This is a genomic window from Bacteroidota bacterium, from assembly GCA_016713925.1.
In the GTDB taxonomy this organism is placed as follows: Bacteria; Bacteroidota; Bacteroidia; order AKYH767-A; family OLB10; genus JAJTFW01.
This window is the reverse complement of the sequence record JADJOH010000007.1, coordinates 701,201-758,871: the sequence shown is the minus strand read 5'-3', so window position 1 is coordinate 758,871 and position 57,671 is coordinate 701,201. Positions and strand designations below refer to the sequence as shown.

Annotated in this window: 49 protein-coding genes, 1 tRNA gene and 1 pseudogene (2 of these 51 running past the window's edge); 40 read left to right on the top strand and 11 right to left on the bottom strand. The window is 40.0% G+C overall.

The genetic code is table 11. The features are described from left to right. Positions 1-690, top strand: the 3' portion of a protein-coding gene (locus IPJ86_11310; GenBank protein ID MBK7887849.1) for a DUF2490 domain-containing protein. Its footprint begins 30 nt before the window's first position; only the last 690 of its 720 coding nucleotides appear in the window; its start codon lies beyond the left edge, outside the window; the stop codon is at positions 688-690. A 190-nt stretch (positions 691-880) separates the two neighbouring features. After that, the gene (locus IPJ86_11305) at positions 881-1,462 is read left to right on the top strand and encodes a hypothetical protein (protein MBK7887848.1); all 582 of its coding nucleotides are present in this window, start codon (positions 881-883) and stop codon (positions 1,460-1,462) included. A gap of 94 nt (positions 1,463-1,556) precedes the next feature. Here IPJ86_11305 and IPJ86_11300 read toward each other — a convergent pair whose 3' ends face one another. The 3 genes from IPJ86_11300 to IPJ86_11290 all read right to left on the bottom strand — a co-directional run bounded on the left by IPJ86_11300 (position 1,557) and on the right by IPJ86_11290 (position 6,192). Then, entirely contained in the window at positions 1,557-3,107 is a 1,551-nt protein-coding gene (locus tag IPJ86_11300; GenBank protein MBK7887847.1) for a SulP family inorganic anion transporter, read from the bottom strand. 143 nt (positions 3,108-3,250) lie between these two features. Further along, positions 3,251-5,560, bottom strand: coding sequence for a CotH kinase family protein (locus IPJ86_11295; protein MBK7887846.1), 2,310 nt, complete (start codon positions 5,558-5,560; stop codon positions 3,251-3,253). A gap of 215 nt (positions 5,561-5,775) precedes the next feature. Continuing rightward, the gene (locus tag IPJ86_11290; protein ID MBK7887845.1) at positions 5,776-6,192 is read right to left on the bottom strand and encodes a hypothetical protein; all 417 of its coding nucleotides are present in this window, start codon (positions 6,190-6,192) and stop codon (positions 5,776-5,778) included. Positions 6,193-6,314: 122 nt separating this feature from the next. Between IPJ86_11290 and IPJ86_11285 the strand changes: the two genes are divergently transcribed. From IPJ86_11285 to IPJ86_11265, 5 genes are all read left to right on the top strand, one after another. Further along, positions 6,315-6,388: transfer RNA gene (locus tag IPJ86_11285), tRNA-Ala, on the top strand. Positions 6,389-6,586: 198 nt separating this feature from the next. Continuing rightward, positions 6,587-7,432: a DNA damage-inducible protein D gene (gene dinD / locus IPJ86_11280; protein MBK7887844.1), complete on the top strand. Its 846-nt coding sequence runs from the start codon at positions 6,587-6,589 to the stop codon at positions 7,430-7,432. A 225-nt stretch (positions 7,433-7,657) separates the two neighbouring features. Next, positions 7,658-9,049 (top strand): T9SS type A sorting domain-containing protein, encoded by a 1,392-nt coding sequence (locus IPJ86_11275; GenBank protein ID MBK7887843.1) that lies wholly within the window; start codon positions 7,658-7,660, stop codon positions 9,047-9,049. A gap of 64 nt (positions 9,050-9,113) precedes the next feature. Beyond that, positions 9,114-9,737, top strand: a complete 624-nt coding sequence (locus tag IPJ86_11270) for a hypothetical protein (GenBank protein MBK7887842.1) — start codon at positions 9,114-9,116, stop codon at positions 9,735-9,737. Between the two features lie 300 nt (positions 9,738-10,037). Further along, on the top strand, positions 10,038-10,535 hold the full coding sequence (locus IPJ86_11265; GenBank protein ID MBK7887841.1) for a hypothetical protein: 498 nt from the start codon (positions 10,038-10,040) through the stop codon (positions 10,533-10,535). 246 nt (positions 10,536-10,781) lie between these two features. Here the strand turns inward: IPJ86_11265 and IPJ86_11260 are convergent, their stop codons facing one another. Together IPJ86_11260 and IPJ86_11255 are read right to left on the bottom strand one after the other, a co-directional pair. After that, positions 10,782-12,047, bottom strand: coding sequence for a dihydroorotase (locus IPJ86_11260; GenBank protein MBK7887840.1), 1,266 nt, complete (start codon positions 12,045-12,047; stop codon positions 10,782-10,784). Beyond that, on the bottom strand, positions 12,044-14,104 hold the full coding sequence (locus IPJ86_11255; GenBank protein MBK7887839.1) for a BatA domain-containing protein: 2,061 nt from the start codon (positions 14,102-14,104) through the stop codon (positions 12,044-12,046). The genes IPJ86_11260 and IPJ86_11255 overlap by 4 nt, the downstream gene beginning before the upstream one ends. Positions 14,105-14,387: 283 nt before the next feature. Here IPJ86_11255 and IPJ86_11250 point away from each other — a divergent pair, with 283 nt between their 5' ends. The 4 genes from IPJ86_11250 (at position 14,388) to IPJ86_11235 (ending at position 18,217) form a co-directional block, all read left to right on the top strand. Beyond that, positions 14,388-14,681 (top strand): hypothetical protein, encoded by a 294-nt coding sequence (locus tag IPJ86_11250; GenBank protein ID MBK7887838.1) that lies wholly within the window; start codon positions 14,388-14,390, stop codon positions 14,679-14,681. Positions 14,682-15,311: 630 nt separating this feature from the next. After that, a complete protein-coding gene (locus IPJ86_11245; GenBank protein ID MBK7887837.1) occupies positions 15,312-16,073 on the top strand; it encodes a sensor histidine kinase in 762 nt (253 codons plus the stop codon). Beyond that, positions 16,070-16,717 (top strand): response regulator transcription factor, encoded by a 648-nt coding sequence (locus IPJ86_11240; protein MBK7887836.1) that lies wholly within the window; start codon positions 16,070-16,072, stop codon positions 16,715-16,717. Before IPJ86_11245 ends, IPJ86_11240 begins: the two co-directional genes overlap by 4 nt. Before the next feature lie 144 nt (positions 16,718-16,861). Further along, positions 16,862-18,217 carry a PhoH family protein gene (locus IPJ86_11235; protein ID MBK7887835.1) on the top strand — a complete coding sequence of 452 codons (1,356 nt, stop codon included), beginning with the start codon at positions 16,862-16,864 and terminating at the stop codon, positions 18,215-18,217. 82 nt (positions 18,218-18,299) lie between these two features. Here the strand turns inward: IPJ86_11235 and IPJ86_11230 are convergent, their stop codons facing one another. Further along, positions 18,300-18,521 (bottom strand): hypothetical protein, encoded by a 222-nt coding sequence (locus IPJ86_11230; protein ID MBK7887834.1) that lies wholly within the window; start codon positions 18,519-18,521, stop codon positions 18,300-18,302. A gap of 60 nt (positions 18,522-18,581) precedes the next feature. Continuing rightward, the gene (locus IPJ86_11225; protein ID MBK7887833.1) at positions 18,582-18,962 is read right to left on the bottom strand and encodes a hypothetical protein; all 381 of its coding nucleotides are present in this window, start codon (positions 18,960-18,962) and stop codon (positions 18,582-18,584) included. 82 nt (positions 18,963-19,044) lie between these two features. On the opposite strand from IPJ86_11225, the gene IPJ86_11220 reads away from it, so the two are divergent. From IPJ86_11220 to IPJ86_11175, 10 genes are all read left to right on the top strand, one after another. Continuing rightward, complete coding sequence (locus tag IPJ86_11220) at positions 19,045-19,713, top strand: DUF5011 domain-containing protein (GenBank protein MBK7887832.1); 669 nt, start codon at positions 19,045-19,047, stop codon at positions 19,711-19,713. Positions 19,714-19,925: 212 nt separating this feature from the next. Next, a complete protein-coding gene (locus IPJ86_11215) occupies positions 19,926-20,435 on the top strand; it encodes a hypothetical protein (GenBank protein ID MBK7887831.1) in 510 nt (169 codons plus the stop codon). Positions 20,436-20,518: 83 nt separating this feature from the next. Beyond that, entirely contained in the window at positions 20,519-21,754 is a 1,236-nt protein-coding gene (locus tag IPJ86_11210) for an LTA synthase family protein (GenBank protein MBK7887830.1), read from the top strand. Beyond that, entirely contained in the window at positions 21,751-22,641 is an 891-nt protein-coding gene (locus IPJ86_11205; GenBank protein MBK7887829.1) for a diacylglycerol kinase family lipid kinase, read from the top strand. The genes IPJ86_11210 and IPJ86_11205 overlap by 4 nt, the downstream gene beginning before the upstream one ends. 392 nt (positions 22,642-23,033) lie before the next feature. Beyond that, entirely contained in the window at positions 23,034-23,609 is a 576-nt protein-coding gene (locus IPJ86_11200) for a methyltransferase domain-containing protein (protein ID MBK7887828.1), read from the top strand. A gap of 25 nt (positions 23,610-23,634) precedes the next feature. Beyond that, positions 23,635-24,192, top strand: a complete 558-nt coding sequence (locus tag IPJ86_11195) for a C40 family peptidase (protein ID MBK7887827.1) — start codon at positions 23,635-23,637, stop codon at positions 24,190-24,192. Between the two features lies 1 nt (position 24,193). Next, entirely contained in the window at positions 24,194-24,706 is a 513-nt protein-coding gene (locus IPJ86_11190; GenBank protein ID MBK7887826.1) for a phosphoribosyltransferase, read from the top strand. A gap of 86 nt (positions 24,707-24,792) precedes the next feature. After that, on the top strand, positions 24,793-26,646 hold the full coding sequence (locus IPJ86_11185; protein MBK7887825.1) for a protein BatD: 1,854 nt from the start codon (positions 24,793-24,795) through the stop codon (positions 26,644-26,646). Beyond that, the gene (locus IPJ86_11180; protein MBK7887824.1) at positions 26,643-27,410 is read left to right on the top strand and encodes a tetratricopeptide repeat protein; all 768 of its coding nucleotides are present in this window, start codon (positions 26,643-26,645) and stop codon (positions 27,408-27,410) included. The genes IPJ86_11185 and IPJ86_11180 overlap by 4 nt, the downstream gene beginning before the upstream one ends. A 72-nt stretch (positions 27,411-27,482) precedes the next feature. After that, the gene (locus IPJ86_11175) at positions 27,483-27,986 is read left to right on the top strand and encodes a metallophosphoesterase family protein (GenBank protein ID MBK7887823.1); all 504 of its coding nucleotides are present in this window, start codon (positions 27,483-27,485) and stop codon (positions 27,984-27,986) included. On the opposite strand, the gene IPJ86_11170 is transcribed toward IPJ86_11175, so the two are convergent. Continuing rightward, on the bottom strand, positions 27,978-28,460 hold the full coding sequence (locus tag IPJ86_11170; GenBank protein MBK7887822.1) for a DUF4293 domain-containing protein: 483 nt from the start codon (positions 28,458-28,460) through the stop codon (positions 27,978-27,980). The genes IPJ86_11175 and IPJ86_11170 overlap by 9 nt on opposite strands. Before the next feature lie 260 nt (positions 28,461-28,720). Here IPJ86_11170 and rho point away from each other — a divergent pair, with 260 nt between their 5' ends. The 3 genes from rho to IPJ86_11155 all read left to right on the top strand — a co-directional run bounded on the left by rho (position 28,721) and on the right by IPJ86_11155 (position 31,256). Then, the gene (rho, locus tag IPJ86_11165) at positions 28,721-30,484 is read left to right on the top strand and encodes a transcription termination factor Rho (GenBank protein ID MBK7887821.1); all 1,764 of its coding nucleotides are present in this window, start codon (positions 28,721-28,723) and stop codon (positions 30,482-30,484) included. 233 nt (positions 30,485-30,717) lie between these two features. Further along, entirely contained in the window at positions 30,718-30,948 is a 231-nt protein-coding gene (locus IPJ86_11160) for a hypothetical protein (GenBank protein MBK7887820.1), read from the top strand. Beyond that, entirely contained in the window at positions 30,942-31,256 is a 315-nt protein-coding gene (locus tag IPJ86_11155) for a type II toxin-antitoxin system RelE/ParE family toxin (GenBank protein MBK7887819.1), read from the top strand. The genes IPJ86_11160 and IPJ86_11155 overlap by 7 nt, the downstream gene beginning before the upstream one ends. A 246-nt stretch (positions 31,257-31,502) precedes the next feature. Here the strand turns inward: IPJ86_11155 and IPJ86_11150 are convergent, their stop codons facing one another. Further along, complete coding sequence (locus IPJ86_11150) at positions 31,503-32,864, bottom strand: peptidoglycan synthetase (protein ID MBK7887818.1); 1,362 nt, start codon at positions 32,862-32,864, stop codon at positions 31,503-31,505. 256 nt (positions 32,865-33,120) lie between these two features. Here IPJ86_11150 and IPJ86_11145 point away from each other — a divergent pair, with 256 nt between their 5' ends. Next, positions 33,121-33,960, top strand: coding sequence for an MBL fold metallo-hydrolase (locus tag IPJ86_11145; GenBank protein ID MBK7887817.1), 840 nt, complete (start codon positions 33,121-33,123; stop codon positions 33,958-33,960). On the opposite strand, the gene IPJ86_11140 is transcribed toward IPJ86_11145, so the two are convergent. Further along, entirely contained in the window at positions 33,941-35,551 is a 1,611-nt protein-coding gene (locus IPJ86_11140) for a ComEC/Rec2 family competence protein (protein ID MBK7887816.1), read from the bottom strand. The genes IPJ86_11145 and IPJ86_11140 overlap by 20 nt on opposite strands. A 129-nt stretch (positions 35,552-35,680) precedes the next feature. Here IPJ86_11140 and IPJ86_11135 point away from each other — a divergent pair, with 129 nt between their 5' ends. Further along, entirely contained in the window at positions 35,681-36,295 is a 615-nt protein-coding gene (locus IPJ86_11135) for a rhomboid family intramembrane serine protease (GenBank protein MBK7887815.1), read from the top strand. 3 nt (positions 36,296-36,298) lie between these two features. Continuing rightward, the gene (locus IPJ86_11130) at positions 36,299-37,147 is read left to right on the top strand and encodes an aminotransferase class IV family protein (protein MBK7887814.1); all 849 of its coding nucleotides are present in this window, start codon (positions 36,299-36,301) and stop codon (positions 37,145-37,147) included. Positions 37,148-37,157: 10 nt separating this feature from the next. Here the strand turns inward: IPJ86_11130 and IPJ86_11125 are convergent, their stop codons facing one another. Further along, positions 37,158-39,026 (bottom strand): ABC-F family ATP-binding cassette domain-containing protein, encoded by a 1,869-nt coding sequence (locus IPJ86_11125; protein ID MBK7887813.1) that lies wholly within the window; start codon positions 39,024-39,026, stop codon positions 37,158-37,160. 737 nt (positions 39,027-39,763) lie between these two features. Between IPJ86_11125 and IPJ86_11120 the strand changes: the two genes are divergently transcribed. From IPJ86_11120 to IPJ86_11060, 13 genes and pseudogenes are all read left to right on the top strand, one after another. After that, positions 39,764-40,252 (top strand): GNAT family N-acetyltransferase, encoded by a 489-nt coding sequence (locus IPJ86_11120; GenBank protein ID MBK7887812.1) that lies wholly within the window; start codon positions 39,764-39,766, stop codon positions 40,250-40,252. A 60-nt stretch (positions 40,253-40,312) separates the two neighbouring features. Then, the gene (aroC, locus tag IPJ86_11115) at positions 40,313-41,407 is read left to right on the top strand and encodes a chorismate synthase (GenBank protein MBK7887811.1); all 1,095 of its coding nucleotides are present in this window, start codon (positions 40,313-40,315) and stop codon (positions 41,405-41,407) included. A gap of 98 nt (positions 41,408-41,505) precedes the next feature. Then, positions 41,506-44,163: an AsmA family protein gene (locus IPJ86_11110; GenBank protein ID MBK7887810.1), complete on the top strand. Its 2,658-nt coding sequence runs from the start codon at positions 41,506-41,508 to the stop codon at positions 44,161-44,163. Between the two features lie 23 nt (positions 44,164-44,186). Beyond that, on the top strand, positions 44,187-44,669 hold the full coding sequence (locus IPJ86_11105) for a hypothetical protein (protein MBK7887809.1): 483 nt from the start codon (positions 44,187-44,189) through the stop codon (positions 44,667-44,669). A 48-nt stretch (positions 44,670-44,717) separates the two neighbouring features. Next, on the top strand, positions 44,718-45,176 hold the full coding sequence (locus IPJ86_11100; GenBank protein ID MBK7887808.1) for a copper resistance protein NlpE N-terminal domain-containing protein: 459 nt from the start codon (positions 44,718-44,720) through the stop codon (positions 45,174-45,176). 381 nt (positions 45,177-45,557) lie between these two features. Next, on the top strand, positions 45,558-48,302 hold the full coding sequence (locus IPJ86_11095) for a tetratricopeptide repeat protein (protein ID MBK7887807.1): 2,745 nt from the start codon (positions 45,558-45,560) through the stop codon (positions 48,300-48,302). 30 nt (positions 48,303-48,332) lie between these two features. Further along, a complete protein-coding gene (locus tag IPJ86_11090; GenBank protein MBK7887806.1) occupies positions 48,333-48,683 on the top strand; it encodes a hypothetical protein in 351 nt (116 codons plus the stop codon). Between the two features lie 7 nt (positions 48,684-48,690). Next, positions 48,691-49,434, top strand: coding sequence for a response regulator transcription factor (locus tag IPJ86_11085; GenBank protein MBK7887805.1), 744 nt, complete (start codon positions 48,691-48,693; stop codon positions 49,432-49,434). Positions 49,435-49,586: 152 nt separating this feature from the next. Then, the gene (locus IPJ86_11080; GenBank protein MBK7887804.1) at positions 49,587-50,834 is read left to right on the top strand and encodes a lanthionine synthetase C family protein; all 1,248 of its coding nucleotides are present in this window, start codon (positions 49,587-49,589) and stop codon (positions 50,832-50,834) included. Beyond that, on the top strand, positions 50,827-52,350 hold the full coding sequence (locus IPJ86_11075) for a lantibiotic dehydratase family protein (GenBank protein MBK7887803.1): 1,524 nt from the start codon (positions 50,827-50,829) through the stop codon (positions 52,348-52,350). Before IPJ86_11080 ends, IPJ86_11075 begins: the two co-directional genes overlap by 8 nt. Beyond that, positions 52,259-54,064: a thiopeptide-type bacteriocin biosynthesis protein gene (locus IPJ86_11070; protein ID MBK7887802.1), complete on the top strand. Its 1,806-nt coding sequence runs from the start codon at positions 52,259-52,261 to the stop codon at positions 54,062-54,064. The genes IPJ86_11075 and IPJ86_11070 overlap by 92 nt, the downstream gene beginning before the upstream one ends. Before the next feature lie 12 nt (positions 54,065-54,076). Beyond that, positions 54,077-56,316 (top strand): annotated as a pseudogene (locus IPJ86_11065) (peptidase domain-containing ABC transporter). A 121-nt stretch (positions 56,317-56,437) separates the two neighbouring features. Beyond that, on the top strand, positions 56,438-57,671 hold the 5' portion of the coding sequence (locus tag IPJ86_11060) for a tail fiber domain-containing protein (protein ID MBK7887801.1). It continues 944 nt past the right edge of the window; only the first 1,234 of its 2,178 coding nucleotides appear in the window; its start codon is at positions 56,438-56,440; its stop codon lies beyond the right edge, outside the window.

Genomic DNA, 57,671 nt, shown 5'->3' with positions numbered 1-57,671 from the left:
CTTTTCGTTTTTGTCGGCCCATGTAGGGCTCAACGGAATGATTTAGGGAGTTGGAATATCCTGAATTTAAAATACACTGTGAATGAAACATGGAGCGTTTTTGGAGAAGCCCAAATACGTTCCTTAAAATTTTACAACAACTTTCACTACTATGAATACAAAGGCGGAGTAAATTATAAAATAAACAAGAGCCTCGCCCTGACCATTGGCGCCGGTAGTTACCAGACCTATAAAGAAGGCGGGAATTTTGCATTGCCTAAAAACAACGACGAATTCAGAATCTGGCCGCAGGCAGTCCTGTTTCAATCCATAGGAAAATTAAAAATTGAGCAGCGTTATAGATATGAATCGCGATTCACAAGTAACGGGTACCGTAATCGATTCAGATACAGGTTTGGTATATCTTTGCCTTTTGGTGAAGAAATAAATAATTACAGACCTTTTCAAATGAATGCCAGCAATGAAATCTTCTTCACCAACAATGAACCCTACTTTGAAAGAAACAGGCTTTTATTCAGCTTTAACTATAAACCTTCTGCAAACACAACTCTTCAAATCGGATATCTTCAGCAATTTGATTACAAAATAAACGATGAAACAGGAAGGGACTTTTTCCTTATAGGGTATTACATTGATTTGTATAATTCACACCAACACACATCAACAAATATGGATTTAAAAGATAATTAATCATGTTAGACCAGTGAAAATCGATACCGGCTTAACCAATTCCGGTTTTAATGTGGGAACGTATTGCCAAAGTGTTCAATACAATTTATACCATTCTTCCATCTTCTAAAGCTTATGTCAAATCAAATTAATCTACTATTTCATTTTTAGAAGAATTTAATATAATTTAGCTGTTAAAATCAAATCGATTATGCTATCCAATTCAGTTCTCACTATTCAGGGATGGATAAAAGCCACTTTTCCTGGCTGGCTACTCGGCGTTGTTTTCATACTTATCCTTTCTTCTCTCTTAGATTCAGTGGGTATTGAGCATATGCAATTCTATCTAGGCGTTGGTATGGGGACTGGAGTAGGTTTTACGCAATGGATCTTTTTAAAAAAGGTAATTAATATGTATGCGAGGTGGATGCTATATTCTATTGTGGGAATGGGATTCCCCTTTCTCATTGTCGACCTTTTTCCTGAAGAGATGATCACTCATAAAATTGCTACCGGTATTACTATGGGTGCACTTACAACAGGGGCACTGCAACACTTGTTGTTGAAGAATCACACTAAAAATGCTCTACTATGGATTCCATTCAGTTTTATTGGATGGACGATGGGAGTACTCACTGTCTTCACCATTGATTATACAATGGCTTTAAAACCGATTTTATCTAACAATCTCTTATTAGCTTTGATAAACCTTTTGTTGATTCTTGGAGGAGGAATAGTTCTGGGTTTAATTTCCGGATTCTTCTGGAAATATATTGATACTTCTTCGAAATAATACTTTTCAAAATAGCCACTAAGACACTCAGGGCACTAAGAAGGCACTAAGAGCGGATGAAGTACCCACTTTAAATTAGTTAAATATAAATGAATCAGTGGATTGCTGTTACGCTCACCTTTTCAATTCCGATGAGATGTAATTCGATATGTCTGTCATGGGCCTTGCTACTAAAGGCACTTATGATCTCCAAAATATCATAATCAATAAAATTCGAATCGCTGCCATCAATGGTTAATACGCTATACTCCGGGATCTGATCCAGCGCTTTTCTAAGTTTAACCTTATTCAGAAAAGTAACATTACTATTCAAACGAATGTTGTATACCGGCGTTTCATGTTGCATCGTTTTGGAAATCTTGTATTCTGCCTTAAAATTATTCTGAATAATAAAGTAAACAGATATTAATAAGCCTATACTCACGCCAATTAACAAATCGGTAGCTAGAATTACAATTATGGTTATCAAAAATGGGATAAATTGCTTTGGACCCAAACTCCAGACATTGAGAAATAATTTCGGTTTAGCGAGATTATATCCCGTGACTATCAGAATGACCGCTAATGAAGCATAGGGTATTTTATTTAGCAGGAAGGGAAAAGCAAGCACTGCCAATAATAAAAACAGACCATGTGTAAAGGCTGATAATTTTGTCCTGCCACCTGCATCTGCATTGGCCGCGCCGCGAACGACTACGGCGGTAATGGGGAGGGCACCCAGCAAACCACAAGTCATATTTCCAATCCCCTGCGCAATCAGCTCTCGGTTAACCGGTGTGATGCGATTCCGCTGATCCAATTTATCTACAGCTTCCACGCACAACAATGTTTCAAGCGTTGCAAGTAAACCAATAACTAATCCGTACTTCCATACATCAGGGGTAGAAAATAATTTAGTAAAATCGGGGAAAATAATATCCGGAAAGATGTTAGGAGGAATATTTACCAACTGCGTTTCTTTGAGCGAAAAGACATTCCCGGAACCGGATATCAAATAGTTCACCAATGCACCGGCAACAACAATATACAAAGGAACAGGTAAAACAGAAAGCAACTTTGCAAAGGGCCTTTTCAAAATATAAACGATAAACAGTGAAATCAAAGTAATCAGTACTGCACCTCGGGTGATATGCTGATTGAATTTTTCCAGATTACCAAGAAAATGATCTGCACTGAGCAGTTGAGGAAAGCCACTGGTCCAGAAGTCCGGCTGATCATAGCCTAAAGCCAATGGGATCTGTTTTGAGATTAATATAATTCCAATAGCCGCTAACATGCCCTTGATCACTGAAGAAGGAAAATAATCTGCAATGGCACCCCATCTGAATAATCCGATCAACAATTGAAATAACCCTGCAATCATAACCGACAACAAGAAGATACTATAATCGCCCAATGAAATAATCGCAGCAGCAACAAGGGTAGTTAATCCTGCAGCCGGTCCCGATACACCCAATGCAGAGCCACTAATGAGGGAAACAAGAAGACCACCAATTATTCCCGACAATAAACCGGCATAGAGCGGAGCACCTGAAGCAAGTGCAATTCCGAGACAAAGGGGTAAGGCAACCAGGAAAACAGAAAGTCCTGCAGGCAAATCATGCTTTAACCATATTAAACGATAATACTTAATCCTTCGCTTCATGAAATTCTTCTCATCAAAGATAGAAATAAATGCTTGTTATAAAGGGCTATTCATACAGATGACATTGATCATAACAGGAACCACAAATCAAAACATTCACTTCAGGAAAAGGACAACTAAATGAAAATTTACTCACAAAAAGGCTATCGCGAGACCACAAATTTCTTCGTGATCCTCTCTTCTTCGAACTGCACAACTAAAAAATACATGCCGTTATCGAGAAGTGAAACATTTATCAAAAGTCCGTCGCTATTCATTGACATATCGCACCTCACAACTTCGCCCATTGTATTTTGCATCTGTACATTGGAAAAATGATCCATATTCATTCCCGCAAATAAAAAATCGCTTGCAGGATTGGGATACAACATTACAGGTTCATTTTCCGTCAAAACATCTATTCCCGCAAAATTATTATTTGCATTAAAGGTGGGTGACAAAAAAGTAAAACCACCCGTACCATTTGGAGAACGAGCGAATGCTATATTGGTAACTTGCTGACCGAATACTATACTATCGATCATTTCCCCATTGGGATAGGAAAGGTACACCGCCTCTCCCCCACCGGAAAGTTTAAATGAACAATGCAATTCATTAAAGGCTGCCCCTTCGTCCGCCCACACGATTTGATAGCCATCCGGCGTGATACGCCATCCATCAGGAAATTTCCATTTGAGTAAATTCAGGGAATCATCTGAAAGATACAGATCGTTCAATGAAATTGTATCAACTGAGGCATTGTAAAGCTCGATCCAATCTGCATAATCTCCTGCATAATTTTGAACAATGGAGCTATTCAAAGCCATCAGTTCATTGATCACCAAATCGCCGGGAAGGACACTTGTATAATCAGCGAATAACCTGTAATACTCATGCTCGGCCCGCTGCGGTGAAAAAATTCCTGCATTGCTATTCTCTGCATAAAGATAGTATTGCATCTCTGCTGAACTTACTGCGAGGGCTGCTCCATATATCCCATCCCCGGCTGGTCCGTCACCGTGTAAGCCATCATCCAGCATAGCCACTCTACTAAACCTTTCCAAGGCAGAGGAGCGAAATCCTAAATACACATTACTTGCATTGGAGATGGAAGCAGTGATAAAGACACTTGATAGCAAAGGAGGGAAAGTATCAGAGGATTGCACATTGGTAATGGATGGAGGAATCTGGGTGAACTCCGGCGTAGCATTCAGATAGGCATTTCTCGCAGACATTAACACTGTAATTCCCGGTACAGTTTTAGGTCCAAGCACAACATTCTGATTCAGGTTATCAATAAACTGAGTATAAGTCCCGAATTTATTCGGATCAGAAAACACAGCAGTATCTGCTATAGATTGAATTTGCTGCGCGAAAGTGATATAGTTGCCATTCGAAATATTCTCACTCATGATGGTCTTCATATGTGCGATGTACATACGTTTATACATAGGAACAGAAAGCAGGTTCTTTACCAGGGGCCACATCGAATCAGTAGCATGTAGCAGCGGACTTAAATTTTGCAATTGTGGAATGGTCAAGGATGGTCCGTTATTCGCTCTGGCAAAAACACCAAGGCCCCCATTCAAATCCCAAATAATCGGGGTGAAGCGCTCGCTTTGATATTTGTACAGATAGTAATTGTGTTTTGCATTACCCAAATAACTGTCTAAAATAACCAGGGCATTTGTAAAGGCCAGATACCAAAGCGTACGATCCACATCCAGCACTTGCTCAATACCGTTAATATTATTGTTCAACGAATCACAAAGATGCATCAGGTCGGTCCAACCGTAATGAGGTTTCAATGTATACGGCTGATAATACAAGGTAGTATCATTTCCTTTATACCGTAGATCGCAACCACCATTATCTGCAAAGACAAACGTGTTGTTCTTTGTTGAAAAACGATCTTCCAAAAATGTCTTGGTCACGGATTCCACATTGGTGTATAAACCTATATATTGCCCGTTCACGTAGACCTGCGCGAAATTTGCACGGGAAGCCGGAGCATATTGACTGAACATGGTGTACAATAAAATCTCACGCAAAAATGAAGGTTCATTGTATCCGTTACTGAGTTTAATGTCTTTAAACCCGAGGTAATCCTGCTCTTTAAAATGATCCAACTCTATATGAAAAGGATTTTTTGCATTGGCGGGATTATACGAACTATTCCCTTTGAACTTCACACCCGCACTATCAAAAACAACCCCATTGATCTTTACCCATTGCGAAAGTGTATAACTATCACTTCCCTGCTTGGCAGTATCCAGAATATAATCCCAATTGGACTGAGCAAAAGAAATTTCAATTTTCTGAATGGTGTCCAGTGCATAAAAGTTCTGCGCGGAGACGGGTCTGATAAAGCTGATCCCCTGTAGGAAAACAGACAAAACGATCAGAAGCCGGAGAGGACGAAAATCGCATTTCATAGATGGCAGCTGAAGGAAACGATTCTTCCTGTTTTTCATTGGTGGTGCAATCACTATCGAGGGGGTATAATAGTATTCAGATGCTCTTTCTTCAATAAAGTTACATCATTCCGTTTAATTTTCTGAAATAAATTTTAGTTAAATTATAACACCTCTGCACTAACAATGCAATTTAGCACATTTTATAGAGAAAACCAACTCTGAAAAGGATTTACCGGCGGCAAGACCCCTATTTAGCAAAAGGGCATTGACCATTACAACATGGCTTTCATCGGAGCAATGAATTTCTGAAAGCGCTCATGCACCTTGAAACCCTCCTTTCGCCACGAGGTAAACCAGGAAGATTTCTCTTTAAAAGCAAGTTTAACTTTCCAGAAGCCAAATACCAGCAGCGGACAATAAGCATCATACTGCAACTGCTGACCCGCGACCTTCACTTCAAACACCAGCAATGCACCAGTGCCGGTTTCCTTATAAAATGTTTGGTAGTGCTCCCTCCGCTTCAGTTTAAACGTGATCAGATGAGCCATGGAAAAGGTGCTGATCGTTACTGAATCCTTTTCAAATGCCACTTCGGTGAACTGCTCTTTATTGAACCAACGTCGAAGGGATGACATGGCGTCTTGCGCTGCTGATGAGGTGAGATTTACTTTATGAGAAATGGAATCCATGGCTGGAAATTATAAAAATTGTTAGGAAGAAAATAAAAACTCCATAGAATCTTCATTATCAATAATTTATAATTATAAATAATTCCATTTAAAAAACTTTCTATATTTGCAGCCTGCAAAAAGGGGAATTAGCTCAGCTGGCTAGAGCGTTTGCATGGCATGCAAGAGGTCATCGGTTCGACTCCGATATTCTCCACACTTAGAATCAACACTTTAGAGAGAGAATCTTTAAGGTGTTTTTTTGTTAAGAGGGATATTATCATTTTGACAGCAAAAAAAATTTCTTCTTAAATTGTTTGATTATTTTGGTTGCATAATTTCTCTATTTTTACTGTATTTGGCGGAAGTTTATAACGACAATAATAAGTCAGCGCTCACCTTAGAATTCCAGTATATGAAGTCTGAAGAAATAAAAAACTTGTTTACTCAATTTGAATTGGCAGCAGCCGAAATTGAAGGATTAGAATGTTGGAGTGCACGAGAATTGCAAACCCTTTTGGGTTACAACAAGTGGGAGAATTTTGAAAAGGTCATTGAAAAAGCAAAAGCTGCCTGTACCAATGCGGGCGAAGAAATTTCGAATCACTTTCCTGACGTCAGGAAGGTGATAGAAGCAGGCAAAGGAGCACTACACGAAATTGACGACATTCTGCTAACTCGTTATGCTTGTTATTTGGTGGCTCAAAACGGAGACAGCAGAAAAGAAGAAATCTCTTTTGCCCAAAACTATTTTGCAGTACAAACCCGGAGAGCAGAATTGGTCGAGCAAAGACTCTTAGAAAATGAACGGGTAATTGCAAGAGAAAAACTAAGTCAAACCGAAAAACAACTTTCGGGTATTTTGTACGAAAGAGGTGTTGACAGTCAGGGATTCGCTATCATCCGTTCTAAAGGCGACCAAGCTCTTTTTAGACTCAATACACAAATGCTTAAAAAGAAAATGCGCATACCTGAAAATCGACCTGTTGCCGATTTTTTGCCCACCATCAGCATTAAAGCAAAAGACCTGGCGGCAGAAATGACGGGTTTAAATGTGCAAAGCAAAGATTTAACAGGGCAAAGCAAAATTGAGAAAGAGCACATAGATAATAATTCAGCAGTAAGAGATATGCTAAATAAAAGGGGTATTATACCCGAAAATCTACCAACAGCAGAAGATGTAAAGAAACTGCAACGCAAATTGGAAGGTGACGAGAAGAAAATTTTAAAAGATGCCAAAGAAAAGAAAAAAGGAAAATAAGCTATAGCAAAGAAAGTAGAATCCATAAAACATAAAGCCGATACCGTGTTCATATTCCGGGCAAGGAGGAAGTTGCCGGCAGGTAAGACTGCTATAGGAAGTAATTTGGTTTTATGCGCGCCTTCTCTTATCTTTATATTCTCGTATGTGGTCATGGCGAGAAGTCAGGGGCTGTTAATGGCAATTTTATCTTGCATATAACTATAATAGTAAAACTGTTAAACAATGAAAAACTATCTGCCAATTTTACTATTACTCACTTTAATTTATTCTGCTTCATTAGGTCAAAAGCAATATGACAATTGGTATTTTGGCCGTTATAGAGCAATGAAATTTACAAATAGCGGAGTAGTCCCAATTACAGGATCTCCGTTAATTTCGGCAGAAAACTGTTCTTCAATAAGCGACAGTTCTGGAAACCTTCTATTTTTTACCAACGGGGAATTTATCTGGGACAGAAACCACAATCTTATGCCAAATGGACTTGGACTATTAGGATGGGGTGATGTGCAACAAGGAGTGTTAATTGTTCCTTTGCCTTACAACAATAATGTCTATTATGTTTTTACTATTGGCAATCCAACCGGGCCATATACAAAGGAATTGAGGTATTCAGTGGTGGACATGACTTTAAATAATTTGTTAGGGGATGTATCTCAAAAGAACATTTTGCTTGATGTAGATGTGACTGAAAAGCTGACAGCAACCCTTCATGCAAACGGCCAAGATTTTTGGATTGTTGAACACCCGTTCACCTCAAATAAGTTCAAATCTTTTCTATTAAACTCCAATGGTTTGGATACAATACCAGTTACTTCACTAGCTGGTTTAAATCCATCAACTATAAGTTTTACAGGAGGTATAAAGATATCTAACAACGGATGCTGGCTCATATCTACGATTAGGTCACCAATCAGCGGTAAATTGGAGTTATTCCATTTTGATAATAATACTGGAATTGTTTCGGGAAACGCCTTTCTAAATTTTTCTAACCCTTACGGACTTGAATTTTCTCCAAACAGTAACAGATTTTATGTAAGTAGGAATGCAACATCGCCAATTTTTCAATTTGACTTAACCGCAGGTAATGACTCGTTAATTTTACAGTCGGGAATACCTATATCCGATACTATTCAGGGTGTAACTTTATCTATGCAGCTAGCACCTGACAATAAAATATATTTTGTTACCGCATCAGATTCGACCATAGGTGCAATAAGACAACCAGATTTGTTAGGCTTTAATTGTGATGTAAACGAATATGAAATATATTTTACCGACACCATTTCATCGAACTCATCCAGTTTGCCCAACTTATTCAATCTACTTTATACAGGTACGCTAACTTGTAGCCCGCAGACAAACATAGACTTTGTCGAGCCAGAAAATTTAAGCATTTCATTTCCGAATCCATTTACCAATCAACTTACTTTTCAAATGTTCAAAAATGAACCAACAACAGTTTCTCTATACAACTCTCTTAGTCAACTGATTTTTCAAATCCCATTTACAAAATCAGTGGCAATAAACACCGAACATCTTGCAAAGGGTATTTACTTTTATAATTTGAGGAGCAACAATGCTACATTGAAAACAGGAAAAGTCGTAAAACAATAAGAAGAATAAAACATGTCTCGGACGGAGGTCACGGCGGCAAAGCCGCGAACGTTATTGACAATTCATGAAAATACTTGTGTTTTTTTTCTTGATCCTTAGTACTATCTCTTGTCAAAATCAACAAGAGGTAAAATATATTATTTTGGAAAATGATTCTCTTTGCATTTTGCAAGAAAAAAAGGCTCTAGTGGATTTTCATAAGAAAAAGCTTAAGCTATCAGCGGAGAATATCACTGGATCAATATATGATAGCTTGTTATTTGCAGATTTTCAAATAGAAACTTATCGTGAAAGTAATCGAGAAAATTTTATCATGGCTTGCTACGAAAAGAGAATGGATAGTTTATTAACATCAAAATATGGACAAAACATTACTTTAGATTCCTTTTACAAATCTCATAAAATTGAATATTTCAATCTTACTGGAACATCACCAGAAAGTTTAACAGTTATTGATTTTGGAGAGCCTCTTGTAGAACTACATTTAATTCACTTTCTTAGGTTAAATTCCAACCACTCGAAGTACGAAGGACGACGAGATTCAATAAAACAACTTTTAATGAATGCAGGTTTAAGTCCTAAAAATATTAATCTTAAGTTCAAAGTTGATACTAATGGTTTGGTATCGGCCGTTTACTCAAATCATCCTGTTGAATCTAAATTGAAAAAAATATTATGGATGAAATGAATCGACATGGTGCTATTGGAATATTTGAAATGGATAATAAAAAGAAATCCTTTATCCTACCTCCTTTGAACTATGATTGACGTATAAACTGTCACTAACGCGTCCTTGCCGCCATACCCCTAAAAGACCTCGGAACTCCCAATATTTCACTTCGGGGTTTATTGGGCGCGTGTTAAAGTCATCCGAAGTAATTTGGTTATATGCACACCCTCCCCTATCTTTATTATCCCGGAAAGCTGACACGGTGGCAAGGCCGGGGACGCGTTTTACCCTACTTTAAAACTACAAAGAAATAGCACTATGACAAAAATGATCTTCAAAAAGGGAATTTACTTGCTATTGACATTTACTGTAAGTTTCCCATTATTTGGACAAACTGAAAAAGTAGATAGTTTAAAAAAAGAATTAATAGGGTCATGGGATTTTGTTGAGCTTCGTGACAACTATAACAACAAGGTTGACACAATTAAAAACGAATATGGCTTTGAAATTCCTAAAGGTCCTTTATTAACTTATAGAGCTGACGGAACTTATTCTAAACAGTTTACACCAGCAAACACAGACAATGGTAAATGGTATTTTGACATAGAAAAAAATGCCATTATACATTTTTTGTATTACGAAAAACCATACAGTTTAGCTGCAAAATATCTAATTGACCATGGACACGCTAAGCAAGATGAAAATGGAGAGTATTATGAAATAATCACAGATAAAGTTGTCGAGCTGACTGAAAATAAATTAATTTTATTAGAACGTGAAGAAAGACAAAGGAAATTTAAAAAATTGGAAAAGTGAGAACCACTCGATATAGCAGTTCCTATCCAAAAAGCGGGTTTTTCCCTCTATAGCCTGGCAAGCTGTGCTCCAAAGACATCGCGATAGCTATCGGAATTATTGTTTATCAATCTTTAGTTTTTCAAATCAAATATTGTGGTAAAAATCTCAACCTCCGGGTAGATGCAAAACCTTATTTTTCCGGAGGCCTTTTAGAAATGCTTTCAATGGAAAATGATTGAAAAACAACAAGCCAACTATTCCCTCTCACCCCACCACTACCCCACCATTCCCACAAGCCAACACTTTCCCGGTAAATTCTTTCTCTAAAAAAGGGGTGTTAACGGATTTTGAGGCAATGCCGTCCTTTGTAAACTTCCATTTGAGTGATGGATGATAGATCGTGAAATTTGCTGTAGTTCCCTCCTGAATGGATGGCACTTCCAGCCCTAATATTTTTCGTGGATTCAGCACCAGTAAATCATACAATCGTTCATCATTTAATTTTCCTTTAAAAGATTCCTGAAGTACACCATAAAAACTCTCCAGACCGATCATGCCGTTTGCCGCATAATCGAACTCCACATCTTTCGACTCCAGATCTTCCGGACAATGATCACTGCAGACCACATCAATGGTTCCGTCCAATACCGCCTTTCGTAATGCAATGCCATCCTCGGGTGCACGCAAGGGTGGCTTCACTTTAAAGTTACTGTCGAAACTATTGAGTCCGGTATCATCGAGTAAGAGATGATACACGTATACTTCTGCTGTTACCGGCAATTTATTTTTCTTCGCTTCGCGCAGGGCAGCAACCGCCTCCTTTGTACTTACTCCGCTAATATGTAATTTTTGTCCTGAATAGGCTACAAGACTGCAATCTCTTTGTATCGCCATCTCCTCTGCAATGGCAGGCATCCCTTTAAAACCAAGCAGGGTGGTGACAGGACTTTCATTCGTTTGCAACTTAGCGGTCAGTCCTGCATCATCCGCGTAAGCAATCACCGGTGCACCCACGTTTCCTGCATACTGCATCGCGCGTAACATCACTCCGGCATTGGAAACCGCTCTTTTATCATCTGTAAAGGCAACAGCACCGCTGAGCTTCATATCATACATTCCGGAAAGATCTTTTCCTTCTCTGTTCTCGGTCAACACACCCGCGGGATACACCTCTACCGGATGATCCATCGCCTGCCGCTTCACGAAGGAAATATCAGCATTCGATTGCAAGGGAGGATGAGTAGAAGGCATTAAGAGGACTCCGGTAAATCCACCCTTCGCGGCGGCATCTTGTCCTGTCCGTATAGTCTCCTTCTGTTCTTCTCCCGGCTCTTTAAAATACACGCGCATATCAAACCAACCCGGACTCAGCACTCCACCGTCACCATCAATCACGCGCACATTTTTCTCTGCCTTCAGCGATTTACCGAAGCTATGATAGCGGCCATTTTGAATCAACACATCTCCTGTTTTACCATTCAAACCTGAGGCAGGGTCGTTGATTTTTACATTCTTGATGAGTACGTTCATGCAGTTTTCCAGAATCTAATGAGTAATGTTTCCATCAGTAAAAATAATAACGCGAGGACAATGGCATATTTCCAGAGTGAAAATCCTTTGTTTAACACGGATAATGTTTTCCCGACATCCTGCACCGTCGACTTCAGGAGGGTCCAATTGCTGAGGCCGGCATTGGAAAGCTCCTGACTGATTTCATCCTCTGTAAAAAATGTCATCAATGATTCGTTCCTGTCAAAATTGAAAGCCAACACGGCATTCACCACATTTCCCTTCATCAGTTCAAAGTGTCCGGACGATGTTATTTCTTCACCCACATCAATCAGCAAACCACTATTCATCATTTTCACACCAGGAATGATGTCGGAATTCAACTTCTTATTTACCAAATGAAAAACTTCATCACCACCCGGAGGAGCAGTATTCAAAACAATGGGCTCCGTACGTCCCAGCGTGTTGGCAAATGCAAAAGGTTTTACACTCAGCACAGCCATTCTATATAACAAGGGAGCGAAGATGGCATGACGGGAGAGGTTACTGAAACCCGGACTCAGTGGTACAGCAAAAAGATAAACATTCCCACGTCCTGCCGGATAATAGGAAAGGAACGAAGCGCCTCCCTGTAACTTCATCAGCACTTGTTTCCTGCTTTGCGAGACCGTGGCCAACTCAAAATACTTCATCGCGGAAGGGTAATCTATCTTGCCTTCCTTCATTTTTTGGGGATCAAAAACTCCATCAAACAATGGATGTTGCATCTCCACCTGCACCACTTTATCGGCATTCGTATTCAATCCGGTGATGCCATCCGCACCTACTAAATTCAAAAACAACCGCCAGGAATTTAGTTCAGCTGCCGAATCCGGAAACAGACATAGGGAACCACCGGCATCGATATATTTTTTGAGTTCATCTGAAAGTCCACTGGAAAAAGTGGAGATGTCATCCACCACAATCAGATCCTGCTTTGCAAATCCGGAATAATCCACATTGCCAATGCCTGAGCTACTGTAATTGAAATAAGGATCATTGCTGAACAAGGCGGGGAGATAAGGCGAAGGATTCCCCTCGTAAACAGCGAGCACATTCAATTTCTCTCTGACTTCAAAAGAAAAGAAATAGCTATCGTCAAAAGTAATCGGGTGATCCGTGATGCTGAGTTCCGCTTTCTGCCAACCCGGCTGACTTATGGTAAAACTAAAGGTTGTACTCACAGATTGGCCGGAGGGGATGCTCAGAGAGGCCACTGCCTTTTGTGAACCATTTAACAGCAAACGTACCGGCACATTTTCCGCATCTTTCTCACTGCTGTTCCGTATTCTGACGCTTAATTCAGCGGGCTGATTGATTTGAACGACCGGACTACTCAACCAGCAGGAATCAATAAATACGTTGGCCGTTTCCTGCAGCGGCAATGCCACTAAGGTAATATTCAGCGACGAATCCTGTTTTACTACATTAAAGTCCGCCGTGCTTTTCTGAAAGTCACTGATAATATATGAAGTACCGTTGGCGGACGATGCCGAACTAAAAGCTTCCTTCTGCCTTAACACCACTTCACTCAAACGACGGCTGACGGGAGATAATTTAATACGGTCCACTTCATCCACTGCATCATCTCTGCTAATCAACCGCTGCTGAAAGGCTTCAAAGTCGTTGGTCAGCACCTGAAAACGTGTAGAGGCCGGGTAAGAACGGATCACTTCCCTTGCTTTCAGACGGGCCATCTCCAGCAATGTACCCTGACTGGAAACCGCATCCATGCTGAATGAATTATCAATAAACACAGAAACCGGCTCATCCGTTCTGCCTTGCGCTGCCTGACCGGAAGGAATAAATGGCTGAGCAAATGCCAGTATTAAAAAGAGCAATGCCAGCAACCGTGATAACAAGATGAGGAGATGCTTTAATTTGCTAACACGGGAGGTTTCCTCTTTGAGTTCCTGAAGAAAGCGAACATTGGTAAAAAGGACTTTCTTATATCTTCTAAAGTTAAATAAATGAATAATAACCGGAATGGCAAGGAGCAGGAGTCCGTAGAGATATTGAGGTGCCAGGAAATGAATCACAGTTTGATAGCTTCTTCGCAAAAATAGGCAATTGCTGGCCAATAAGCTCTTCAAAATTTCATTAAAGGTCAAAATTATTCTCTATTTCAGCCGAAAACGGAGGGCATACTGCTTCAGATTTCAACTTCAGGGATACTTTCTTTCACCCTTTAGGGTGAGAGAATTCGCCCTTTAGGGTGAGAGAATCGCCCTTTAGGATGAAATTTCACACCCTTTAGGATGAAAATGAGTTGCGCTATTGTTTTAGTTAAAAAGTCAGCATTACTTTGAAAAAAATAAAAATATGCCGGACCAACATAGTATCAAATTAAACGATGCCAAAACACTTACCTCAAGGTATAGAGATTCTGTATCCGATGAAACAATTAGAGCGTTCAAATTTGAACGAAGTGCCATTACCGAACTGTTTGCTCAGGACGATGTTGCAGGTTTACGCGTATATTTAGGAAGAGAACCTGATGGATCTTTGCAAGCGGTGCTGGTGGCCACAAATAGTGAAGGGAGAGATATCACCGACGTAGTGATGAATCATGCCTCACGGTGTCCTGCAAACTGTGACCAGAATAGTGGCTTATAATCAGGAACAAATATAAATACGCAATGGTCTATGCATTAACCGCCACCACACTGATTGTTTTATTAACCGGTGTATTATTATGGCAGGAAATTAAAGATTCAAAATTGCAATTATTAGTAATGCTTCTTATAGCAAGTTTGATAGCCGATATTAGTTCTCTAGTCACCATACATTATTTCAAATCAAACATTATCAGTTATAACCTCTTTACTTTAGTTGAAACACCCCTTGTACTCTTTTTAATAGGCAGCTGGATCAGCCCTTCCAAGTTTTCGAATTTAATTCACTACCTGTCCGCTGCCTTTTTTTTATTTTGGTTATTTGAGAATATATTTATTACTGGTTTTTATTCCGCCTTTGCTGACTATTCGGTTCTGCTCGGGGAATTATTGTATTATTTGTTAACATTATCTACCTGTATAAACTGAGTTTAGAGAGTTATACACCCGTGGTGCATTTACCGCAGTTCTGGATTTCGGCCTCCTTCCTTATTTATTATTCGGTAAGTACCATTCTTCTCACTACAATGGGAATTACGCAATCAGCGGGGCCGCAGATTACGAACATGATGTCGAATTTTCATATTATTGTACATATATTAACCACCTTACTCTTATTAAAGGCCTTCCGGTGTTTGCCCAAACCATCCACTTCACTTCAGTAATTATCTTCCTTTGTATTGCTTTTCTGAGTCTTGCCCTATTTTTACTCTATATAGTGTATAAGAACAATCTGACAAACATTAATCGCCGTTCTGAATTGCTTCAGGCTATGTTAAAGGCTCAGGAAGGGGAAAGAGAACGATTGGCGATGGATCTTCATGATGGTTTAGGTGCGAAAATTTCAGCTTTACGTCTGGAACATGAATCACTTTCAGGTAAAATAAGCGGAGAGCATGTCGAAAAATCAAAACAAATTCAACAACTTATTGAAGAGATCAGTCAGGATGTACGCATCATCAGCAGAAATCTTGTCCCCTATGATCTGGAACGTTACGGATTAATTTATGAGCTGGATAAACTTCAGTATAATATTGAAACCGTTTATAACAAAAGATTTATTTTTAACACAGAAAATATGGAAGGTCGCCTCCCCTATTTTGCCGAACTAAATATCTTTCGAATGATTCAGGAACTTGTAAATAACACCCTAAAACATTCAGGTGCAACCGAGATCCACCTTTCTTTCATTAATGACAATAAAACGATCAGCCTTCGCTATCATGATAACGGAAAAGGGTTATTGAATGAAAATGAAAAAAAAGGAATGGGCCTCTCTAATATCAATACGAGAGCGGAACATCTGCATGGTAAAGTGCAAATTAAGGAGAATACCGGAGATGGTTTCGAAGCGGTGATAACAATACCTATTGACGGCTTTCAATATCTATGAAAAACCCCATCAACCTATTGATAGCAGACGACCATCCCTTATTCAGGCAAGGTTTAAAAACTGCATTGAGTGATTGCTCTTTTATCAATGAAATTTACGAAGCCAATAATGGACAAGAAGTACTTCAGTTTTGTGATGTAAAGGCTATTGATCTTGTGCTGCTGGATATTCATATGCCGGTTTTAAATGGAATAGAATGCGCAACACAATTGCTTCAAAAAAAACCGGACATTAAAATCATTGCCATCACTTCATTCGAAGATAAATGGCATATTGAACTCATGCTGGATATTGGTGCAAAGGGCTATCTGCTCAAAAGTGTAACCAAGCCGGAACTGGAACTTTCTATTTCCAGCGTAATGGACGGGAAAATGTTTTTCTCCCCGGAGTTAGTTGGAAAGATGCTTTACCGTTCAGCAGAATTTATGCATAAGGAACCGGGATTAGATATCAGCGAATTGCATGAACGGGAGAAAGTCATCATTAAACTTATCTACGAAGAATACAGCTCTCAGGAAATCGCTGATAAATTGAATATTTCGGAAAATACGGTCAAGACTTACCGAAAATCACTATTTGCAAAAACCGGTTCCAAGAATGTGGTAGGCCTTATGAAATACGCACTGAAACAAGGCTGGTTCTGATTTTTGAGCTGCATTCTCACTATCTTTTCTCTTTCAGCATTTTAGATTTAGGGTTATTAACACCCGTATGTAGATTAACTTTTCGATAGCTGAGTACAGTTGGGTTTAATCCTCCGTTAAATTCGGAGAAACCCTCACCCCTCTATGCCTAAGGCCCCCGCCATTAAAAATAAAGACCGTAAAATATTTGTCCTTGACACGTCAGCGATACTTTTTGATCACAATGCTTTCTTTAATTTTAAAGAACATGATGTTGCCATTCCTATCACCGTCCTCGAAGAAATAGATCGCTTCAAAAAAGGGAATGATGTCATCAATTACGAAGCAAGAGAATTTATCAGGTCTATCGATCGCCTCTCTGCGAGTTTCTCACTGCAGGATTGGATACCGCTAAATGGACCCACAAAAGGAAAGTTCAAAGTGCTGATGCATGAAAAAAGCAGCACTATTGATGCAGATATTGTTTTTGGCGAACGAAAAGCAGACCATCGTATCATCAATGCCGCGTTAAGTGTGCAGGAAGAAAATCCCGGACGTCGTGTGGTTCTGGTCAGTAAGGACATCAACCTTCGCCTGAAAGCCCGCTCCCTGAACCTGGCTTCAGAGGATTATGAAACCGGAAAGGTGAAGGACATCAAAGACCTTTATACAGGGAAGTCCATCATTGAAAACACAACAAAGAAAGTCATTGACAAAATCTACCAGGATGGCTGGTGTGCCTGGAAGGATGTTGTTAAAGTTCGTCCGATAAAGAACCACTATTTCATCTTAAGAAGTAAAACAGAAACCAGTTCGGCATTGGCCTGGTACAATCCACACACGGATAGAATTGAAAGGATAGTGAAAGAGCCGGCGGCAGGAATTCGTCCGCGCAATGCAGAGCAAGCCTTTGCCATTCACTCTGTATTAAATCCAAATATTTTGCTCTCTACGGTAATGGGTGTTGCAGGATCGGGAAAGACATTACTGGCGTTGGCTTCTGCACTGGAACAAAAGAGCAGGTACCGGCAGATTTATCTGGCCCGACCGATTGTCCCTCTCAGTAATAAGGACATCGGCTATTTGCCGGGAGATATTAAATCCAAGATTAACCCGTACATGGAGCCCTTATGGGACAACCTGAAATTCATACAAAGTCAGTACAAGGAAACGGATAAGGAATTTCAGAAAATCAACGACATGGTGGAAAATGAAAAACTGCATATCACTCCACTGGCCTATATAAGAGGGAGAAGTTTGAGTAATATCTGTTTTATCATTGATGAGGCGCAAAATCTGACACCGCATGAAGTAAAAACCATTATCACGAGAGCGGGAGAAGGGACAAAAATTATTTTCACGGGAGATATTTTCCAGATCGATACTCCCTACCTCGATTCACATAGCAATGGGTTGAGTGCCATCATTGACAAGATGAAGGATCAGGAATTGTATTCCCATATTACCCTCGAAAAAGGAGAAAGAAGTGAATTATCTAATCTGGCAGGTCATTTACTATAGGCCGTATTTTTTAAAAACACAAAACTGTACAAACAGAAAAAGGCTCCATGATAGAGCCTTTTTCTGTAAATACTTGTTTTTTTTAATTTGCCGGAGCAGGAGCAGCAACAGTATCAACAGCAACTGTTGTATCTGCAGCCATTGCAGCCATCGCCGCTTCTTCAGCAGCTTTCATAGCAGCATCAGCAGCGTCTGTGGAATCCTGAACACGTTTAGCTTCTGCAGCTTTCTCATCGGCGCTAGGTCCGCAAGAGGTAAGACTGGTTAAGCCGGCAATTAAAGCAATAAATAATACTTTTCTCATGGTTGATGATTAGGTTAGATTTATAAATGGTTGATTTCTTTCAAACATTGTAGGTCAAAATTAGCCCTTTCCCTGACCTGCCTTCCACTCTTCAGGTTTAGTAGGGGTCTTAGGTTTTGGTGTAGCTTTTGGTGTAGTTGCCTTTTTCAATTTAGCACTAACCTGAGCCAATGAATCTTCCATTGCCTTCATTCGAAGAGAATCTTCAGCAGCTTTCTGCGAGGCCATAATACTATCTTGACGTGCAGTCTCTACTTGAGCAATGCTGTCTTGAACATGCGCTTCAACCGCAGCAATAGAGTCCTGAATTCGTTTTTCTTCTGCTGCCTTTTCTTCGGCGCTCGGTCCGCAAGATGTAACCAAAGAAATGGCAACAGCAGACATTAAATAAACAAGCTTTTTCATGATGTGTTTTATTATTAGTGGTACAAATGTATTCATAATTAAATTTGGTAAACAAATAAAAAAATAAAACTAATTTATTTCCTAAATTTGCCCTTCAAATTAAAGCATTAAAAAAATCATGAAAAAAGCACTATTTATTGTTGGCTTGTTAGCCACTACCTTCTTATTTATAACCGGTTGCAGTAAAGATGACACCGAAGCTCCAGTAATTTCATTAACCGCTCCAATTAATGTTACTTTAAACATCGGAGAAGCATTTGTTGACCCGGGATATTCAGCGAGTGATAATGAAGATGGAGATATTACATCTAGAGTATCCGTAGATCTGAGTGATTTGGATGAAAATACAGCCGGAGAATACGTTGTTACCTATTCAGTTACGGATGATGCTGGAAATTCAGCATCAGAATCTCGTAATGTTACTGTTCAAAATAGCTTGACTCCCAATAATATAGCAGGAACTTGGAATGTTTCTGAGGTTTGCGGTGGGGGGCCATCTACCTACATTGACACAATTTCTTATTCTGATGTTCAAAACGGACGAGTATTGTTTACAAGATTCGCAAATTATTTGAATGGTGCTGTTTATGCTGATATCAATATTAGTGGTGGAACGGTAAACATCCCTACTCAAAATGTAGTTTGTGGTCAGGCTCCTGCAGCAAACCGTCAGTTCAGCGGAAACGGTACTTACAGCAATGTCGGGGGTGTGTTTTCTATGTCTATTACCTATACTGAAGTAACTAATGGAACATCCGTTACTTGTACTGGAGCTTATACCAAATAGTATTAACATACTAAATTAGAATTAAAGGCCGCCCTATAATAGATAGGACGGCCTTTAAAATTTTCAATAATTCCTTTCATTGAAAGATGTAAATAGGGTTCATTAATTTGTGACAAGAAAGAAATACTATACTTTATTACCTTTGAATCATGTTTCCGGCTAAATGGTTTAATTATATATTGCTCCTTAAAAGGCTAACTTTTACCCTGTTAATGTTTCAAATTAGTCGTTTAGCCTTCTTGTTCGTGAATCCTTCCACCTATAATGGAGAGTTTCTTCCGGTGTTGCTCGCCGGAATCAGATACGATATCACCGCGATATTTATTCTGAATTCATTGGTCGTGGTATTGCATCTTTATCACGGCAAGTATCAATACAACTCACTTTATCAACTATTTATATCTTTTATTTCCATTTTTATAAACGCTCTGGCGCTCCTTTTTAATTTAATCGATACGGCATGGTTTAGTTTTATACAAAAACGAAGTACTGCTGATATTTTCGGTTTTATAATGGGCGGAGATGATGTTTCCAATAACTTGCCACAATACCTGTTGGATTATTGGTACCTCCTGCTCCTTTGGCTGCTGATGATTTCCGGTCTAATCATCTTTGAAAAAAAAATCAGAAAAGAAATTGCCATAAAATTGAAATCCGGTCCCGGTTTTTTCAATATTTCTGTTCACATCCTCTTATTCTTCTTTTTGCCGGAATTAGTGTAATTGGTTTCCGGGGAGGAATTCAACTTAAACCGCTTTCTGTTCAAACTGCTGCAAAGCTGGTTCCCTCAGCATCTATACCACTCGTGCTGAATACTCCTTATACGATTATAAAATCATGGAATGATCAGTTATTAGCAGAACCGGATTTTATGAGTTTGAATCAGGCCAATGACCTACTTCCGGTTCACTTTGATAGTAAATCAGATTCCGCATTTCGTCCGTATAATGTGGTGTTGATTACTATGGAAAGTTTTTCCTTTGAACACATCAGTTATTACTATCCCGGAAAGAACACAACCCCATTCTTTGATTCATTGCTCCGAAACACGATCTCTTTTCCCAATACTTTTGCCAATGCGAAACGATCCATAGAAGGAATTCCGGCAGTGATAACATCTCTTCCTGCGTTAATGGATCAGCCTTTTATAAATTCCGCCTACAATGTCAATAAAATCAACAGCCTTGCTTCTTTGTTGAAACCGCTGGGGTACCGTTCCGGATTTTTTCATGGAGGTAACAATGGCACCATGGGCTTTGATAATTTTACCCGACTTGCAGGATATGAAAAGTATTTTGGAAAAAATGAATTTGACGGAGATCTAAAAGATTACGATGGTCACTGGGGAATTTTTGACCATAGCTATTTTTCGTTCATGATTCGTCAGTTGAATTCCTGGAAGCCACCTTTTCATGCCGCCTTCTTTTCCATCTCTTCACATCATCCTTACAAAGTACCTGCCTCCTATCAAAATAGAATAGATTTGACTACTCCTCCTATTGAACAAGGCATGGCTTATGCAGATGCAGCCCTCGCCGATTTCTTCCGGGAAGCCAGTCAACAAAGTTGGTATAACAACACCATTTTCGTCATTACTTCCGATCATAGCGGTCCGGCCGGAACAGCATATAGCGCCAATCGTTTAGGCGCTTATCATATCCCATTGCTATTTATCATTCCGGGTGAAGAAAAATATAAAGTACATCTTGAAACGGCTCAGCAATGTGACATCCTGCCGTCGGTTTTACATCTGTTGAATTATAGTGGCAAATACAGTAGTTTCGGAAGAAATTTATTTGATTCAGAAAAAGGATGGTCCGTTAATTATTCCAATAACTCCTGGCAGTTGATCACGGATCAATACATCCTCTTATTTGACGGACAAGAAAGCACACATCTTTACAGCAGAGAAGATATTTATTTAAAAAAGAATCTTATCAGAAAAGAATCAGCAGCAGTTCCGGAGATGGAAAATTTCCTCAAAGCCATCTTGCAGCAATACCGCTACTCTCTTATCCACAATCAGCTTGTTAAACCATGAAGAGATTACGCGTCCTCATTAACCCGATTGCCGGACATGGCCTTGCACCCACTATCGCTAAACTGATAGATAGTTCACCACTCATCGGGCAATATGAAGTGGATACGCAAACCACCGAATACGCAGGACATGCAGCAGTTTTGGCAGAAGAAGCAGTGCGGTTAAATTATGCTGGTGTTATCGCGGTGGGTGGAGATGGAACGGTCAATGAGATCGCCGCACGGCTGGTGAATACGTCAACAGCACTGGGCATAATTCCTTCAGGATCCGGAAATGGTTTAGCAAGACATCTCGGCTATTCCTTAAAATTTCAAACCTGTTTACGACAAATTGCACCTGCAGAAATCAGGAAAATCGATACCCTTTCCATCAACAATCATTTTGGATTAAATGTTTCCGGACTCGGATTCGATGGATTTGTAGCATGGCGATTCAATCAGGAAGGAAAGCGGGGACTCAGCAATTATACCCGCATCGCCTTAAGCGAATATTTCAAATACCCCTCCATCCGGTTTCAACTAAGGATTGATAATAAAACCATCTCCACAGATGGACATATGCTCGTTATCGCCAATGCTTCACAATTTGGGAATGCCGCCATCATTGCCCCATTGGCTGAACTAAATGATGGCTATATGGATATTGTCACTGTGAGAAAACCGCCATTGTTACAAATGCCGGAGTTGTTCTATAGATTGTTCAATGGAAGTTTAAAAGAAAGCAATTATTTGAAATCCTATAAATGTAAATCGTTTCAAGCGGTTGCTGACAGGCCGGTACATTTACATGTGGATGGAGAAGCACACTCGCCAATTAGCAGTATTGATGTGAAAATAAATCCACTATCCTTACTCGTATTTATGCCACAAAATGATTTGAAAATTTGAAAATTGGCTGATTTGAAGATGTGTTAAATTAAATTGGTTAAATGGAATGAAGATAAAAGTTAAATCAATAGTGTAATGATTTGATCGCGAAGCCTCGCGATTTGAAAATTGGTTGATTTGAAGATGCATTAAATTAAATTGGTTAAATTAAATGAAGATCAAAGTTAAATCAATTGTGTGGGGAACAGATGATGAAAATGATTTTTAGTCCAAGTTCATTGTGTTACTAAACAGTATGCCGGAAGCCGGTAGCCGGAAGCAGGTAGCAGGTAGCGGGAAGCCGAAAGCCGAAAGCCGATAGCCGGAAGCCGGAAGCCGGAAGCCGGAAGCCGGAAGCAAAAAATTTGATGAATGCAATTAATTATATTTAAGAAAAATAAAATAACAATTACATGGACGCGAACTATTGGGAAAACAGATACCGTAATGGAGCAACAGGTTGGGATATCGGATCTCCATCTACACCGCTGAAAGAGTTTATTGATACGTTGACCAATCAGGATATCGATATTTTAATTCCGGGATGCGGGAATGCGTATGAGGGATCCTATCTTTTTCAATCCGGATTCAGGAAGGTAAAAATTCTTGATTATGCTTCGGATCCTCTGCTTGAATTCAGGTCAAAGAATCCGGACTTCCCGCAGGAGAATTTAATACATGATGACTTTTTCAATCATGAAGGCCACTACGATCTGATCATTGAACAAACATTTTTCTGCGCGCTTTCTCCGGAATTAAGACGTGCGTATGCAGAAAAAATGGAGCGTTTGCTCAAGCCGGGTGGTCGACTCGTTGGATTACTTTTCAATTGTAGTTTTGAACAGGAAGGTCCGCCATTTGGAGGGGAGGAATCCGAGTACAGGCAATATTTCGATAAGAAATTCATTATACATAAGATGGAAGCCTGTTATAACTCGATTGCACCCCGGGCCGGTAAAGAACTCTTTATCAACCTGATCAAACCATAAGGCCCGATTAACTATTTTCGTAGCCATGACACTTCGTCTCCCATTTCTGCTCATTCTATTACTCCTGACTTTCAGGAGTAACGCTCAACCGGGAAATGCTTCGTACATACCTGAAAATGACTTTCTTTATTCCTATAAAATCAATTATTTAAATCAGGAAACGGGCTTAACGCTTTCAAAGGAAAGTAATCTCCTGCTGTATGATACCCTCGTGAACTGGTTGGGTACACCGTATAAATATGCAGGAAATTGTGACAGGGGCATTGATTGTTCGGGATTCGTGAATGTGCTTTGTGATCGGGTTTATGGAAAAAAATTAGGTGCAAGAAATTCGGCTGAAATATATAGTCTGATCAATAAAATCACGCGGGATGATCTTAAGGAAGGGGATCTGGTCTTCTTTAATACCCGCAAGAGAAGAATTTCACATATCGGCTTATATCTGGGAGATAATAAATTTGTACACTCCAGTACATCAAGAGGAGTCATCATCAGCGATCTGAATGAAGAATATTATAAGCGACGGTTTGCCGGGGCCGGTAGATTAAGAGAAAATCTGGCAGAGGCAGAAGAAAATAACTAATATGGGAAAAGGGAAACCTACAACTTTATTGCTCAATAGCCGACAAATTCAACAACGCATTGACCGACTTGCCTATCAGGTGTATGAAGATAATTTCGAGCAGCAGGACCTCATCATAGCAGGCATTGCGAAGAGTGGTTTTGTTGTTGCCGAACGCTTGCAGGCAGCATTGACTAAAATTTGTCCAATTAAAACAGAACTTATTGAAATAGAAGTTGATAAGGAAAATCCTACCAAAGTTGGAATGGAGCCGGCCATGAGTAAACAATCCCTGAAGAACAAAGTAGTGATTGTGGTGGACGATGTGCTCAATTCAGGCAAAACATTGATTTACAGTCTCCGCCCATTTCTAGATGCGGATATGCGTAAAATAAGAACCGTCTTATTGGTCGACAGGGATCATAAACGCTATCCGGTAGAAGCAGATTATGTTGGCATTACACTAAGCACCACTTTACAGGAACATATACGTGTTGATTTTACGCCCGGCAAAGAAGCTGTGTACCTCGAGTAGGAAATCTGTTTCCCGTTAATAATTAGTTAAATTCAAAAAAAAATCATTTTACATGCGTTTACTTTGCGGCTTCGCAGTAATCAACAATGAAAATCTATAATCTGAAAATGTGGTTACCGGGACGGAGGATACCGGTTTTGTTCGTCCTGCTGTTTGGTTACTTACTTCCGGCTGCTGCACAAGCTCCTTTTTTGGCAGCAACTGCCACGAAGTCGAGTGTTGGTTTAGGCGAACAATTCCAAATCACCTTTACGTTTAATGCGGCAGGCCGTTCATTTCAAGGTCCTGACCTGAAAGACTTCGCTGTACTTTCAGGTCCTAATCAGAGTACAAGCATGCAATTTATCAATGGAAATTTTTCGCAGTCTATGAGTTTTTCCTATTACCTGCAACCTAAGGCAGTAGGAAATTTTAAAATTGGTCCGGCAACAATTGAATTTGAGGGAAATCGGATAGCCTCCAACGTTATACAGCTGACTGTAACCAAAGGTAGCGGACAACCTCAGGCCGGAAAAGATGATAAGCAGCGTCAGGAAAGTAATATCATCGGGAGCAAAAATATATTTGTCAAAGCGATAGTGAATAAATCAAGTGTATATAAGGGAGAAGGACTACTGGTTACTTTTAAACTTTACAGCAATGTGAACGTACTTGATTTTGCTGTTCCTAAAATGCCTTCTTTTGATGGATTCTGGAATCAGGATATTGAACTTCCGAAAACGCTTGAACGCACTACTGAAGTTTTAGACGGCAATCGTTATACGGTTTGGGAAATTAAAAAGATCATTCTTTTCCCACAACAGAGCGGAACGCTAACGATTGATCAGATGGAATTGGAATGTTTAGTAAGAGTGAAAGTAAACGCACAGCGCTCCAATGACCCTTTCAGTATTTTCAATGACCCTTTCTTTGGGATGGGCGGTGTGAAGGACATCAAACATTCTTTCAAAAGTGATCCTGTTAAAATAAATGTCAGAGAATTACCTCCCAATGCTCCTGCTGATTTCAAGGGGGCGGTAGGTGAATTGAACTTTGATGTGAAGCTGGACAAGAATCAAACGAAGGCGAATGAAGCCGTCAACCTTCGCATCAAAATTTCCGGCAATGGCAATCTTAAACTCGCCGACGTACAGGATCTTGAACTTCCCTCGGATCTGGAAAGTTATGATCCAAAGATCACAGAAAATTTTAAAGCAAGTGCAGGAGGAGTAAGTGGCACGAAAGTCATCGATTACCTGATCATTCCACGCCTGGAAGGAGAATATGAAATTCCACAATTGTCTTTTTCCTATTATAGTTTATCCAAAAAACAATACGTTTCAAAAAAGGCCGGACCTTTTATTTTAAAAGTTGAAAAGGGGACTGGGACGCAAGCGACGATCTCACCGGGACGCACCGAGAAAAGTGACTTCCGGATTTTAGGAAATGATATCCGTTATATAAAAAGTAACCCGCCGGATTTTAAGGAAAGCGTAAATATATCCTTTGGCAGTCCACTGTTTTATGTATTTAGCATTAGTCCATTTTTGATATTCGGCGCCTTCACCTTTTTTATAAGAAGGAGGGAAAAAATGCTTGGAAACACTACTCAACTGCGCATGCGCAATGCCACAGGAGTAGCAACCAAAAGACTTTCTCTTGCGAAAAAGCATTTGGGCACTCCAAAAGAAGAACTCGTCTTCGAAGAAATTTTAAAAGCATTGTGGGGATACATCGGGGATAAATTTCTGATTCCTCAAGCAGCATTAAACAAAGAAAAAGTTTCGGAAATATTGGCCGGAAAAAATGTTCCTGAAGAACTCATTCAATTGTTCAACAGAAATATTGATGAATGTGAGATGGCGCGTTATGCAGGATCCGCCATGGGAATAAAAGCAGAAACGGTATATGCGAGTGCGGCAAAAGTGATCACCGGAATTGAAGAAAAAATAAAAGCATGAGAAAGTATTTAGCAATAAGTGTCATTTTCTTTCTTTGCTTCTTCAACAGCTTCGGCAAGGAAGAAATGAATCCGCAGAGTTTATTCAGTAAAGCGAATGGACTGTATAGCGAAAAGAATTACAAAGAAGCCATCCTTACTTATGAAAAAATTCTTGCAGATGGAAATACTGCAGCCGAAGTATACTTCAATCTTGGAAACAGCTATTTTAAAGAAAACGATCTCTCAAAAGCCATATTAAATTACGAACGCGCACGCACGATAAATCCCGGGGACGAAGATGTTATTTTCAATTTACGGATGGCCTATAATTCGACGGTTGATAAAATTGAACCCGTTCCGATTTTATTTTATCAGCGCTGGTGGCAATCATTAATTCATACTTTTTCTCCCGGCACCTGGAGTATTATTGCTATCTCTTTGATATGGATCACTTTATTTGCCGGTATCGGATACCTCTTTGCCGCTACAGCAAATGGTAAAAGAAATGCGTTCTTATGTACATTAACCCTTCTTTTTATTTCCATGGCAATCTTTTACCTCTCCTACTCTTCTCATCGCGCCATCTACGGAAAGAATGAAGCTATTATCATGGCAAGCACCTCCTATATCAGAAGTTCGCCTGATGTTAAAAGCACTAAATTGTTCATGTTGCATGAAGGGACCAAAGTAATTATCATTGATGATCAAAAGGATTGGAAGCAAATTAAAATCGCCAATGGAAATGTGGGTTGGATAGAAAAAGATGCTATTGAAAAAATATAATCCCGCTTTCCAACACGTTTCATAAATTCACTTTTTCATGCTATTACTTTTCATCTATCTTCGTTTCATCCGATGAAAAAAATACTTCTTCTTTCCGACACACATGGTTATATAGATGAAAGCATCCTGCGACATGTTAGTGAAGCCGATGAAGTCTGGCATGCCGGCGATATTGGAAACATTTCTGTGGCAGATCAGATCAGTCGACTGAAGCCATTGAAAGCAGTTTACGGAAATATTGATGATGATAAAGTGAGAATCACTTTTCCCGAACACCAGTATTTCAACTGCGAGGGATTAAAAGTGCTGATGATTCATATAGCCGGTAATCCCGGAAAATACAATCCACAGGTAAAAAATTTACTCGGCAAATTTCCGGCGGATGTATTGATCTGCGGACATAGCCATCTTTTAAAAGTGGTTAGAGATGGAGCGAATCATTTACATATTAATCCGGGTGCGGCCGGCATACACGGTTTTCATAAGGTACGGACCTTGATCAGATTTAAAATTGATTCGGGGAAGATGAAAGAACTGGATGTCATAGAACTGGGCGAAAGAAGTAAATCAGCGTAAACGATCGGCAGAACGCACCAATGCCTCATCCTTTTTTATTGCACCTGTAGCCAATCGCGTAAACAAAAGCTGCAATGCCGGAAGCACACTAAACACGCCGAAAGTTATCATATGCCCTTCTCCTGCCACGTTGCTCAACTTTTCTACATCAAATACAATAAATACAATCTGAATTAACTGAAGGATCAGCAAAAAGTGGGTAAATCGGATTTGTTTCACACGACTTTTAAACTGAAGGATAGTAAATACGGCAAAAGAGATCGTCAATGCATTCAGCACCACTACCGGCCAAAGACGCATCAACACGTTTGAAGTACCGTTAGTTATTACATTCACTTCCAACGCTGATAAATGGTAGATCACCGGCTCGGCAGAGGCATTTGCAGGCACCAGACTCACAAAAGGGAAAAAGTACATGAGGAGGCCACAAATAGCGGTCAGGGACAGATAGATAGTTTGAATTCGCTGAATCATTGACTAAATTTTCTTACTGCAAAGATGTGCATAACCTTGTTGATAAAAAACAATGTAAGAAAAAGAGAACAAAACTTGCCGGATTAACGTTTTAATTGTATTATTGCAGTGTAATTGCGTTTGTAACGCAGTTTTTGTCAAAAAAGATTACAAAAAAAAGAAATCGGCAGGTTTCGTCGAAGTTCCCCCAAAACCCTTACCACCTTTACCTGATCGTTCAGGTTTATTCGTTTGTGTATTCACCCCAATAACATATTTACATGTTTGACATCATTCAACTGAATGAAAAACTCTTACCGGAATTGAAAGATATTGCCCGTAAGCTGAGTATCGAAAATTTCGAAAGTTTAAAAAAGCAGGATCTGGTTTATCGCATCCTTGATCATCAGGCCTTAAATCCTGAAATCAATTTTGGAGCTTTAGGTATTGAAATCCCTGAAAAAACAGAGTCTGTAAAAAAACCGAGAGCCACTTCTAAAGCAAAGGAAAAAGCAGCCACTCCTGCACCCGCTCCTGCAGCAAAGGCTACACCAGCCCCGGCTAAAACACCAAAGGCTGCACCTGCACCTTCCCCATCTTCAGCGGATGCGGATAACGATCCCAACCGTCCGAAACGGCAGCGAATTATTCCTCAACGTTCTGATGAGGAAATTGAAAAAGCATCCGGACCGGTGTACCAGCCTCATTCTGTGAGCAGCGAAAAAGCACCCCGGAAATCTTTTCAGCAGGAATTACCCATCAGAGAGTCGGATGGCATGCGTGCGGAAGCCAATCCATTTCCACCGGCAGAAAGATCTGCAGAGCCTTTCAGAGCCCCCAGTCGCGAGCCGATGGCTTACCCTACTCCTGCCCGTGAGATGCCGATTCGTGAACGCAAACCTATCGCTTCCACTGAACCAATTTTTGATTTCGGAAATGCAGTAATTGCAGAAGGTGTATTGGAACTGATGCCTGAAGGTGTCGGCTTCCTTCGCTCTTCCGACTATAATTATTTACCCTCTCCCGATGATATTATCGTTTCTCAGATTCAGGTTAAACAATATGGATTGAAGGCGGGTGATACCGTTCGTTGTTCTGTTCGTGCACCGCGAGAAGGAGAAAAATATTTTCCATTGGTAAAGATTGACACTATCAATGGCTTGTCACCCGAAATCGTTCGCGACCGGGTGCCTTTTGACTTCCTGACTCCGCTCTTTGCACATGAAAAATTCGACCTTGTATATGGCATGGGTAATTATTCTACCCGTGTTATCGATATGTTCACGCCTATCGGAAAAGGTCAGCGTGGACTCATCGTGGCGCAGCCTAAAACAGGAAAAACAGTTTTATTGAAAGAAGTGGCGAATGCGATTGCTGCCAATCATCCGGAAGTGTATCTCATCATTCTCCTGATTGATGAACGTCCGGAAGAGGTGACCGATATGGCGCGCAGTGTCCGTGCAGAAGTGGTTTCTTCCACCTTTGATGAACCTGCTGACCGTCATGTGAAAATCGCCAATATCGTACTTGAAAAAGCAAAGCGCCTGGTGGAATGCGGACATGATGTTTGCATCTTACTGGACTCTATCACACGACTAGCCCGTGCTTATAATACCGTAGCTCCGGCATCCGGAAAAGTTTTATCGGGAGGTGTGGAAGCCAATGCACTTCAAAAACCAAAACGCTTTTTCGGTGCTGCACGTAAAATTGAAAACGGTGGCTCACTCACGATATTAGCAACAGCACTCATCGACACCGGTTCCAAAATGGACGAAGTTATCTTCGAAGAATTTAAAGGAACCGGTAACATGGAATTGCAATTGGATCGCAAGCTCGCGAACAAACGCGTTTTCCCTGCTATTGATCTGGTGGGATCCAGTACGCGACGCGATGATTTATTACTGGATCGTGAGATGCTTCAAAAGATGTGGGTGCTTCGTAACCACCTGGCCGATATGAATCCCCTCGAAGCGATGGATTTCCTTCTCGATCGAATGCGCGGTACGAAATCGAATGAGGAGTTTCTTGTATCGATGAACTCGTAGATGAAATAGCCCCGGCCTTAATTCCGGGGCTATTTATTTTAAGATTGGGGCTATATGACAGTCCGGTTTATTCCCTGAGATATTCTGAAGAGCTCTTAATTCTCATTTCAAAATGGAAATCAGGATCCATCAGAGGGCAACTACTTCCATCCTTCAAATTAGGAGACGTGAAGGTTATTTATGTAAAAAATACAGATGATTTCCTTAAATTTGTTACTTATAACAAATGAACTATGACTACTGCAGCAATAAAAAAACAAGTAGACAATTATCTTCCCCTCTTATCCAACAAACAACAGGTGCTTGTTTTAGAGATGATAAAAAGCTTTTTAAATATTGACATGGATAGCAAACGAGTAACAAGAAAACAATACAATAAAGAACTGACCGAAGCTGTTGCACGCATTGATAAAGGAAAATCTGTTTCACACAAGGAGGCTGTAAAAGAGCTGTCAAAATGGTGAAGCCAACTTCCTTCAAACTGGTTTGGGACCGAAACGCTCTCGATCAATTCAAGGAAATTTTAGCTCATCTTGAAACACAGAGCAATCAAGCTCCTAAAATAGTTAAAGCTGCTATTCTTGATCGAATAAAAGCAATCAAGTCAAATCCATTAATTTTCGAAGCAGACAAACTTAAATATCCTCCAGATAATAATTTCAGAGCATTTGTAATATTTAGTTTCCGGATAACCTATCAGATCAGGTTGGACAAACATGAAATCCGAATACTGAGAATAAGACATACTGGCAGAGAACCTTTAGGGTATTAAATACGATTTTAGATTTTCCCTGTTTAGTTTGACTTTTCCCTTACAGTCAATTCATTTATTAATCGCTCACTGATAGCGAAAATTTACTATTCAATTGTGAGGGGTTCATCTGATAAAATTCATCTGCAGTCTCAAATTTTCACCTATACACAATTCTAATCCACGCAAATCAACAACTCTTGTCTTTCCACAATATAAACGAAATACTAAAAAATACGATTTTCAAATTTTAACGAATCAGCAACCTCACCTTCCAGCCAACTCCTTCCCAAACGCGTTCAGGTCAATCCCATCAAAATTTCCGGAGCTCATCAATAACAATACATCCTTTTTAAAATCCTGTTGTTCGAGGAAATTTCGTACGTCAGCGGAGGCGTTCATCACCAGCAAATCATCACGTCCAAAAGCCTTCTTTACCTGATCCGCAGAAATAGCCTCCAGTTTTTTATGTGCAATGGTTTGTGGATTAAAATATACAACGGCCACATCGGCCAGCTTCATGGCATCTTTATACTCGTCGAGATAGGTGGCATTCAGACTCGAAAATGTATGCAACTCCATACAGGCAACCAGGCGACGGCCGCTAAATTGTGTCTTCACAGCATCCGTCGTTGCTTTCAACTTAGAGGGCGAATGTGCAAAGTCTTTAAAGACTATCAGCTTATCTGTTCGTGCTATTAATTCCAACCGGCGCGCTGCTCCCTTAAATGTTCCGATAGCTTCTAAAAACTGCTTATCGGTTATGCCCGCTTCATTGCACATCATTCTTGCGCCTTCGAGATTCATCAGGTTATGCGTCCCGAAAATCTGCAGAGTAACATCACCTTGAGAAGTTTCGAGAATTGTAGTCCCATCCACGATGCGGTGCTGTGGTACACCATATGACGATTTATGCCGCACCGGCCCGGCTGATTCACATACTTTCTTTACCTCCGGATCTTCAACACAATAGATTAATCGTCCGTTTTCGGGTATACCGTTGACGTATATCCGAAACTGCTCCACATAATTATCAAAAGTGGGAAACACATTGATATGATCCCAGGCTATTCCACTCAACAGTGCCACATCGGCTTTATAGAGATGAAATTTCGGTCGGCGATCAATGGGTGATGATAAATATTCATCTCCTTCCAGAATGATAATCGGTGCTGATTCAGAAAGTCGTACCATCCGCTCGAAGCCATCCAGTTGGGAGCCGACCATGTAATCGAAATCCATCTGATGGTAATTCAGCACATGAAGGATCATAGCGGTAATACTGGTCTTGCCGTGACTCCCGCCAACGACAAAACGACGCTTACTCTTCGACTGCTCGTAGAGATACTCCGGATAGGAAAACACCGGAACGCCCAGTTCTTTTGCGCGCAACAATTCAGGATTCTCGGCCCGGGCATGCATCCCCAGAATAACGGCATCGAGTCCGCTGTGGATCTTTTCCGGAAACCATCCCATCTCCGAAGGCAACAATCCGGCTTTCTCCAATCGACTCTTTGACGGCTCGTTGATCTCATCATCTGAACCCGAAACCTGATACCCTTTATGTTGTAACGCCAGGGCGAGATTATGCATGGCAGCACCGCCAATAGCTATGAAATGGACCTTCATCATGCGACAAAAATATTGTTTTAAAGGAAACCGGGCACATTCGACTACGTTTGAGAATTTTATTTACAAAATAATTGTTAGTTTAAACCTGCCTGCGCCGAGGCTTCGGTAGACAGGCGCGGGGGTCGACATCACGACTCGGGGAAGGCCCAGGGGACGCGGGGGAAGTGTGCCTTTGACCGCCCACCTGCAAGCATATAAATCCAACAACCCACAAACTAACCAAATACCTACTTTTGTGCAAAATCAACTACCAATGAAACTCCACACGATTGATACCGGATTCTTTAAACTTGACGGAGGTGCTATGTTTGGCGTGGTTCCAAAAACCATGTGGAATAAACTCAATCCTGCCGACGAGAATAATATGTGCACCTGGGCGATGAGATGTCTTTTGATTGAAGATGGCGACAAACTGATTCTGATCGATAATGGTATCGGCAATAAGCAGGATGAAAAATTCTTCGGTCATTATTATTTACATGGGGATGATTCGTTGGAAAAATCACTGCATCGAATGGGTGTTGACTTTAAAGAAATCACGGACGTTTTCCTGACACATCTGCACTTTGACCATTGCGGCGGGAGTATTAACAAGAAGAAAGATGGTAATGGCTTTGAAGTTGCTTTTCCGAATGCCACCTACTGGAGCAATGAACAGCACTGGAAATGGGCAACAGTTCCCAATGCCCGTGAAAAAGCAAGTTTCCTCAAAGAAAATATTCTTCCCATTGAAGAAAGTGGTCAATTGAAATTTACGCAGGATGGAGCCGAACTATTTCCCGGGGTGAAAATAAAATATGTGAACGGACATACCGATGGAATGATGTTGCCGCATATTCAATACAAAGGCAGAACGATTGTATTCATGGCCGACTTAATGCCATCGGTGGCCCATCTCCCTGTACCTTTTGTCATGGCGTATGATACGCGTCCACTGTTGAGCCTGGATGAAAAAGCGAACTTCCTCAAAGAAGCCATGGAGAACGATTATATTTTATTTTTTGAACATGATCCGGTGAACGAATGTTGTTCACTAAAGCAAACCGAAAAAGGTGTTCGGGCAGATCAGGTATTTAAATTAGCTGAATTATAGAAATCGCACTTTTGATTGCAAATAGCAAGAGCAGCAGGATGACAATCCGGAAATTTCTTGTCTTTACCCAATAATCAATTAAAAGAATTATTAGGTACAGAAAAAGCATATCCGAAAACGAAACCATCCATCGACTTACTGCACCGGGCCAGTCCTTCATTTCCAAGACGAGGAAATTAGAAATTTTGAGGAAGAATGCATTTATCCAGATGACGTATTCCTGAACTAACGGTAAGGGAGTTACCAACAGTTGAAGTATGCAACCATAGATGCAGGCGGTAGTAAGTGGAATAACAAAAAGATTGGCGATCAGGAAGTAATTTGGAAATTGTCCGAAGTAAAAAAGTGAAACCGGCAAGGTCATGATTTGCGCGGCAACAGAAACACAGGTTACCTCCCATAGTTTAAAAAACAACCAGTTGCCCGGAACCCATAACCGCAAGATGGGCTGTTGCAACCAGATGATTCCCCATACGGCAAATAAGGAAAGTTGAAGTCCCGGTTCGTAAATATTAAACGGATTTACCATCAGCAGAAAAAATAAAGAAGCCCCCAATGATCCGATCCCTAAATTTTTCCGGTCAATCCACTTTGCAATCAGGAAGAACATACACATTGCTGAAGCCCTCACGATAGATGGAGCGGCACCGGCAATAAAAGCATAACACCAGACGCAGCTCATCACTAAGGGATAGTAAAGATGTCTTCCTGTTTTATGATTGCTTAAGGGCTTGAAGATAAATCCCAGGAGCAAATAGATGAGTCCGACGTGCATCCCTGAAACAGCCAAAACATGCAAGGTCCCTGTGGCGGCATACGCGGTACTTAAATCCTCATCAATACTCACCTCCTCCCCAACCAATAAGGCCACGGCGATAGCAGCTTCCTTCGAACCCTTAAACTGCTCCATCAAACAGGAGGCTATCGTGCGACGACATTCAATGGCAGTTGCCATAAAAGAAAAAGAGTTGTCTTTTGATTTTAGATGGATCACTTTAGTCAGATACACTCTGGAAAATACCTGACGATGTAAACTGAGTTTCGCTGGCAGATTGTTACTATCTGCATTTACCATTTCCGGAGTACGGTTAAACATCAATTGATCACCATATCGTATTGCCTCAAAAGCAGTATCCTTCTTTAAATACACCATCATTTTACCATTACTGCAGACCCAATGCTGTCCGGTCTTTACGGCTTCAATTTCTACCAATACTTTAAATGATTTTTTCTTCTCCTGCAAAGAAGATATCACCCTGGATTTAACACCGCTGATGACATCTAAGGAAGTATAATGTCCCGGCCTGTACTTCTCCATGAACAAACAACTTAATCCTATACCAGCCACAATGAAATACAATTGCAACAATCCTCCGAAATAATGGCGCTTGCGAAATCCTGATCTATAACTGACCAGCAATAAAATCCAACCGACGATAAGGATCATCCAGAGACGTAGAAAAAGAAGATGAAGAAATGTGGGCAGCATTTCTGCAATAAGAATACCCGCAATAAATGGCAGAAGAAAACGCAAGACGGGAATACGTCTTAATAAAGGAATTGAATGACCAAATACTTTGTTTGAATTCACTAAAACGAGAGCTATAAAAAGCAAAGGTCCACTACATTTTCGAGTTAATTCAGGATAAACGAATACAAATGGTTGACTCGCAATAACACCTAACTATCAGATCATTACAGAATTATTATCTTTGTCGATATGAGTATCACCATTATCTTGATTGGTATTACCCTTGTCGCCTCCCTATTGGCCTTTAACAACGAAGACCTGATGCGAAAATGGATATTGAATCCTTATTTAGTGCATCATAAAAAGCAATGGTGGCGCATGATCACGTCAGGTTTTATACATGCCGACTTCATGCATCTTTTTTTTAACCTTTTTGCCTTTTATGGTTTTGGCATGGCCGTTGAAAATTACTATGCAGCTATATTTGAAGAAAAAGGGATCTTTTTTTATCTACTCATCTATCTCGGTGCCATTGTGATTGCCAACGGACCATCTCTCCAAAAGAACAAAGACAATCATTATTACAATTCTCTGGGTGCTTCCGGTGCTGTCTCTGCGGTCATCTTTGCGGCCATATTATTTCAACCCTGGAGTAAAATCTACTTTTTTGGAGTGATCGGCGTGCCCGGCATTCTGATGGGACCACTGTATCTTTTCATTGAATACAGAATGGGCAAACAAGGAGGCACCGGCATCAATCACGATGCACATTTCTGGGGAGCCATCTTCGGATTGCTATTCACATTGGCTCTTAAACCCAAACTCCTCTTGTACTTCTTCGATCAACTGATGAGTGGATTTTAAATCATGAATAAGCACCACGAGCACTTCCTGCTGAATGGCGAACTGATATCAGGTAATATCAATAGTCATTCCCTGCTCAATAGGGGCTTCCTGTATGGAGATGGTTTTTTTGAGAGCATGCGTTTTGAAAAAAATAAAATCCTACTCCTTGATGACCATCTGCATCGATTACATCGTTCATTGGTGCTGATGGAGATGTCGGGACAAGGATTTCCGGATAAGCAAGAAATGATCAGCTATGCACAACAATTGATTAAGGCCAACCACAATGGCGATTATGCCCGATTGCGATTAACAGTCTTCAGAGATTCATCCGGCTTCTATGCTCCTGAAGGAAGTAAAGCTTCGTGGGTACTTCAATCCTCTGCATTAGAGGGAATCTATGTGTGGCCTGAAAAAGGCATCCACATCGGCATCTACACCCGTCAGTCAAAAGCAAGAGGTCCTTATTCAAGTATTAAGTCCACCAGTAGTCTGTTCTATATCATGGCTGCTCTTCACGCCCAAAAGGAACACTGGGATGACGCGCTGGTATTAAACACCTCCGGAAATATCATTGAAGCGACAAGCAGTAATGTTTTTCTCGTCTATAACAAGACCTTGATTACACCGCCGCTTAGCGAGGGTTGTGTAGACGGGGTGTTCAGAAAATTCATCCTTGATTTAGCCGACAAAAAAGGAATACCTTTCCGGGAGCAAATGGTGACAGAGACAGAGTTAAATCTTGCCACAGAAATCTTTCTGACCAATACCATTAGGGGTATCAGATGGGTAGATAGATTGGGTGAAAAATATTTCGAAAATAAGGTAGCGAAAGAATTGTTCTCACTTCTCTTGAAAGAGATACATTAAAAAAAACATATCAACCTCCTGATTGCTCTTGTAACTCCAGCCATCTCATAGATTTTTCGTCAAGCAATGCTTCTGTTTGTTGAAAATCGGTAGAGCATTTAATCATCTCATCATGTGAAAGACCGCTGTTCATTTTTTCAAGCAAGACCTTTTTCTTATGCTCAATTAAAGCTATCTCCTGTTCCAATGTCTGCATTTCTTTCTGCTCCTTAAAACTCAGCTTCACTTTCTTCTTTACCGGCTCTTGCTTTTCCTTCACCACTTCCGGTTTCTTCTCTTCCTTCTTCATTGGCATATTATCAAACATACCCCTATAGTCGGTATAATTTCCGTGAATATCTTTTACACCACCTTCTCCATCCAGGACAAAAACGTGATCCACGAGCCGATCCATAAAATAACGGTCATGCGTTACCATCAACAGGCAACCCTGATAACCATCCAGAAATTCCTCCAGAATATTCAAAGTGACAATATCCAAATCATTCGTCGGCTCATCCAGAATGAGGAAATTGGGATTCCGCAGTAAAATCGTCAGCAAATACAAGCGCTTCTTTTCACCACCACTCAATTTCGAAACAAAGACATGTTGCTTCGCCCCTCTGAAATTAAAGTGATTTAAGAACTGAGAAACACCCATCCAGTTTCCGTTACCGGTTTCAACGTATTCGGCAATATCCTTAACTACATCAATCACTCTCTTGTCTTCCGGCAAGGTCATGCCATGCTGCGAATAATATCCAAACACAACCGTCTCACCGGTTTTAACCCTGCCCTGATCCGGTTTTATCTGCTCCATGATTATATTCAGCAGCGTAGATTTCCCTGCACCATTTCTGCCGATCAGACCAATTTTCTCCCCTCTGATAAAGGTATAGGAAAAGTCTTTTAGTAACGTATGGTTATCGTACGACTTGCAAATATTCTCCAGCTCCAGAATTTTACTTCCAAGCCGATTCATCTGCATAGTGATCTGCATTTTCTCTTCTGTACGCCGGGACTTCGCCACTTCTTCTACATCATAAAACGAATCCTGCCTCGACTTCGACTTGGTTGTCCGGGCCTTTGGCTGACGACGCATCCATTCCAACTCACGACGGTACACGTTTCTGGCCTTGTCAACGGTAGAGCGTTCCTGATCATCCTTCTCCGTTTTCTTCTCTATGTAATACGCATAATTCCCGTTGTAGGTAAAAATTTTGCTATTCTCCAGCTCAACAATAACATTACAAACATTATCGAGGAAATACCGGTCATGGGAAATGAGAATGATCGACTTATTGACGCGCTTGAGATATTGCTCCAGCCACTCGATCATATCCAAATCCAAATGGTTCGTGGGTTCATCCAGCAACAGGAGATCAAAATCGTCAATTAATAATCGGGCAAGGGCGATCCGTTTCTTCTGACCACCGGACATAAACTTCGTCTGCTTATCCAGATCATGAATTCCCAATTTCCCCAACACCTCAGCGGCACGGGCTTCATAATCCCACCCGTTCAGCGTATCGATGGTATCCATAACCACCTGCAATTCACTCTGATCGATTTCACCACCTTTATCCAACAATCGTTCATACTCACCGATAGCGTGCAAAATGGGATGACCCGGTTCAAAAATGCAATCCATCACCGTTGCTTCCGGCGCAAAAAAAGGATCCTGCTCAAGGTATCCCACGCGAAGGTCATTTCTCATCGACAAACGTCCCTCATCAGGAACCTCTTTCCCGGCCAAAATCCGCATTAAAGTCGTCTTTCCACTCCCATTTGCGGCAATAATCGCCATTTTCTGTCCCTCACCCAGCGAAATATCAATTTTCGAAAAAAGGGGTTTCTCATTGTAAGCCTTGGAGATACCCTCCGCAGTAAAGATATTCATGCTGCAAAGGTAATGTTAAAGTTTAAAGTTTAAGGTTTAAAGTTCAAGGTTTAAAGTTTAAGGTTTTCACTCGCCACGTGACCACGGGCGATGTGATCCCGTCAACCCTTGTGTTGACGGGAAAGGTGTACCATGAAGCGTATCGCTTTTCGCGATTCTGCTTCATGGTTTAAAGTTTGTCCTTGCCTGAAATAGGTTGATGTAACCATAGCCACAGCGTGGCGTCATTATTATAGCCACAGCGTGGCGTCATTATTATAGCCACAGCGTGGCGTCATTATTATAGCCACAGCGTGGCGTCATTATTATAGCCACAGCGTGGCGTCATTATTATAGCCACAGCGTGGCGATAGGATTATTCGCCTAAAGGATTATTATTATCAAGGGCTTCACAGGCAAAGCGAATCAGTATGATTCGATAAAATATTGTCTTGCAGTACTAGCTTCAGCGATGCAAAAACATGATCGTTTCTATTTCAATCGATCGTACGCTACAAATTTTCTTTATGCCTGCTATTCCTCGGTTCAACCCCTTCAGGGTTGGAGCGTGGGATGGTGTCGCTAACCCCGGATTGCATCCGGGGTTAGCGCTGTTGAACCCCTTCAGGGTTCCGGAGAAAGAACCTCAGGATGAATGATCACTTCCCCCATTGATCTCATTAGATTCATTGTATCAGAGATGCAATTAGTAATGACGAGAGAACGATCCCTTTCAATCAAAAAACTATCTTTACTCGATGAAGATTATTGAAGCAACTATAGAGGATATTCCGGTCATTTACGACCTCGCGAATCGTATCTGGAAGGTTCATTATCCTGCTATCATCAGCATGGAACAAATAGACTATATGCTGGAAAAAATGTATTCCAAAGCGGCTTTAGAGGAGCAGTTAAACACCGGTCACCGCTTTTTTATATTAACTACAGACGAACATCCTGCCGGATATTTATCGTACAGTCATAACGGTGAGGGGGCCTACTTTCTGCACAAACTTTATGTGGATACAGGCTATCATCAAAAAGGAATGGGGCGCTACTTGTTAAATGAGGTTTTTGATAAAATTCCGACGATTAAAACATTGCGTCTCACCGTAAACAGAAAAAATTACACCGCCATCAACTTCTACTTTAAAATGGGATTTATCATTGAGGAAGTCAAGGATTTTGATATCGGGAACGGGTATGAGATGAATGACTTTGTGATGCTAAAAAATTATACCTCCTAGTATTTCTCACACCTGCTCACTTTTCATCACCTCCCCTGCATTTTGTATCTTTGTGCTATCATGGCAGGCAATTCATTAGGGCAATTATTTCGTATTACTACGTTTGGCGAATCTCACGGAGCAGGAATTGGGGTTGTTATTGATGGATGTCCCGCAGGACTTGAAATCGATCCCGCAACCATTCAGGAGGAGCTCAACCGTCGTCGTCCGGGTCAAAGTGAAATCTCCTCTCCCCGAAATGAAAAAGATCAGTTAGAAATTTTAAGTGGTATTTACGAAGGGAAAAGTACCGGTGCTCCCATCAGCATTTTTATTAAGAATGAAGATCATCGGCCGGCAGATTACAATCATTTGCAGGAAGGATGGCGACCCGGTCATGCTGATTTTACCTATGATCAGAAATACGGTTTCAGGGATCATCGCGGTGGTGGCCGTTCCTCCGCGCGGGAAACTGCTGCCAGGGTGATGGCCGGAGCAGTGGCTAAAATTTTATTGGCGAAACATGGAATATTGATCAACGCGTATGTGAGTACTGTTGCCGATATTTCGGTCTCCCTCCCCTATTCTGAACTCGATCTTGCATTAACCGAAGAAAATATAGTGCGCTGTCCGGACCCACTTATTGCAGAAAAGATGATCGCCCTCATTGAAAAAGTCAGGGATGAAGGTGATACAGTCGGGGGAATTATTACCTGTGTAGCGCACAATGTTCCTTCCGGACTCGGGGAGCCGGTCTTTCATAAATTACAGGCGGATCTTGCAGGTGCAATGATGAGTATTAACGCGGCCAAGGGATTCGAAATTGGAAGTGGTTTTAAAGGAACAGCCATGCGTGGAAGCTTGCATAATGATAAATTTATTGCCGAAGTAAATCCCGCAGGACATCCTCGTTTCCGCACCCAAACCAATCATAGCGGAGGCATTCAGGGGGGAATCAGCAATGGGGCCGATATCGTTTTTAATGTAGGTTTTAAACCGGTTTCCACATTAATGCAGGCGCAGCAAAGTGTGGACAAAGAGGGAAATTCCGTGACTTTGCAAGGGAAAGGACGACATGACCCCTGTGTTTTACCTCGGGCTGTCCCCATCGTTGAAGCCATGTGCGCCCTCGTTTTAGCTGACCATTGGCTCTTGAACCTTGGATCTAAACTTTAGGTTGTTAATACATTGCTGAAAACATCCGTTTCTATCTGATAAAATCGGACAATTTCTACCGAATTTTGCGTTTAGTACCCATTAAATTCTAAATGTCCATGTTAAAGAAAATTCTAATCGTTGCCGGTGTCCTCCTGGTTCTGATTGTGGGTGCTGCTGTGCTCTTACCCATTATTTACAAAGACAAAATCGTAGCCCTTGTCAAGGAGGAAGTAAATAAAAATATAAATGCTAAAGTTGACTTTGGAGATTTCGATCTGACCATTCTGAGCAGCTTTCCGGACTTCACAATAAAAATTGATCAACTCAGTGTAATCGGCATTGCTCCTTTTGAAGGAGACACACTCACTTCTGCAAAACAACTGGCACTCACGGTCGATATCATGAGTGTGATCAAAGGATCTCAAATTGACATTGAATCTATTGAACTGAATCAGGCTTTCATAAACCTGATTGTACTTAAAGATGGCAGGGCGAATTGGGATATTGCTAAAGCAGATAGCAGTAAATCAGCTGAAGAACCGGCTGCTCCCTCTAAATTCAATGTGGCTTTGAAATCTTATGAAATTAATGAAAGCAGAATTTCCTATGATGACGCATCACTTGGATTTACCATGACTATGGATGATTTCACACATCAGGGGATGGGTGATTTCACGCAAGATCTATTTATCCTTTCTACCAACACCAATGCTACAGCTACCAATCTTTGGTATGGCGGGGTGAAATATATGCATCAGGTCCGGACCAATCTCAAAGCGGACCTCGACATGGACATGCAGAATATGAAATTTACTTTTAAAGAAAATGAATTGCAACTGAATGAACTCTTTATCGGTTTAGATGGATGGCTGGCTATGCCGAAAGAAGATATCAATATGGATCTGAATATCTCTGCGCGAAAGAATGACTTCAGGAATTTCCTTTCGATGATTCCCGGTGTCTATAAGGAAGGATTTAAAGATTTGAAATCCGGAGGCACATTGGAATTAAAAGCTTTTGTAAAAGGAACTTATAACGAACAAAAAATGCCCGGCTTTGGCCTTAATCTCAAAGTAGTCAACGGACAATTTCAATATCCTTCCCTTCCGGTCGCAGTTAACAATGTACAACTCGACTTACAAGTAAACAATCCTGATGGTGTCCCTGATCATACAACGATTGATTTAAAGCGCTTGCATGTTGAATTAGGGAAAGAACCTTTTGATGCTAAACTAAGTGTACGCACACCCGTTAGTGATGCGAATATCAATGCAACAGTAAAAGGTTCTGTGAATTTTGCCAATCTGAGTAAAATTGTTCCATTAGAACAAGGAACAACGATTCGCGGAACTATGAACGCAGATTTAAGCATGGCAGGCCGAATGTCGGCGATAGAACAACAACGCTATGAAGAATTTAATGCCGGAGGTTCCATTGTCCTGAATAACTTCAATTATAGCAGTAAAGATTACCAGCAAGGATTTGACTTGAAAGAATGTCGTTTGACTTTTAATCCTCAACATATAGAACTGAATAATTTTGATGCAAGAATGGGCAAAAGTGATATTCAGGCGAATGGTAAATTGGATAATCTGCTGGCTTACTTCTTCAAGAAAGAAATTCTTAAAGGCAGTTTGAACCTTATGAGTAATAATCTGGACCTCTCCGAATTCAATAATCAGGATGGAGCTACACCTGCTGCCGCTAAAGACACATCAGCAATGACCTTGATTGAAGTCCCGGGGAACCTTGACTTTACAGTAAATGCTTCAGTCGGAAAATTGAGTTATGACAATGTTATTCTTGACAATCTTTCCGGAAAAGTTGTTATTCGCGATCAGGCGATGAATATGGAAAATCTCAGCTTTACCACATTAAGCGGAGTAATGAAACTCAGCGGAATTTATGCAACACGCGAAAGGAAAAAAGCTGATATCGCACTGAACATGGACATCTCCGGTTTCGATATTCAACAAACGGTGAAGACATTTAATACAGTGAAAAAGATGGCTCCAATAGCTGAAAGGGCGAATGGACGCTTCTCCTCTAATTTCACTATGAATGGAAAATTGGATGAACGTATGCAGCCGGATTTAAAGTCATTAACCGGAGGAGGTAAATTATCTACAGCCAATGTTACCATTAGTAATTTCGGTCCGATGCTTAAAATTGCGGAGGTGTTGAAGATGGATCAATTTAAAGAATTAGATGTGAGCAATGTAAATATTTCCTTCAGTTTCGTGAATGGACGTGTTGATGTAAAACCCTTTGATGTAACGCTTGCGGGTATCCCAACAACCGTTTCCGGAAGCACAGGCTTTGACCAAAGCATTGATTATAATCTGGCCATGAATGCACCTGTTTCGAAGTTGCCTTCAGCTGCCACCGGTGTCATCACCGGATTAATTTCGAAGGCAAATGCTAAAGGCGCTAATTTCAGTATGGCAGAGAATATCAAATTAAATCTGAAATTGGGAGGCACTGTGTCTAATCCTACTGTCAGTACAGATTTAAAGGAAACAAGCGGAAAAGCCATTGATCAAATTAAAGACAAGATAAAAGAAGAATTTGATTCCAAAAAGAAAGAACTTGAAGATAAAGCTAAAGCAGAAGCAGACCGACTCAAAAAAGAAGCGGAAGACAAGGCGAAAGCTGAAGTGGATAAATTGAAAAAGGAGGCTGAAGAAAAGGCCCGTCAGGAAAAAGAGAAGCTGAAAAAAGAAGCTGAGAAAAAGGCCAAAGATGCTCTCAAAAATGTATTCGGACCAAAATAACCGCCGCAACAATTAAGCTGAGTATGAATTTCAACTTAAACTTCCTCCTGGTATTACTCTTCATATTTACTATAAGTTCCTGTGGTGATGATGACACTGACGTACCCGGAATTCCTCTGGGCAACAATTGCACATTACCAACAGGTTACTTAAAATGGAATTTTGATGGCTCTTCCTATTGTGCAAATACCTCTCTGTTTGCAGACCATGCCATCATTATGACGATAAACGGTATCACTCAAACCGGTGTGACCATGACATTAGAATTGGAAGATATTACTCCGGGAACTTATACGATGAATGAAGATACGAATAGCATACTTTTTACAGATCAACTGGCGATGGCATGGCAGTCTACAAATTCTAATCCGGGAACATTAATCATTACCTCAAATGACACTGCAAATAATATCCTGCAAGCCACCTTTGATGTAACTGTCCGGAATCCACTGAGTCAATCAAAATCTATATACCAGGGTCAAATAAAGGTATTTTATACAGAGTAAAAATAAATTGAAAAAAAATTAATATTTTCGAAAAATTATTCGCCGACTATGAAAACAAATTATCTGGGAATTACGCTGATCTTTAGTATTCTTTTTATTTCCTGTGATAGAAACACGAGAAATGCGACTGTTACCGTTGACACTGTAGCTACGGATTTCTTTCAGAGCCTCGATGCCAGTGCGGTTAAAATTACCTATGAGGGGACATTGCCCTGCGCCGATTGTGAAGGTATATTAACTACATTGAGTATAACACCTGACAGTTCGCTTTTTACTTTAACTGAAGTCTATAAAGGAAAAATAGATGGTGATTCTATTTTGGAACGTTCAGGAAAATATAATGAAGTTTCCGGAAGTGACACCTCCTATACTTATCTGGAGTTTATTTTCAATAACAACTCAGAAAAGCTATTTTACAGACAATCCGGGGATTCTACGATTTCTAAATTAGATCAGTTTGGAAATATTATTCCCAGCTCCTTGAATTATACATTGAGGAGAATTTAACGATTCCCGAACTTACCATCATTCCATTTCCGCGATTTTCTGAGCAGATACTGCAGTTTACAAAGTAAACCCTACCATTTACAAAGAAATCACTACCGCTTATAAAGAGCAACTCCTCTATATAGCGGTGTAGGGTTACTTTTGATGCATACCAAATGGTAAATCAAGCATATTGAGGAATTCATTAAAGTGTTAATATTGACAATCAAACTGTTATGATTATTGTAATCTCCAAATTGTTTAAATCCTTCAAATCGATAACTTTAATTCAGAATTCAGTCCCGATAGCTATCGGGATCAGAATTCAGAAATTTAAGTTTAAAGTTTAAAGTTTAAAATAAAATTCTAGAAAATAAAAGTCTATACTATTATTAACAAAATATGAATCGGGGTTTAAAATATTTATTGCTTTCTGCCCTTAGTATGTTAATATTTTATTCATCAGCTTCTGCACAGAAATTTAATATTGATTCACTTGAGACAATACTAAAAACACAAGGAAAAGATACATTCCGAATCAACACGCTTAACTTACTTAGTGAATTGTTGCTTTTTAATACGGACAGTCTGGAACGGGGTAAATTAATGGCGCAAGAAGCACTCCGGTTATCCCAAACTTTGATAAAATCTGCCGACAGTATTAACGCAAGAGCACTTCGAAAAAAAGAGGGAGATGCTTATAATAATTTGGGATATCATGCAGATCGTTTGGACGAATTTGAGAATTCTCTCGACTACTATTTTAAATCTCTTGCCATTAGAAAGGAACTTGGATTAAAACGTCAATCTGCGGGTTCTTTGAATAATATTGCTGTCATCTATTTAAACAAGGGAAAATTCGAAGATGCACTAAAATATGTACTGGAAGCACTCAAAATAAATGAAGAAATAGGAAACATAGCATGGGCGGCAAGAAATCATTCTGTAATCGGGCGATTGCAGAATGAGATGAATCATTATCAGGAGGCACTCGATTCCTATAAAAGTGCTTTGAAATTATTTACAGAAAAGGGAGATAGAAAAGCAATAGCAACGTCGAATATAAATATTGGAAATTGCTACCTGAACTTGAAAAACAATGCATCTGCAATAACACATTTCAAAATAGCTTTAGACATACCCGAATTAAGAAACAGAGATAAAGTATTTGCTTACAATGGACTTGGCAATATCTTATTGAAAAAAGATAGTTTAGAGGAAGCGCTCAACTATTATTTACTTGCAAGTGACATTTTTGATGAAGTACCGGACAGGGAGGGTTATGAAGATGTGAATATTAACATAGGAAAAATATATACCCGGAAAGGTCAATTTGATCTTGCAGAAAGATATTTTCTGAACGCACTAAACTACGGTAAAAAAATAGAAAGTAATATTACTATTCGAAATAGTCTCGATCATCTTTCGCGATGGGCAGCCGCTAAAGAAGATTACAAAAAAGCTTTTGAATACCAAAGTGAATATCTTTTATTAAAAGACAGCTTACTTAATCAGGAAAACAATAAAGCGGTCAATGAATTAAAACTCATATACGACACAGAAAAAAAGGACAATGAAATTAAATTGCTGGAAAAGGAAAAATCGCTTCGCGATTTAAGAGTTAGTCAGCAAGAGCAACTTCTTTATATAAGCAAATACAAAGATTCACAGCAGCAAGCACAACTTGAACTCGCTGAAGAAAAACAAAAACTATCTTATTTAGAAGCGAACCAACTTAGTACAGAATTATCGAATCAAAAATTACAAAAGGAAAAATTTCTAGCTGAGAACACCATATTACTTAAAGACCAGGTGCTAAAAACGACTAGTCTAATACGACAAAAACAATATCGGAATGCTGCCATCATTTTCAGCTGCTTAGTACTATTCATAGCGTTTCTTCTCTATAGCCGCTATACTTCAAAAAAGAAATACTCCGAAATCCTGGAAAATAAAAATCTGATTATTGAAAAGGAAAAGCTAAATGCCATAAAAAGTGAAGAGTACAAAAGTCAGTTTCTGGCCAATATGAGTCATGAAATAAGAACCCCACTTCATGCGATCACCGGAATGATCAATGTATTGCGCGAGAAAGACCCTCGTGATGATCAAAAGGCATACTTAAATGTGATGAGCAAATCATCTGAAAGCCTCATAGGAATATTAAATAATGTGCTGGATCTATCAAAAATCGAGGCCGGCAAAATTGTGTTTGAGAAAAACGTATTCTCTCCTGAGGAATGCCTACGCAATGTAACGAACATTCTACATGCAGGAGCCAGTGATAAGAATCTCGTTTTAGAAACGCAATTAATAAATCTTCCTGATAGGGTTATTGGTGATGAAGTACGCCTAACCCAAATACTCATAAATATTATCAGCAACGCCATTAAATTCACTGAAAAGGGAGGCGTTTATATTACCTGCAAATCAACACCAGGAAGTAGTCGGGAGAAAGATAAATTAGCCTTAACTTTTAGCATTCGGGATACAGGAATTGGAATTGAGAGCCCTTATCTATCTTCCGTATTCGAGAAATTTGTTCAGGCTGATGCCAGTACAACCAGGAAGTTTGGCGGAACAGGTCTGGGTTTGAGCATTTCAAAACAACTCGTAGAACTCCAGAATGGCACAATCGAAGTGAAGAGTGAAAGAGGGAAAGGGAGTGAGTTTATCATTAGTATCCCCTATTCTGTAGCAGGAATTGAAGATGCTATCGTCCTCGAGAATTACAAATTAAAAGCTGTTGCCCTCAACGGAATATCGATCCTCTATGCAGAAGACAACCAGTATAATCAAATAGTAGCACGAGAAACGCTGGCCTATGTTGCCGAAGGTATCTCCATTGACATGGCTGAAAACGGGAAAATAGCGATTGAAAAATTGCAAAACACTAACTATGATATCATTTTAATGGATTTGCAAATGCCTGTGATGGACGGTTATCAGGCCGCAACTTATATTAGAAATAATTTAACAACCCCTAAAAACAGAATTCCAATTATTGCAGTTTCAGCAAACGCTACACACGAGGAAAAATTGAAATGTATTAACGCCGGCATGAATGACTATCTTCCAAAGCCATTCCATCCAAAGGATATAGTGGATGTACTTGTGAAAGCACTTCAAACAACTCATAAAATTTAATCTTTAAAACTGTTTTATATACTATAGAAAATGAATGCCACAACACATCTAAACCTTGACTTCCTCTACGAAATCACAAACGGCAATGAAGCGAAGCTGGTCAATCTAATCAAGTCCTTCATTCAGGAAGCACCACTGACATGTGAAAAGCTTAACACCTCAGTGATAAATAAAAAGTACGAATCTATAAAGGCTGAAGTACATAGCAGTAAACCTCTGTATATGTCGGTTGGAGCAGATTCCGCATTAGCAATTATAGAGCGCATTGAAAACTACAGCTCCTCTCCTCTATTTTATGAATTACTACCGATTGAAATTGAAAATCTGAGTTCACTCACCAATGAACTTTGCTCCACTCTTAGAAACAAATTCAACCTATAAAATTTATATGAACTCTGAATTTAAAACAATTATTGTTGATAATGACAAGTATTGCATCCAGATCCTTGAAACCCTTATTCAGGAAAACTTCCCTGATCTTAAAATTGATGCCACCTTTACAGATCCCCAAAAGGCAAGAGTGCATTTGAAAGAAAAAGAATGCGATCTCCTGCTATTGGATGTTCAAATGCCTAAAATGAATGGCTTTGAACTATTGGAGAGCATTGGTCCTTTTAAGGGTGATGTCATTTTTGTTACCGCTTTTGATAAATTTGCTGTAGAAGCATTTAAATACCATGCACTTCACTATCTGGTGAAACCTGTAAGGTTAAACGATCTGAAGGAAGCGGTAAAACGACTGACGAAACAAACGCCTGTAAATGAAGAAAAGAAAGAAGAGATTAATCAGAATGCCATTCAGCTAAAATCCGTACTAAATAAAGTGGGACTGCATACGATGCAAGGTCTGGTTTTTGTAGAAATCGCTGATATTATTCGATGCGAAGCAGATGGTTCCTACACGACATTGTATATTAAAAAAGATAAATTTCTCTCTTCCAAGAACCTACGCTACTTCGAAAATTTATTAAGTGACAGAGGATTTTACCGAATACATGCCTCACATCTGATAAATATAAATCATATCAGAAAAGTGGTTCGTGGAGAAGGAGCCTATGTATTGATGAATGATGACAGCCACCTCACCATCTCCCGCCGTAAAAAAAGTGAATTTTTTAATCAATTCGGTTGAGAAAACTTATTCCAGAATAAATGCACCACGAAAAAAAACACCTCCCACCCATTAAGTATGTCTGTAAAATACAACTGACTGACACGAACAAATAATTCAACCGGTACTTTATCGGACAGGTCTTAACCTATACAAAACACATAACGTCAAATATGACAACAATACTACCCCAACCCATTTTATCTTCAACAACTCATACAGATATTGAGAAACAAATAAAACAAATTGCGGAAGATCTGATCCTTCGAAAAGACAGGATAAAGGATGTCGGACTACTTAGCGGTAAATGCGGTATAACCCTTCTTTTCGCCTATTTGTCGAAAGTATATTCAGACCCCGCTTACACGACAGTTACATTTGATTTACTCGAGCAATTAGGAGAATCATTGGCTAATGAAGAACTGGATCACAATATATCATCCGGCTTAACCGGAATTGCATTTGTGTTTCAGCACCTCAGAAACATGAATATTATTGATAAATCCGAAGATCTTAATTTAGGTGAAATTGACGAGTTCATTGGTCGGGGTATTGACTACGATTTCGCCACTGAAAACTGGGATCCTCTACACGGCATGACAGGTCTTGGTATTTATTTTCTTGAAAGAAATAAAGAAACCGGGGATACGATTTATCTTGAAAAAATAGTGGATCATTTGTCAAAAATGAGAAGGAATGAAGGGCCATATAAACTTTGGATGACGAAAGGGTTTGGAAGATTTAGCAACGATAATTTTAATTTCGGGATGGCACATGGGATGCCGGGGATTATCTCCTTTTTGGCACAAGTCTATGAGAGAGGAATTAAACAAGCGGAAATTAAAGAAATGCTGGAAAATTCAATTCCGTACCTATTGGAAAATGAATTTGAACCGGAAAACGCGTGTCGCTATCCGTTCAGCATTGATGTGAAAAATCCTGCTGTTCCCATCGCAAAGTTCTCCCGTCTGGGCTGGTGCTATGGAGACCTATCACTTGCTCTTATGTTGATTCATAGTGGTCGAGCCCTGAAGAATGCGGCATGGACAGATAAAGGACTTGACATTGCACTTCAGACGACGAAAAGGGATTTTGAAAATTCCGGCTGCGATGATGCACCTTTTTGTCATGGCACTACCGGTTTAATTCACCAATACCATCGTTTATTTAAAGCTACCGGTAACACAGCATTTAAACAAGCAGCGGATAAATGGTATGAAGAGACGATAAAACATTTCTATAAACCAACCTCGTCTTCATCCGGCTATTTCTTCTACACCTACGACCTGGAAACAGATCAGCAAATAGCTGTAGTCAACGATGGTCTCCTTGAAGGGAATGCAGGAATTGCATTGATATACTTATCTTACATCTACCAAATCACACCCGAGTGGGACATAATATTTTTAACCAATGTATAAAATAAAAAATTACTATAAAGAGTGGTATCAGCCTCATGCAGGATTCCTTGTTCGCAACCCGCTCTATCCGATCGAACAGTTCTTCAACTGGACAAAATTAGTGGATGAACATCCTGAAGATAATAAGGAATGGTTAAAAAAATCATTACAGGAATTCTACCGACAGCCTATTGTCAAAGAAGCACTCTACATTGCCTCACCTGATTTGCATGAACAATTGCTTTTATGGTTAGACGATAAAATTGAAAAAGCGGATAAACGAGAAAAAACGGAACTTTCGCTTGCGAAGTACATGATCAGGATGTGTACACGCTGTACTCCATATGGACTTTTTGCCTCTTGTTCCCTGGGCGAAATCAATGACAATACTTCCATTGAACTGAATAACAGATCATCCATCATTCGACATGGTCGAATAGACATGGATTATGCCGGCCAGGCTTTGTCCCATCTGTTAGAAAAGCCGGAAATAAATCAGCAACTTCGCTTTTTTCCAAACTCGTCACTATATCCCCTGGGCGACAATTACCGATATGTGGAGCATCGCTTTACGCTTGAATCCGGAAGAAGCTATCATCTGGTTCAAATTGCTAAATCCATCTATCTTGATAAAATAATCGAAGCTGCCAGAGCTGGACTTTCAGCACGGGAACTAGCTGCCATCATCACCGATAATGAAGTTTCATCCGAAGAAGCGCTTGGCTTCCTGAATGAGTTAATCAGCAACCAGGTTTTAATCAGTGATCTGGAACCCAATGTCACAGGAGAGGAGTATTTCAAAACTCTCGTGAAAAAATTAAAACAATTAGATAATACCGAAGAGTATGTTAAACACTTCGAAAATGTAAACAAAGAATTTGAACAGATAAAAACCGGAACCGGCGATAAAAATATCTACTATGGTAATATTGTCAGTCATCTTCGAAATTTAGAAATACCTGTTCATTTAAAGACATTGATTCAAATAGACAGCTATCGTCCAACGCTGCATTGTAAAATAAATAAAAGAGTATGTGATGATCTTCTCTACGAAAGCAGTCTGATTCAACTGCTGGCCAACTCATCTGAAATAAATGACATATTCAGAGATTTCAAAAATGCCTTTATGGACCGCTACGAAGGTCAATGGATACCTTTGGTTGAAGTTCTGGATACTGAATCCGGCATTGGCTATGGTAAATTTTCTACAAGTGGACTGGAAGAATCACCACTCATTGATAAATTACCAATCGGTGAGGGAAATAATTCCTATCAAACAAGTAGTGGATCAGACGTAGATAATTTCAAATGGCAGCTCTATCAGGAAGCCATTACTCAGCAAAAAACAGAATTGATAATTGACGACGCTACAATTGAAAGATTATCAAAAAGCGAATTAAAGCCGAACGGACTTCCTGATTCCGTATATCTGATGAGTCGAATTCATGCATCATCCGCAGCAGAAATTGATGCAGGAAATTATACCGTTTTTATTCATCCTCCAGCAGGTCCATCCGGGGGGCAACCTACTTGGTAGATTTTGTCATCTCCACCCTGATATCGAAGCTTTAACTAACACCATTCTTCAGCAAGAGGAAGCACATCAACCCGACGCCATCTTTGCTGAAATCGTTCATTTACCCGAATCACGCATTGGGAATATTCTAATGCGGCCAATTATGAGAAACTATGAGATACCTTACTTATGCGGCTCAACTTTAGACAAGGACTTTCAAATCCCCGTAACTGATCTCTTAGTAGGTATTGAAAACGGCAATGTAGTATTATTTTCTAAAAAACTTAAGAAACGGGTAATTCCCCGCATGACCAATGCACATAATTTTTCAATGACTACATTACCTGTCTATCAATTTCTCTGCGACTTACAATTTCAAAAAATGAAAAGTTATGGCTGGAGTTGGGGAATATTAGACAGTCGTCCCTTCCTACCCAGAGTCAGTTACGGCAAGTACATTATTTCCAAAGCGAAATGGACAATTACAAAAGAAGACATCAAAGAGTGTGAAAAGAAAAATGATAATGAAGTACTGGCCATATTTAAAAGGATAGCTCAACAGCGAAAACTACCTCGTTATTTATTACTATCACAAGGAGATAACGAATTAATGCTTGATTTACAAAACATTTATTGTATCCGATTGCTTCAGGCGGAAATAAATAAATTCCACTCCTGTCTTTTAACGGAAACCTTTGACACAATCGATCAGAGTTGGATCAAGAGTGAGGAAGGGCATTATGCCGGCGAGTTCATTTTCACATTCAATAAAAATAGTATTGCTCAGACTCCCGTCTCTAAAGATGCCTCAGAAACCCGAAAACAAATTGAAGTACAGCGCTACTTTCCGGTTGGTTCAGAATGGCTCTATGTGAAAATATATTGCGGAACGAAAACAGCGGAAAAGGTTTTATGTGAAGCGATCAAACCGCTAACGGAAACATTATTGGAAGAAGGCATCATAGACAAATTCTTCTTTATTCGTTACATGGATTCAGGAAATCATATTCGGGTAAGATTCCATCATGCTAGCCATCCTGATTTCTGGAAAACAGTAATCGATCGTTTACAGCAAATGCTTCAGCCCTTTAATGATCATCATTCCATACATAATGTTCAGATCGAAACCTATCAAAGAGAAATAGAGCGGTATGGACTTGAAACAATTGAAGACAGTGAAAACATCTTTTACCATCAATCCGTCAGCATTCTAAACTTTATATCACTGCTGGAGGGAGATGAAGGCGAACATTATCGCTGGCAAATTGCATTAAAAACCTTAGACATTATTCTTGATGACTTCGGATATGACCTTCTTCGCAAGAGAGATTTATTAAAACTTTTACATGAAAGTTTTTCCAATGAATTTAATATTTCCGGTCCACAGCAGAAAAAAATATCTGAAAGATTTACCAGTAATAAAAAACTAATCTATCAGCTGATGAACAGTGAAGGAGAAGAAGATGAAAACATGAAAATGGCCATTGACCTTTTCCGTATAGGGGATGAATCCTACAAAAAATCAATAGCAAATATACTTCATGCTCCCTCCGTCTTAAACAATCCAAATGTGCTCAATGACCTCCTTGCCAGTCATCTGCATATGTTCATCAACCGCATGTTCATCAGCAAGCAACGTAAAGTGGAACTGGTTCTGTATGATTATTTGTTAAAACATTACGAAACCAAAGTAGCCATGCAAAAGAACAAAAACAAAGCTATTCCGACTGTTTAGAAAACACTAAAGATGAAATTCCCACACACCTTTCAGTTAGGAGCAAGAGATTGCGGTCCTGCATTTCTCAAAATGATCGCAGAATATTACGGTCAGGAATATGCTATTGACTTTCTTCGGGACAGATGTCATATCACTAAGGTAGGTGTTTCACTTTTGGGTATAAGTGAAGCTGCAGAATCTATCGGACTACACAGCATCGGAGCAAAACTAGATCTTGAACAACTCAAGGAAATTGTCAGGCAGGTTCCAATCATTCTACATTGGCAGGAAAATCACTTTGTCGTTATCTACAAGGCACCCAAACCCGGCAAAACAGGGAAGTACTATATCTCCGATCCTGACAAAGGTCTCGTTACCTATAATGAAAAGGAATTCTCAGGCTATTGGATGAGCGAAGCTTCCAAAGACAAGGAATTAGATGCAACCGATTTAACTGAAAAGGAAAATAGCATTGGCTATGCATTGATACTGGAAACAACACCTACCTTTTATGATGCCCCCCTTACAGCAGGATTAAAGAAAAAACCGAACTTCTCCTACCTGTTAAATTATTTTACGCCCCATAAAAAAATATTTCTTAAACTGCTCCTGGGCTTATTGGTGAGCAATCTGATTATGCTTGTAAGCCCTTTCCTAACACAGTCATTGGTGGATAAGGGAATAAATCTGAAAGATATGGATTTTATTTACATGATCCTTATCGGACAGTTGCTCCTGTTTCTCGGCAGCAGCATCACGGATATTATCAGAGGGTCGTTACTCCTTCATATGGGAACAAGGATAAACATAGCGATGGTCTCTGATTTCCTGACAAAGATGCTGAAGCTTCCTATCTCCTTTTTTGAAACACATATCACAGGTGATTTATTACAACGAATAGATGATCACCGACGAGTTGAAAATCTATTGACGGTATCTTCCCTGAACACTGTTTTTTCGATGATCAATTTCATCGTACTAAGCATTGTACTCGCCATTTACAATCCCGTTATATTTTTTATTTTCCTAACGGGTTCTCTGCTAAGTTTTGGCTGGACATTATTATTTCTTGTAAAAAGAAAGAAAATAGATTTTAAATTTTTTGAAGTGAACTCAAAGGAGAATAACAAAGTGATCGAGATACTTTCCGGAATGCCGGATATTAAGATCAGTAACAGCATGCGGCAAAAAAGATGGGAGTGGGAGAATATCCAGTCTCAACTGTATCAATTAAAGACCAAATCGCTTGTCATAAATCAATTTCAGTTTACAGGTTCAAATATGCTGAAGCAAGGCACATCGATTCTGATTACGTTCCTTGCGGCCAAAAGTGTACTTGGCGGTGAAATAAGTCTGGGGACAATGTTTGCCATTACCATGATCGTTGGCCAGTTGAGCAGTCCATTGGAACAACTGCATGAGTTCATCATCTCCTGGCAGGATGCCAAACTCAGCATGGAACGCATTAACGATGTCATGATTCAACAAGAAGAAGATCCTGAAGGAGCTGATACAGAAACTATCATTCCGGAGAAAGCTGACATCAACTTGCATAAAGTTACATTTGGATATGGCAGTGAAAAAATCGAGCCGGTCCTTGATGAAGTATCCTGCATCATTCCCTCAGGCAAAGTCACTGCCATTGTAGGTGCCAGCGGAAGTGGTAAAACAACTTTAATGAAATTGCTGCTAAGATTTTATGATCCCTGGCACGGTGAAATACGTTTGGGTGACAAGCCCTTTACAGCTTTACATCATGCTTCCTGGAGAGAGAGATGCGGCGTTGTCATGCAAAATGGAATGATTTTCAACGGCACTATTGCAGACAACATTTCATTAGGACAAGAAAAAACGAAGAAATGATTCTACAAGCAGCCAAAATTGCCAATATCGATGAATTTATAGATACATTGGCGAAAGGCTACATGACCGAGGTGGGAAATGAAGGTGTTTCGCTGAGCACCGGTCAAACACAACGCTTGTTGCTTGCACGGGCCGTTTACAAAAATCCATCCTTCTTATTTCTTGATGAAGCAACGAGTGCCCTTGATGCAAATAATGAAAAGAAAGTTATTGAAAATCTGAATTATTTCTTTGAAGGCCGAACGGTAGTTGTTGTAGCCCACCGGTTAAGTACTGTTAAAAACGCAGATCAGATAATTGTTCTCGACAGAGGTAAAATTGCTGAAACCGGATCTCATACTGAACTGACAGGAAGCAGAGGGATCTATTATACTCTGGTTAAAAACCAACTTGAACTGGGTGATTAATTAAATCTTCTAATTATAGCTTCAACATTTCTTGCCAATTCAAATCATTTATGTAAATTGCTACATGATAAAGCAAGATTAAACCCCACTAAAAAAACTAAAATCTCAAATACAAATACCAATGAAAAACAATTTTAAAAAACTTAGATTTACCCTAATCCTGGGGTCGTTGATTACTCTTGGAAGCAATGTGCAGGCACAAACAACCGGAACAACAGGATTCTGGGACTTAAACGGGAACACCGGAATCACCGGGAACAACTTTATCGGAACGACTGATTATAAACCTATAAAATTCAAAACGAATAATTCCGTCCGGATGGTCATTAATTCCAACGGAAAAGTAGGAATCGGAAATCAATCACCGCTCTATAAACTTGACATTAAAGGAGGAAGTATTAATACCGATTCTCTTTTTCGCATTAATGGTGTTCAGGTATTAAACCGAAACGCTTCCAATCAAATTCAGATTGGCGATAATACTGCTAAAGTGGGTATCGGAACTGCAACATCTGCTGCCACTTTATCGGTTTTCAACACCGCTGATGCCACTTTGCATGTACAGGGGACAACCGGCCACGCGAAAATGATAATTGAACGCCTGAATCAGGATACGGCTGCCATGCTTGAATTTAAAAACATCGGCGGACTATTAGGAAATCATACCTGGCAAACAGGAATGAAGTCCGGATCGAATGATTATATCATCAATAATATAGGTGTAGGCACTGCATTAACTATTCTTCGCTCGAATGGTAATGTGGGCATCGGAACCGGAAATCCACAAGCTCGCCTCGATGTTAGCGGACAAATAAAATGTAGCGGCGGTATAGAAGTAAACGGCACGTTAAAGGTTTCCGGCGGTGCGGCAGGGCAGGTGCTTACTTATGAGGCTGCTACCGGTAATGCCATTTGGCAAACACCAACAGGAAGTATAAGCGGTACCGGAGCTGCGAATCGCATTAGCTTTTGGACGGGTACTACTTCCTTGAGTTCAAATGCAAATTTATTTTGGGATAACACCAACAGCCGTTTGGGAATTGGAACAGCCTCTCCTTCCACTGCCGTTGATATAAATGGACAAATTAAAATTACAGGCGGCTCGCCAGGTCTTGGAAAAGTACTGGTTTCAGATGCTGCCGGACTTGCTTCATGGCAAAATATTTCCGGAAGCGGTTTAACCGGTAGCGGATCTACAGGAAGATTTAGTTTTTGGAACAGCGCTAGCTCTATTAGCTCCACCACCAATCTTTTTTGGGACAATGTAAACAATCGCGTTGGTATTAATAATGCTTCCCCAAGCGTTCCTCTTCATGTCTCCGGTGGTACGGATGTTTCACTTGCTTCCGGTGGTT

Coding starts and splice junctions, on each gene's coding strand:
- IPJ86_11305 (MBK7887848.1), top strand. CDS start 881: ATGCTATCCAATTCAGTTCTCACTATTCAGGGATGGATAAAAGCCACT.
- IPJ86_11300 (MBK7887847.1), bottom strand. CDS start 3,107: ATGAAGCGAAGGATTAAGTATTATCGTTTAATATGGTTAAAGCATGAT.
- IPJ86_11295 (MBK7887846.1), bottom strand. CDS start 5,560: ATGAAAAACAGGAAGAATCGTTTCCTTCAGCTGCCATCTATGAAATGC.
- IPJ86_11290 (MBK7887845.1), bottom strand. CDS start 6,192: ATGGATTCCATTTCTCATAAAGTAAATCTCACCTCATCAGCAGCGCAA.
- dinD (MBK7887844.1), top strand. CDS start 6,587: ATGAAGTCTGAAGAAATAAAAAACTTGTTTACTCAATTTGAATTGGCA.
- IPJ86_11275 (MBK7887843.1), top strand. CDS start 7,658: ATGAAAAACTATCTGCCAATTTTACTATTACTCACTTTAATTTATTCT.
- IPJ86_11270 (MBK7887842.1), top strand. CDS start 9,114: ATGAAAATACTTGTGTTTTTTTTCTTGATCCTTAGTACTATCTCTTGT.
- IPJ86_11265 (MBK7887841.1), top strand. CDS start 10,038: ATGACAAAAATGATCTTCAAAAAGGGAATTTACTTGCTATTGACATTT.
- IPJ86_11260 (MBK7887840.1), bottom strand. CDS start 12,047: ATGAACGTACTCATCAAGAATGTAAAAATCAACGACCCTGCCTCAGGT.
- IPJ86_11250 (MBK7887838.1), top strand. CDS start 14,388: ATGCCGGACCAACATAGTATCAAATTAAACGATGCCAAAACACTTACC.
- IPJ86_11240 (MBK7887836.1), top strand. CDS start 16,070: ATGAAAAACCCCATCAACCTATTGATAGCAGACGACCATCCCTTATTC.
- IPJ86_11235 (MBK7887835.1), top strand. CDS start 16,862: ATGCCTAAGGCCCCCGCCATTAAAAATAAAGACCGTAAAATATTTGTC.
- IPJ86_11230 (MBK7887834.1), bottom strand. CDS start 18,521: ATGAGAAAAGTATTATTTATTGCTTTAATTGCCGGCTTAACCAGTCTT.
- IPJ86_11225 (MBK7887833.1), bottom strand. CDS start 18,962: ATGAATACATTTGTACCACTAATAATAAAACACATCATGAAAAAGCTT.
- IPJ86_11220 (MBK7887832.1), top strand. CDS start 19,045: ATGAAAAAAGCACTATTTATTGTTGGCTTGTTAGCCACTACCTTCTTA.
- IPJ86_11215 (MBK7887831.1), top strand. CDS start 19,926: ATGTTTCAAATTAGTCGTTTAGCCTTCTTGTTCGTGAATCCTTCCACC.
- IPJ86_11205 (MBK7887829.1), top strand. CDS start 21,751: ATGAAGAGATTACGCGTCCTCATTAACCCGATTGCCGGACATGGCCTT.
- IPJ86_11200 (MBK7887828.1), top strand. CDS start 23,034: ATGGACGCGAACTATTGGGAAAACAGATACCGTAATGGAGCAACAGGT.
- IPJ86_11195 (MBK7887827.1), top strand. CDS start 23,635: ATGACACTTCGTCTCCCATTTCTGCTCATTCTATTACTCCTGACTTTC.
- IPJ86_11190 (MBK7887826.1), top strand. CDS start 24,194: ATGGGAAAAGGGAAACCTACAACTTTATTGCTCAATAGCCGACAAATT.
- IPJ86_11185 (MBK7887825.1), top strand. CDS start 24,793: ATGAAAATCTATAATCTGAAAATGTGGTTACCGGGACGGAGGATACCG.
- IPJ86_11180 (MBK7887824.1), top strand. CDS start 26,643: ATGAGAAAGTATTTAGCAATAAGTGTCATTTTCTTTCTTTGCTTCTTC.
- IPJ86_11175 (MBK7887823.1), top strand. CDS start 27,483: ATGAAAAAAATACTTCTTCTTTCCGACACACATGGTTATATAGATGAA.
- IPJ86_11170 (MBK7887822.1), bottom strand. CDS start 28,460: ATGATTCAGCGAATTCAAACTATCTATCTGTCCCTGACCGCTATTTGT.
- rho (MBK7887821.1), top strand. CDS start 28,721: ATGTTTGACATCATTCAACTGAATGAAAAACTCTTACCGGAATTGAAA.
- IPJ86_11160 (MBK7887820.1), top strand. CDS start 30,718: ATGACTACTGCAGCAATAAAAAAACAAGTAGACAATTATCTTCCCCTC.
- IPJ86_11155 (MBK7887819.1), top strand. CDS start 30,942: ATGGTGAAGCCAACTTCCTTCAAACTGGTTTGGGACCGAAACGCTCTC.
- IPJ86_11150 (MBK7887818.1), bottom strand. CDS start 32,864: ATGAAGGTCCATTTCATAGCTATTGGCGGTGCTGCCATGCATAATCTC.
- IPJ86_11145 (MBK7887817.1), top strand. CDS start 33,121: ATGAAACTCCACACGATTGATACCGGATTCTTTAAACTTGACGGAGGT.
- IPJ86_11135 (MBK7887815.1), top strand. CDS start 35,681: ATGAGTATCACCATTATCTTGATTGGTATTACCCTTGTCGCCTCCCTA.
- IPJ86_11130 (MBK7887814.1), top strand. CDS start 36,299: ATGAATAAGCACCACGAGCACTTCCTGCTGAATGGCGAACTGATATCA.
- IPJ86_11125 (MBK7887813.1), bottom strand. CDS start 39,026: ATGAATATCTTTACTGCGGAGGGTATCTCCAAGGCTTACAATGAGAAA.
- IPJ86_11120 (MBK7887812.1), top strand. CDS start 39,764: ATGAAGATTATTGAAGCAACTATAGAGGATATTCCGGTCATTTACGAC.
- aroC (MBK7887811.1), top strand. CDS start 40,313: ATGGCAGGCAATTCATTAGGGCAATTATTTCGTATTACTACGTTTGGC.
- IPJ86_11110 (MBK7887810.1), top strand. CDS start 41,506: ATGTTAAAGAAAATTCTAATCGTTGCCGGTGTCCTCCTGGTTCTGATT.
- IPJ86_11105 (MBK7887809.1), top strand. CDS start 44,187: ATGAATTTCAACTTAAACTTCCTCCTGGTATTACTCTTCATATTTACT.
- IPJ86_11100 (MBK7887808.1), top strand. CDS start 44,718: ATGAAAACAAATTATCTGGGAATTACGCTGATCTTTAGTATTCTTTTT.
- IPJ86_11095 (MBK7887807.1), top strand. CDS start 45,558: ATGAATCGGGGTTTAAAATATTTATTGCTTTCTGCCCTTAGTATGTTA.
- IPJ86_11090 (MBK7887806.1), top strand. CDS start 48,333: ATGAATGCCACAACACATCTAAACCTTGACTTCCTCTACGAAATCACA.
- IPJ86_11085 (MBK7887805.1), top strand. CDS start 48,691: ATGAACTCTGAATTTAAAACAATTATTGTTGATAATGACAAGTATTGC.
- IPJ86_11080 (MBK7887804.1), top strand. CDS start 49,587: ATGACAACAATACTACCCCAACCCATTTTATCTTCAACAACTCATACA.
- IPJ86_11075 (MBK7887803.1), top strand. CDS start 50,827: ATGTATAAAATAAAAAATTACTATAAAGAGTGGTATCAGCCTCATGCA.
- IPJ86_11070 (MBK7887802.1), top strand. CDS start 52,259: ATGCATCATCCGCAGCAGAAATTGATGCAGGAAATTATACCGTTTTTA.